The organism is Bacillus sp. IT-79MI2, from assembly GCF_949768135.1.
In the GTDB taxonomy this organism is placed as follows: domain Bacteria; phylum Bacillota; class Bacilli; order Bacillales; family Bacillaceae_G; genus Bacillus_A; species Bacillus_A pseudomycoides.
In genome coordinates, this window is the sequence record NZ_CATKPV010000062.1 from 230,686 (window position 1) to 288,356 (window position 57,671).

Annotated in this window: 48 protein-coding genes and 3 pseudogenes (1 of these 51 running past the window's edge); 50 read left to right on the top strand and 1 reads right to left on the bottom strand. The window is 33.9% G+C overall.

Features of this window, described 5'->3' with window-relative positions; translation table 11 throughout:
* The first annotated feature begins 188 nt into the window (after positions 1–188).
* The 44 genes and pseudogenes from ACM6HU_RS14810 (at position 189) to ACM6HU_RS15025 (ending at position 49,750) form a co-directional block, all read left to right on the top strand.
* Positions 189–2,003, top strand: a complete 1,815-nt coding sequence (locus tag ACM6HU_RS14810; RefSeq protein ID WP_016131149.1) for a polysaccharide biosynthesis protein — start codon at positions 189–191, stop codon at positions 2,001–2,003.
* Positions 2,004–2,114: 111 nt separating this feature from the next.
* Positions 2,115–3,281 carry a glycosyltransferase family 4 protein gene (locus ACM6HU_RS14815; RefSeq protein WP_016112645.1) on the top strand — a complete coding sequence of 389 codons (1,167 nt, stop codon included), beginning with the start codon at positions 2,115–2,117 and terminating at the stop codon, positions 3,279–3,281.
* Entirely contained in the window at positions 3,244–4,311 is a 1,068-nt protein-coding gene (locus ACM6HU_RS14820; RefSeq protein ID WP_077294188.1) for a glycosyltransferase, read from the top strand. Before ACM6HU_RS14815 ends, ACM6HU_RS14820 begins: the two co-directional genes overlap by 38 nt.
* A gap of 11 nt (positions 4,312–4,322) precedes the next feature.
* Complete coding sequence (locus ACM6HU_RS14825; RefSeq protein WP_016112643.1) at positions 4,323–5,435, top strand: glycosyltransferase family 1 protein; 1,113 nt, start codon at positions 4,323–4,325, stop codon at positions 5,433–5,435.
* A gap of 28 nt (positions 5,436–5,463) precedes the next feature.
* Positions 5,464–6,366, top strand: coding sequence for a glycosyltransferase family 2 protein (locus ACM6HU_RS14830; RefSeq protein ID WP_016112642.1), 903 nt, complete (start codon positions 5,464–5,466; stop codon positions 6,364–6,366).
* Positions 6,367–6,518: 152 nt separating this feature from the next.
* Positions 6,519–7,586: an EpsG family protein gene (locus ACM6HU_RS14835; protein ID WP_077294185.1), complete on the top strand. Its 1,068-nt coding sequence runs from the start codon at positions 6,519–6,521 to the stop codon at positions 7,584–7,586.
* Between the two features lie 60 nt (positions 7,587–7,646).
* Entirely contained in the window at positions 7,647–8,414 is a 768-nt protein-coding gene (locus ACM6HU_RS14840) for a glycosyltransferase family 32 protein (RefSeq protein ID WP_016131144.1), read from the top strand.
* Positions 8,407–9,024 (top strand): acyltransferase, encoded by a 618-nt coding sequence (locus tag ACM6HU_RS14845; protein ID WP_016112639.1) that lies wholly within the window; start codon positions 8,407–8,409, stop codon positions 9,022–9,024. Before ACM6HU_RS14840 ends, ACM6HU_RS14845 begins: the two co-directional genes overlap by 8 nt.
* A 90-nt stretch (positions 9,025–9,114) precedes the next feature.
* Entirely contained in the window at positions 9,115–10,317 is a 1,203-nt protein-coding gene (locus ACM6HU_RS14850) for a glycosyltransferase (protein ID WP_077294179.1), read from the top strand.
* 241 nt (positions 10,318–10,558) lie between these two features.
* Positions 10,559–11,590, top strand: coding sequence for a glycosyltransferase (locus ACM6HU_RS14855; protein WP_077294176.1), 1,032 nt, complete (start codon positions 10,559–10,561; stop codon positions 11,588–11,590).
* Between the two features lie 18 nt (positions 11,591–11,608).
* Positions 11,609–12,769 carry a polysaccharide pyruvyl transferase family protein gene (locus tag ACM6HU_RS14860; RefSeq protein WP_016131140.1) on the top strand — a complete coding sequence of 387 codons (1,161 nt, stop codon included), beginning with the start codon at positions 11,609–11,611 and terminating at the stop codon, positions 12,767–12,769.
* A gap of 13 nt (positions 12,770–12,782) precedes the next feature.
* Entirely contained in the window at positions 12,783–13,973 is a 1,191-nt protein-coding gene (locus tag ACM6HU_RS14865) for a glycosyltransferase (protein ID WP_088093744.1), read from the top strand.
* 12 nt (positions 13,974–13,985) lie between these two features.
* Positions 13,986–15,179: a glycosyltransferase gene (locus ACM6HU_RS14870; protein WP_088093745.1), complete on the top strand. Its 1,194-nt coding sequence runs from the start codon at positions 13,986–13,988 to the stop codon at positions 15,177–15,179.
* A 53-nt stretch (positions 15,180–15,232) separates the two neighbouring features.
* Positions 15,233–15,793, top strand: a complete 561-nt coding sequence (locus tag ACM6HU_RS14875; protein WP_016112634.1) for an acyltransferase — start codon at positions 15,233–15,235, stop codon at positions 15,791–15,793.
* Positions 15,794–15,832: 39 nt separating this feature from the next.
* The gene (locus tag ACM6HU_RS14880) at positions 15,833–17,014 is read left to right on the top strand and encodes a glycoside hydrolase family 88 protein (protein WP_016112633.1); all 1,182 of its coding nucleotides are present in this window, start codon (positions 15,833–15,835) and stop codon (positions 17,012–17,014) included.
* 41 nt (positions 17,015–17,055) lie between these two features.
* Positions 17,056–18,216 (top strand): acyltransferase family protein, encoded by a 1,161-nt coding sequence (locus ACM6HU_RS14885; RefSeq protein ID WP_249922695.1) that lies wholly within the window; start codon positions 17,056–17,058, stop codon positions 18,214–18,216.
* 279 nt (positions 18,217–18,495) lie between these two features.
* Positions 18,496–19,377 (top strand): glycosyltransferase family 2 protein, encoded by an 882-nt coding sequence (locus tag ACM6HU_RS14890; protein ID WP_016112631.1) that lies wholly within the window; start codon positions 18,496–18,498, stop codon positions 19,375–19,377.
* Between the two features lies 1 nt (position 19,378).
* The gene (locus ACM6HU_RS14895; protein WP_016112630.1) at positions 19,379–20,926 is read left to right on the top strand and encodes a lipopolysaccharide biosynthesis protein; all 1,548 of its coding nucleotides are present in this window, start codon (positions 19,379–19,381) and stop codon (positions 20,924–20,926) included.
* Between the two features lie 478 nt (positions 20,927–21,404).
* On the top strand, positions 21,405–22,001 hold the full coding sequence (locus ACM6HU_RS14900; protein ID WP_016112629.1) for a sugar transferase: 597 nt from the start codon (positions 21,405–21,407) through the stop codon (positions 21,999–22,001).
* A gap of 13 nt (positions 22,002–22,014) precedes the next feature.
* Entirely contained in the window at positions 22,015–22,647 is a 633-nt protein-coding gene (locus tag ACM6HU_RS14905; RefSeq protein WP_088093747.1) for an acetyltransferase, read from the top strand.
* A gap of 13 nt (positions 22,648–22,660) precedes the next feature.
* The gene (locus ACM6HU_RS14910; RefSeq protein WP_016112627.1) at positions 22,661–23,830 is read left to right on the top strand and encodes a DegT/DnrJ/EryC1/StrS family aminotransferase; all 1,170 of its coding nucleotides are present in this window, start codon (positions 22,661–22,663) and stop codon (positions 23,828–23,830) included.
* 1,009 nt (positions 23,831–24,839) lie between these two features.
* A complete protein-coding gene (locus tag ACM6HU_RS14915) occupies positions 24,840–26,777 on the top strand; it encodes a lasso peptide isopeptide bond-forming cyclase (protein WP_016112626.1) in 1,938 nt (645 codons plus the stop codon).
* Positions 26,778–26,791: 14 nt separating this feature from the next.
* Positions 26,792–26,923: a paeninodin family lasso peptide gene (locus ACM6HU_RS14920; protein ID WP_000808480.1), complete on the top strand. Its 132-nt coding sequence runs from the start codon at positions 26,792–26,794 to the stop codon at positions 26,921–26,923.
* Positions 26,924–27,030: 107 nt separating this feature from the next.
* A complete protein-coding gene (locus tag ACM6HU_RS14925) occupies positions 27,031–27,960 on the top strand; it encodes an aldolase (protein ID WP_088093748.1) in 930 nt (309 codons plus the stop codon).
* Positions 27,960–28,259, top strand: coding sequence for a lasso peptide biosynthesis PqqD family chaperone (locus ACM6HU_RS14930; RefSeq protein WP_000095761.1), 300 nt, complete (start codon positions 27,960–27,962; stop codon positions 28,257–28,259). The genes ACM6HU_RS14925 and ACM6HU_RS14930 overlap by 1 nt, the downstream gene beginning before the upstream one ends.
* A gap of 45 nt (positions 28,260–28,304) precedes the next feature.
* Positions 28,305–28,757 carry a lasso peptide biosynthesis B2 protein gene (locus ACM6HU_RS14935; RefSeq protein WP_088093749.1) on the top strand — a complete coding sequence of 151 codons (453 nt, stop codon included), beginning with the start codon at positions 28,305–28,307 and terminating at the stop codon, positions 28,755–28,757.
* 22 nt (positions 28,758–28,779) lie between these two features.
* The gene (locus tag ACM6HU_RS14940) at positions 28,780–29,967 is read left to right on the top strand and encodes a nucleotidyltransferase family protein (protein ID WP_016132427.1); all 1,188 of its coding nucleotides are present in this window, start codon (positions 28,780–28,782) and stop codon (positions 29,965–29,967) included.
* 2 nt (positions 29,968–29,969) lie between these two features.
* Positions 29,970–31,772, top strand: a complete 1,803-nt coding sequence (locus tag ACM6HU_RS14945) for an ABC transporter ATP-binding protein (RefSeq protein ID WP_016112622.1) — start codon at positions 29,970–29,972, stop codon at positions 31,770–31,772.
* Positions 31,773–32,614: 842 nt separating this feature from the next.
* Positions 32,615–33,049 carry a 3-hydroxyacyl-ACP dehydratase FabZ gene (gene fabZ, locus ACM6HU_RS14950; protein ID WP_003202177.1) on the top strand — a complete coding sequence of 145 codons (435 nt, stop codon included), beginning with the start codon at positions 32,615–32,617 and terminating at the stop codon, positions 33,047–33,049.
* Between the two features lie 551 nt (positions 33,050–33,600).
* Positions 33,601–34,335, top strand: coding sequence for a YveK family protein (locus ACM6HU_RS14955; protein WP_088093750.1), 735 nt, complete (start codon positions 33,601–33,603; stop codon positions 34,333–34,335).
* A complete protein-coding gene (locus tag ACM6HU_RS14960; RefSeq protein ID WP_016131125.1) occupies positions 34,325–35,014 on the top strand; it encodes a CpsD/CapB family tyrosine-protein kinase in 690 nt (229 codons plus the stop codon). Before ACM6HU_RS14955 ends, ACM6HU_RS14960 begins: the two co-directional genes overlap by 11 nt.
* 93 nt (positions 35,015–35,107) lie before the next feature.
* The gene (locus tag ACM6HU_RS14965; protein WP_088093751.1) at positions 35,108–35,875 is read left to right on the top strand and encodes a tyrosine-protein phosphatase; all 768 of its coding nucleotides are present in this window, start codon (positions 35,108–35,110) and stop codon (positions 35,873–35,875) included.
* Between the two features lie 246 nt (positions 35,876–36,121).
* Positions 36,122–36,356, top strand: a pseudogene (locus ACM6HU_RS14970) (sugar phosphate nucleotidyltransferase); the annotation flags it as partial.
* A gap of 147 nt (positions 36,357–36,503) precedes the next feature.
* Entirely contained in the window at positions 36,504–38,324 is a 1,821-nt protein-coding gene (locus ACM6HU_RS14975; protein ID WP_088093752.1) for a polysaccharide biosynthesis protein, read from the top strand.
* Positions 38,325–38,404: 80 nt separating this feature from the next.
* Positions 38,405–39,874 (top strand): MOP flippase family protein, encoded by a 1,470-nt coding sequence (locus ACM6HU_RS14980; RefSeq protein ID WP_088093753.1) that lies wholly within the window; start codon positions 38,405–38,407, stop codon positions 39,872–39,874.
* Positions 39,875–39,888: 14 nt separating this feature from the next.
* Positions 39,889–41,163, top strand: coding sequence for a hypothetical protein (locus ACM6HU_RS14985; protein WP_088093754.1), 1,275 nt, complete (start codon positions 39,889–39,891; stop codon positions 41,161–41,163).
* A gap of 21 nt (positions 41,164–41,184) precedes the next feature.
* Complete coding sequence (locus ACM6HU_RS14990; protein WP_016131119.1) at positions 41,185–42,453, top strand: glycosyltransferase; 1,269 nt, start codon at positions 41,185–41,187, stop codon at positions 42,451–42,453.
* 19 nt (positions 42,454–42,472) lie between these two features.
* Positions 42,473–43,588 carry a glycosyltransferase gene (locus ACM6HU_RS14995; protein ID WP_249922696.1) on the top strand — a complete coding sequence of 372 codons (1,116 nt, stop codon included), beginning with the start codon at positions 42,473–42,475 and terminating at the stop codon, positions 43,586–43,588.
* Between the two features lie 16 nt (positions 43,589–43,604).
* Positions 43,605–44,834, top strand: a complete 1,230-nt coding sequence (locus ACM6HU_RS15000; RefSeq protein WP_018764982.1) for a glycosyltransferase family 4 protein — start codon at positions 43,605–43,607, stop codon at positions 44,832–44,834.
* Positions 44,835–44,846: 12 nt separating this feature from the next.
* Complete coding sequence (locus ACM6HU_RS15005; RefSeq protein WP_088093756.1) at positions 44,847–46,142, top strand: nucleotide sugar dehydrogenase; 1,296 nt, start codon at positions 44,847–44,849, stop codon at positions 46,140–46,142.
* 18 nt (positions 46,143–46,160) lie between these two features.
* Positions 46,161–46,494: pseudogene (locus ACM6HU_RS15010) on the top strand (sugar transferase); the annotation flags it as partial.
* A gap of 734 nt (positions 46,495–47,228) precedes the next feature.
* Positions 47,229–47,408, top strand: a pseudogene (locus ACM6HU_RS15015) (sortase domain-bontaining protein); the annotation flags it as partial.
* 144 nt (positions 47,409–47,552) lie between these two features.
* A complete protein-coding gene (galE, locus tag ACM6HU_RS15020) occupies positions 47,553–48,581 on the top strand; it encodes a UDP-glucose 4-epimerase GalE (protein ID WP_088093757.1) in 1,029 nt (342 codons plus the stop codon).
* 260 nt (positions 48,582–48,841) lie between these two features.
* The gene (locus tag ACM6HU_RS15025; protein ID WP_016112609.1) at positions 48,842–49,750 is read left to right on the top strand and encodes a LytR family transcriptional regulator; all 909 of its coding nucleotides are present in this window, start codon (positions 48,842–48,844) and stop codon (positions 49,748–49,750) included.
* A 301-nt stretch (positions 49,751–50,051) separates the two neighbouring features.
* On the opposite strand, the gene ACM6HU_RS15030 is transcribed toward ACM6HU_RS15025, so the two are convergent.
* On the bottom strand, positions 50,052–50,813 hold the full coding sequence (locus tag ACM6HU_RS15030) for a LicD family protein (RefSeq protein WP_016132419.1): 762 nt from the start codon (positions 50,811–50,813) through the stop codon (positions 50,052–50,054).
* A gap of 298 nt (positions 50,814–51,111) precedes the next feature.
* Between ACM6HU_RS15030 and ACM6HU_RS15035 the strand changes: the two genes are divergently transcribed.
* The 6 genes from ACM6HU_RS15035 to ACM6HU_RS15060 form a co-directional block, all read left to right on the top strand.
* A complete protein-coding gene (locus tag ACM6HU_RS15035; RefSeq protein ID WP_088093758.1) occupies positions 51,112–52,959 on the top strand; it encodes an NTP transferase domain-containing protein in 1,848 nt (615 codons plus the stop codon).
* Between the two features lie 14 nt (positions 52,960–52,973).
* Entirely contained in the window at positions 52,974–53,948 is a 975-nt protein-coding gene (locus ACM6HU_RS15040; protein WP_016132417.1) for a DMT family transporter, read from the top strand.
* On the top strand, positions 53,945–54,640 hold the full coding sequence (locus ACM6HU_RS15045) for an NTP transferase domain-containing protein (RefSeq protein WP_088093760.1): 696 nt from the start codon (positions 53,945–53,947) through the stop codon (positions 54,638–54,640). The genes ACM6HU_RS15040 and ACM6HU_RS15045 overlap by 4 nt, the downstream gene beginning before the upstream one ends.
* A 250-nt stretch (positions 54,641–54,890) precedes the next feature.
* Positions 54,891–55,883, top strand: coding sequence for a UDP-glucose 4-epimerase GalE (gene galE, locus ACM6HU_RS15050; RefSeq protein ID WP_016112604.1), 993 nt, complete (start codon positions 54,891–54,893; stop codon positions 55,881–55,883).
* A gap of 111 nt (positions 55,884–55,994) precedes the next feature.
* Positions 55,995–56,666, top strand: a complete 672-nt coding sequence (locus tag ACM6HU_RS15055; protein ID WP_003202224.1) for a response regulator transcription factor — start codon at positions 55,995–55,997, stop codon at positions 56,664–56,666.
* A gap of 11 nt (positions 56,667–56,677) precedes the next feature.
* A protein-coding gene (locus tag ACM6HU_RS15060; RefSeq protein ID WP_016112603.1) for a sensor histidine kinase crosses the window boundary here: on the top strand, positions 56,678–57,671 show its 5' portion. The gene runs 437 nt beyond the window's last position; 994 of the gene's 1,431 nt are visible here — the first part of the coding sequence; the start codon lies at positions 56,678–56,680; the stop codon falls past the right edge of the window.

Consider the following 57,671-nt stretch of genomic DNA (forward strand, 5'->3'; position numbering starts at 1 on the left):
GTCAAGAGCGTGATGTGAGGGAGGGTTAAATGCCCGTATTTATTTGAAGTTTCTGTCTAGAAAGTCTTTTTGAAGGATCTTGTAGACAGGAACTTTGTATTAGTTAGTCATTTATTTCCTTCCTTAAATCTTTAGTTAGATATATAGATAAAAATATTAGTTGCAAAAAATTGAGAGAGGGGCCTATTATGACGTATCATCAAAGATTGTTTCTATTAATTTTAGTAGATTCCTTAATTGTATTAACCACGATTTTCTTTAGTCGCTTTTTAGTAAGTGCTGATTTCCACGTTATAACATTGCCTATTGTAGCAAGTGCGATGACCTTGCTTCTTAGCCATCATATTTTTTCTTTTATTTATAAGCTATATAAAAAAGCATGGGAGTATGCAAGTATAGGCGAACTACTCATTATTTTGAAAGCAGTTACGCTTTCTATTATCACAACAGCAGTAGTACAAAAAATATTACTCCATGATATTTATTTCCGTCTACTTGTTGTCACTTGGATGATCCATGTTTTATTGATCGGAGGATCACGTTTTTTATGGCGGATGTTCCGAGATGCTTATATCCAAAAGGGTGACAATAAAAAAAGAACGCTAATTATTGGTGCAGGTTCTGCAGGTACAATGGTTGTACGGCAGTTGTTGAATAATAATGAAACAGAATTACTACCAGTTGCTTTTATTGATGACAATATAAAGAAACACGGACTGGATATACTAGGAATACCAGTGGTCGGAGGAGTGAATCGCATTGAATCTACTGTTCAGAAATTGGGCATCGACAGTATCATAATAGCAATTCCTTCACTTAGTAAGAAAGAATTAAATATGATTTTCCAAGAGTGTTCTAAGACAAAAATGAAAACACAAATTCTTCCGATGTTAGAGGATTTAGTGACTGGAAAGGTTTCAGTAAATGAATTTCGTGATGTTCAGGTAGAAGATTTATTAGGGCGTGAGCCGGTTGAATTAGATATTGAAAGTATTTCCGATTTTATAACTAATAAAGTTATTTTAGTAACTGGTGCAGGTGGCTCAATTGGGTCTGAAATTTGTCGTCAAATCGCACATTTTAACCCAAAACAATTGATTTTATTAGGTCATGGTGAAAATAGTATCTATTCCATTGAAATGGAATTAAAAGAGCTATACGGTGACACCGATATTATCTTTACTACAGAAATTGCTGATGTACAGGATGATATGAAAATGATGTCAGTCATGAGTCAATATCATCCTCAAGTTGTTTATCATGCTGCTGCACATAAGCATGTACCCTTAATGGAACGTAATCCTGAAGAAGCGATAAAAAATAATTTGATCGGGACAACAAACGTAGCAACAGCAGCAAGTTGGCATGGAGTCGAGACGTTTGTAATGATTTCTACAGATAAAGCTGTGAATCCTACGAGTGTAATGGGAGCGACCAAAAGGCTTGCTGAAATGGTAATCCAGAACTTAGACAAAACAAGTAGTACGAAATTTGTGGCTGTACGATTTGGAAATGTATTAGGAAGCCGTGGTAGTGTTATACCACTGTTCAAAAAGCAAATTAAGCAAGGAGGACCAGTGACTGTCACTGATCCAAAAATGATTCGTTACTTTATGACAATTCCAGAAGCATCTAAACTTGTAATACAGGCCGGGGCATTAGCTAAAGGTGGGGAGATATTCATTTTGGATATGGGTGATCCTGTCAAAATAGTGGACCTTGCGAAAAACTTAATCACATTATCAGGCAATTCGTTAGATGAGATACAAATAAAGTTCACCGGAATGAGACCTGGAGAGAAGCTTTTTGAAGAATTGTTGAAAAAAGAAGAAGTGCATGAGCAACAAATCCATCCTAAAATTTACATAGGTAAAACATCAAATCTTTATATAAAAGAAATTGAAGAAATTATTCGAACATACCCTAATCTTGAGAAATTAGAATTGAGAGAACAGGTATTGACATTGGCAAATAACCGTATAGCTTCGCAAAATATAGTGTGAATGTCGATTTGAATACGTGCGTTTAGATACGTATTTTACTATTTAGAAAAATGAAGTATGTACAGGTTACAGACTGGTTAGACAGATTATAACGAGTGTAGGGTGATATATGTGGGAAATAAAGTATTGTTCTGTGCAACAGTAGATATTCATTTTAAAGCATTTCACTTGCCGTATATGAAATGGTTTAAAGAACAGGGATGGGAAGTTCATGTTGCTGCTGCCGGCAACATGGACCTTCCATACGTGGATAAGAAGTATGAACTTTCTATTCAAAGATCACCTTTGCAGCCCAAGAACATTAAGGCTTATAAAGAGTTGAAAGCTATCATTGATAAAAATGGATATAAAATTATTCATTGCCATACACCAATGGGGGGAGCCCTTACACGTTTGGCGGCAAGAAATGCTAGAAAATATGGAACAAAGGTTTTATATACTGCTCACGGATTCCACTTTTGTAAAGGTGCCCCGCTAATAAATTGGTTATTATATTATCCTATTGAAAAAGTAATGGCAAATTACACAGACTGCCTTATCACGATAAATCAAGAGGACTATGACCTGGCTGTTCAGCGGCGTTTCAAAGCAGCTGAAATTGAACAAGTACACGGAGTGGGAGTAGACACAGAATACTTTAAACCAGCTGATGAGATTCAAAAGCTTTGTCTGAGGAGTGAGATGGGATATAAGCCCACTGATTTCTTGATGTTCTATGCGGCTGAGTTTAATAAAAATAAAAATCAACAATTTTTGATTCGATCATTGGCTTTAATAAAGGATAGTGTCCCAAACGCAAGGCTTCTATTGGCCGGAAATGGTCCCTTACTAGAGGATTGTAAAGATTTGGCGAAACAAATTGGCGTATTTGAAATGGTGGACTTTCTTGGTTATCGGAATGATATCTCGAAAATTTTATCCGCCTGCGATATTGCGGTTGCATCGAGTCTCCGCGAAGGTCTGCCGGTTAATATTATGGAGGCCATGGCTTGTGGGTTACCGATAATTGCAAGTGAGAACAGAGGACATTTGGAACTTGTAGAAGATAAAGTAAATGGCTATATCATTTCCAATCAAGATGCTCAAATGTTTGGTTTAAGAGTACTCGAGATGAACAAATCAAAAGACTTACTTGTAAAGATGGGTATTGAAAGCAAACAGAAAATGCATAAATATTCGATTGTTCAAGTTGAATCTGAATTGAGTTCTATTTATGGGAAATACATTCTGGAGGAAACAGATGAAACCGAAAATCAGTATAATAGTTCCTGTCTATAATGTTGAAACTTTATTAGGAAGATGTTTAAACAGCCTAACGTCACAAACACTTGAAGATATCGAAATCATTATGGTAAACGATGGCTCAACAGATAAGAGTGCAGGTATACTTAATGAGTACGCAAAGAAAGATAAAAGAATTATAGTGATTGAAAAAGAAAACGGTGGTGTTTCTTCAGCAAGAAATGCAGGTATTCAAACCGCGAGCGGAGAATATATTGGGTTTGTTGATCCGGATGATTGGATAGACATGGAAATGTATGAAACCTTGTATAAGGAAGCAGTTCAAGGTAAGGCAGACGTTGTTATGTGTACATATACTCGTGAATTTGGAAGTCATTCAAAAGAGAAGAAATTTGATCTTCCTGAAAAAGTTTGTTATGAAGGCGAAGAAATTAAAGTAAACGTAATGAGACGTTTAATCGGTCCTATAGATGAAGAAATAGGAAACCCAGAATTCTTAGATGCTTGGGGAACCGTTTGGTCAAAGCTTTATCGTTCTGAGGTTATTAAAGAAAACGCGATTCAGTTTGTGGATTTAAGTTTTATTGGTACAAATGAGGACTCATTATTTAATATACAGACATTTTATTATGTTGATAAATTTGTTTTTTTAAATAAGCCTTTTTATCATTACTGGAAGACAAATGCAGCTTCGGTCACGTCTAATTACAAACCGGAATTGATGAATCAATGGTTTAACCTTTATGACATAATCGAGCAATTTTTAGAAGATAAGCAGCTATCAGGAAATTTTCGATTAGCTTTAAATAATCGTATTTGTCTTAATACGCTTGGACTTGGCTTAAATACAATGAGTAAAAGTAATCGCATATCTCCATTAACGAAATTTAACAGATTAAGTAAAATACTAAATGATAATCGGATAAGGCGTTCTTTTAAACAATTAGAGATGAATCACTTCCCTATTGTTTGGAAGGCGTTTTACTTTTGCGTAAAATATAGGTTTACCGCAGGGTATTATTTTATGTTAGTGGCAATAGATTCACTCAGAAAGATGATGAGATAGGAGTGGTACTCTTGAAACCTATTCGTATACTTCAAGTAGTTACCGTCATGAATCGCGGCGGGCTTGAAACTATGTTGATGAATTATTATCGAAGAATAGATCGTAGTAAGATTCAATTTGATTTTATGGTACATAGAACAGATAAGGGACATTATGATGATGAAATAATGAAGCTTGGCGGGAAGATTTATCGAATGCCACAGATACGACCTGGAAATTATCGCCGTTATTTTAAATTACTCAAAGAGTTCTTTGCTACTAATCCTGAATATAAAGTAGTACATTCCCATATCAATGAGAACAGTAGTTTTGTATTAAGAGCAGCGAAAAATGCAGGTGTTCCGTGTCGTATTGCGCATAGTCATTTAAGTGATTTAGGTATTGATATAAAACTTCCTTTTCGACTATATGCAAGGTTCACAATGAAAGACAATCCGACTGCATATTTTGCATGTTCGAAAAAAGCAGGAGAATGGTTGTTTGGAAAGAAACAGACAAATTCTAATGAAGTAACAGTTCTAAATAACGCAGTGAATGTTGAAGAATTTAAATATAATGAAAGTAAAAGAAATAAAGTAAGAGAAGAAATTGGGGCAAATGATAATACGTTAGTTATAGGGCATGTAGGAAGATTTAATAAGCAAAAGAATCATGAATTCTTAATAGATATTTTTCATGCTGTACATAAAAAGAACCCAGAATCCATACTGACTCTCATAGGAGAGGGTACCCTACGCCCAAGCATTGAAAAAAAGGTAGCTGACTTAGGTTTGTCTTCTAAGGTCAGATTTCTAGGAACTAGAACCGATATCCCGCAATTGATGCAAGGATTTGATATTTTTCTTTTTCCTTCGCTTTTTGAAGGCTTGCCAGTTGTACTAGTGGAAGCACAGGCTGCTGGTTTAAATTGTGTGGTGTCTGATGCAATTACTAGTGAATCTAACTTGACTGACCGAATGAAATTTATAAGCTTAAAGAGTTCAACGGAATTATGGGCAGATTCTATTCTTTCCTCATCATTAGAGCATGAGGATACAACGAATGTAATGCAAAATATGGGTTATGATACGGCTACTATGGCAAACTGGCTGACAGATTACTATTATGCACATGCCTATAAATAATAAAAAACTTGATGCAGGAGGGTTTGCAATGACACCACTCTTAACCGTTTTTACGCCTACATATAATCGTGCATATACCCTTCATTTATGTTACGAAAGTTTAAAAAGGCAAAAATGTAAAGATTTTATTTGGTTAATCATTGATGATGGATCTACTGATAACACAAAGGAACTTATTGATACGTGGATTGCAGAAGATGTCGTTCCCATTCGTTATCATTACCAAGAAAATCAAGGTATGCACGGAGCACACAATACCGCTTATGAATTAATTGATACAGAGTTAAATGTTTGTATAGACTCGGATGATTATATGGCTGAAGATGCTGTTGAAAAGATTGCTTCATTTTGGAAGACACATGGAAGTAAGAAGTTTGCTGGAATAGTCGGATTGGATGCGAAACAGAATGGAGAGATCATTGGAACTAAAATGCCATCTAATGTTAAATCTTCCACATTATCAGGCTTGTATGGTCTTCATGGGGTTAGAGGCGATAAGAAACTAGTTTATCGTTCGGAATTGACAAGAAATTCTTTGCCATATCCTATATTTTCAGGAGAAAAGTACTGTCCGCTCAGTTATAAGTATATTTTAATTGATCAACAATGTCCTTTACTCATTATGAACGAAGTCTTATGCCATGTGGAATATTTAGATGATGGTTCAAGCATGAACATGATTAAACAATATAAGAAAAATCCGCGTGGTTTTTTATTCTTCAGAAAGGTTGCTATGCAGTATGCTCCTTCTTTTAAGGAGAGATTTCGAGAATCCATACATTATGTATCTAGTAATCTGATGATTAGAAATTATGCTTTTCTTAAAGAATCACCATGTAAGGGTACTACTTTCCTGGCGATACCTTTCGGGATTCTTCTCTATCTTTATATACAGAATACAAGTAATAAAACCGTTTCGAAGCGCCATTAAGAAGCTGAAGATATACCGGTAATTGTTGTGTAAGCTTGTAATAATTGGCTAATGAATCTGTTAATATATTTATGTGTAAATATATCTATTTTCTTCAGTGCTTTTGCATGTCTAAGTTACTTGCTTGTTTGCTGCGTGGAAGGAGTTATGGAATGACTATATTATGGATAAACCTTTTTGTAGTTTACATTTTATCTTTTTTTTCAAGATATTCTGCAAAGAGCATGAGCAATGGGATCGTTCCGGTTCAACCAAATAAAATGCTTAGTTTCTTGGCAATGGCATCTCTTGTTATTGTATCGGGACTTAGAAACAATATTGGTGATACTTATTTTTACATGTATTCCTATGCCCACAATGAATTCAGTTGGAGCAATATTGATTTCTCAGGGGATTTTGGGTTTGATCTTTTACAGATGTTTCTGCAACACTTCTCAAAAGATCCGCAGATAATGGTATTTTTTGTCGCCTTAGTGACAAATGTATTAATTGTAATAACTCTTTATAAATACTCCCGGATGTTTGAATTAGCCTTATTTGTATATATTACAGGTGGAATGTATTTAGTTTCCATGAATGGAATCAGGCAGTTTTTAGCAGCATCTATTGTCTTTCTGGCCACAAAATATATTTTTAATGGAAATTGGAAAAAATATATTTTAATTGTACTTTTAGCAGCTATGATTCATAAGTCAGCGCTTGTTTTAATTCCAATTTACTTTTTGGTTAGGAGAAGGGCTTGGGCATGGGATACGTACGTATTGCTGTTCTTCTCGGTCATTATAGTAATTGGGTTTAACCAATTCTCATCAGCTTTGTTCTCGGCATTAGAATCAACTCAGTATGGACACTACAAGGACTTTGCAGAGGGAGGAGCAAACGTATTACGTGTTGCAGTTAGTGCTGTGCCAATAGTTCTTGCATATCTTGGAAGAGAAAAATTAAGAGAAGTCTTTCCGAAAAGTGATTACATTGTAAACATGTCTTTAATTGGTTTAGTGTTCATGATTATTTCAACGCAAAATTGGATATTTGCAAGATTCACCATTTATTTCAGTTTATATCAATTAATTTTAATTTCATGGATTGTTGTATTATTTTCTAAAAAGGATAGAAATTTCGTATATTACGGACTTTTATTGTGTTATCTCATTTATTATTTTTACGAGAGTGTAATAAGTTTAGGTATCATTTATACAAGTAAATATATATCTTTATAGATTTTTCAGTAACCCCTACTTTTAAGTATAAATTTAAGCATAACGGGGAGCGTGTATCAATTGGAGAACGTGAGGAAAATTCCATCAATCATACATTATTGTTGGTTTGGTGGTGGAGAGAAACCTGAGATCGTACAAAAATGTATAGATAGCTGGAAGAAGAACCTCCCAGAATATGAAATTATTGAGTGGAATGAAAATAATTTTGACATAGAATGTAACTTATATGTCAAAGAAGCTTATGATGCGAAAAAATTTGCATTTGTAAGTGATTATGTAAGAGTATATGTTCTTTATAAGTTTGGAGGTATTTATTTAGATACCGATGTAGAGGTATTCAAACCTTTTGATAATATGCTCCATCATGATTCATTTTGGGGATTTGAACAGGAAAATTACATAGCGACAAGTACTATAGGAGCTATGAAAGGAAATAAGCTGATCAAAATGTTTTTGGATTCATATGAAGGAAAAGGATTCATCAAAGAGGATGGAAAACATGATGATTTAACCAATGTGGCGGTTGTAACTAATATACTAAAAAATGCAGGATTGAAATTAAATGGAGAATATCAAGAAATAAGCGGTATGGGAGCTTTTTATCCACAAACTTATTTTTCTCCATATGATTATATCAATTGCAGAAAATTTATAACTGAAAATACATATGCAATGCATCATTTTTATAAAAGCTGGTTGCCTCCTAAAGTAAGAATCAAGGGTAATATAAAATTGATTTTAGCGAAAATAATAGGTGGAAATAATATTGCTAGGCTAAGAAAATATGTGATAGGAAAAGAAGCTTTTAAGGAGAATACACATGATTAAGATATTCAAGAAAATAGTTCAAACGATAGTTGCAGAAAGCCGTAATAGAGGACTGTACTTTACTATACTAATGAATATTTCACATGTAATTGGTGCATTAAGAGGTGCCTTCTATAAGGCAATATATTTTCGTAATATAAAGTGTTCAATCTTTTTTCTTCAAGCAAATAGCAAGATTGAGATTTTCAATAAGCGTTCAAAAGTCAATATTGGAAAGTTTGTATTTGTAAGAAAGAATGCCAGCATTAGACTGGATTTTGACGGAGTATTAGATATAGAAGAAAAAGTATTTATTAATGATAACTGTAATATCAACTGTGTAAATAGAATATCGATTGGAAGAAGTACAAAGATAGGGCCAAATGTGTGTATTAATGACCACGACCATAATTATAAAAACCCTGCAGATAGCCATCTGGTAAAAGGTGAGGTAAAGATAGGGAAGAATGTTTGGATTGGTTCTAATGTAGTTATATTGAAGGATACTGTTATAGGCGATAATACCGTAATAGCCGCCGGAAGTGTTGTAAAAGGGCATATTCCTTCTAATACGTTATTTGTGAATAAAAGAGAGAATATGTGTATTGATCGCACTAGTTTAAGCAGCTAATAAAAAGTTTATTCCATATGAATTCATATACTGCGATTGCTTTCATTTACTTACATCAAAACAAAACAAAACATGAACGTGAGGAAGCGTATGAAAAAAAATGTTTTAATCTCTATCTATGATATGGAAATTGGTGGAATAGAAAGAAGCTTAATTAATATGCTGGAAAGCTTCGACTATGATACATACAACATAGATTTATTGATATTTAATCATACCGGAGAGTTCTTAAATTTAGTACCTAATAAAGTTAACTTACTACCACAAATAGGTGGATATACCGTCTTTAGGAAGTCAATTGTGCAATGTATACGTGAAGGATATTTTGGGGCAGGAATCACAAGAATAATAAGTAAGTATATGGCAGGGAGAATATCAAAAAAAAGACAGTTAAAGGAAGGTTCGGGATATATTCAGATGCAGCTTGTGTCAAAGTATGCAGCATATTTTTTGCCTAAACAGAAAAAAAAGTATGACTTTGCGATTAGTTACGCATGGCCACATGATCCTTTAGCTGATACTGTAAGTGCTGATAAGAAGATAGCTTGGATTCACACAGATTATAGCACACTAGAAATTGATAATAAAATTGATTTTGCTATGTGGAATAAGTTTGATTACATAGCATCTATATCAGATGAATGCACAAGAGCATTTTTGACTGTATATCCATCGCTAAAAGATAAAATTTTACAAATAGAAAATATTACTTCACCCAAATTTATTCAGAAGATGGCTGAAGATACTGTAAGTTTTAATAAACAAAGTAACAGTGCTTTTAATATTTTATCGGTTGGAAGGTTGTCATATGCGAAAGGGTTTGATGTTGCTATAAAAGCCCTTAAAGCATTACATAATAAGGGGTTAAACAATATAAAATGGTATGTCATAGGATACGGATCGGATGAATCTAACCTTAAGGAATTGATAAAGGAACAACAGTTAGAAGACAGTTTTATACTATTAGGCAAACAAACCAACCCATATCCGTATATGAAGTTATGTGATTTATACGTTCAGCCGTCCAGATATGAGGGAAAGGCAGTTACGGTTACGGAAGCTAAAATCCTTGAAAAGCCTATATTGATAACTAATTATCCTACTGCAGCCAGCCAATTGGATGATGGAATTGAGGGCATTATATGTGATTCAAGTGTAGAGGGGTTAGTCGAAGGCATCGAAAGTTTCTATAGAGATGATGAACTAAGGAAAACATTAATCAATAATTTGCGATATAGAGATTACAGTAATAACGCTGAGTTGAATAAGCTATATAAAGTTATCCCGCATTAACGGGTAGTAAGACCTCCACCTCAAAGTTCGGCGAAAACAAAGGAGTTAGGTGGGGGATCAACTGCCCGTAAAAGCCCGATTCGTTCAACTAATAATTAGTGGGGGATGAAGAAAACCCCCACTAATTAAAGTTTTACTTTATAGGCGCCTAAACAATCAATACATCAAGTATAGGAGACAACAATAAAGGTGTATTTATGATGATAGCGTAAGAGATTTCTCGTAAAGGTGTGATTTAGGCATGAGCCAAAAAGTAAGTGTAATAATACCAGTTTATAATGCAGGGAAATATATCACTCGGTGCATAGAGTCACTTTTAAATCAGACACTCCAAGAGTGTGAGTTTATATTTATTAATGATGGATCGATAGACGATAGCAGAGAAATCATTGAGGGATATAAACAAGTAGATGACAGAATAATACTTATAAATCAAGTGAATCAAGGTGTAAGTATTGCAAGAAATAAGGGCTTATATTTAGCCGCTGGAGAATATGTGGGATTTGTTGATGCTGATGATTGTATAGAAAAGGATATGTATGAAACACTATATAACTCAGTAAAACAAAGTAATTGTGATGTAGTTATATCAAATTTTAAGGGCGAGGCGGAAGGGCATAAGGTAATTACAACATATCCATTTCCTATAGATATTGTTCTTGAAAAAGATTATATAGAGCAAGAAGTATTACCTTATTTCCTTAAGGCAGATAATTTAAATACTGTTGTAAATAAGATCTATAGAAATAATTTAATTAAAGAAAATAACGTTAAATTCCCAAGCGGAATTGCATTGGGAGAAGATGGAATGTTTAACGTTGAATTCTTTAGTGTTGCAACTCGTATGAAATATGTAGATTATGTAGGTTACCATTACAAGGAGGTAGCTGGTAGTGCTACCAGAAACATATCCGAAAAAGATTATTTTCAGAGGGCTGTAGAAGTATATACTATGGAATTACCCCAAATATATACTGATAAAATTGATAGAGTAAGAATAAGTAAATTAAGGTCAATAAAGTTTATTAATAGTGTAATGTCCTATATACATGTTTATTTTACACCATCTAAAGATGTAAGTTTCAATAAGCGGTATAAATACGTAAAAAGTATGATACGAAATAAACATGTGAGAGAGGCACTACCTATATATTATAGTGAAATTTATAACAAGCTAGGAAGATATGAGCGGTTAATAATAAATTTAATAAAGAGACAATCAACTGTTGGGCTGTATTGCGTTACAGCTTACAGTAGATTCAGAAATAAATAATAGTGAGGGAGTTTAAGTATGAAAATTATGATGTTTGCCCATGGTGGAAGTCTTAATAGGGGATGTGAGGCTATTGTTCGTTCCTCTACTAATATCATAAAAGAAAAGGTAGATGAAACAAAGATATATTTGGTATCAAGTAAGCCTGAAACAGATAAGATTATAACAAAGTTAGATGGAATATATGATGGTTCTACTAAGAATATAGCGAAGTACTCATACGATTGGTGGATGGCTTTACTTAAAGTAAAATTGTTTAATGATGAATCTTATGCAATAGCTAAAATGGAAGATAATATAATTAAACATATAAAGAATATGGATGTATGTTTATCTATAGGTGGAGATAATTATTGTTACGGGGAACAGCCTGCATTGTATGAAATAAATAAAAAAGTAAAAGCAGCAGGAAAGAAGTTAGTGTTATGGGGATGTTCCATAGGTGAAGAGGATATGTCTGAGAGAAAGTTAGGAGACTTAAAACAGTTTGATTTAATATTAGCTCGTGAAACTCTTACCTATAATATGTTGAAAAACAAGGGACTTAATAACGTTAAATTGTGTGCAGATCCTGCATTTACCATGGAGAAAGAAGAGCTGGAATTACCTAAAGGATGGCAAGAGGGCAATACAATAGGTCTTAATTTTAGTCCACTTGTATGGAATAGAAACAAGGATTCACAAGTTGCAGTAAGAGATTTAATTAACCATATACTAGATACTACAGATTCAACAATTGCTCTCACACCGCATGTTATGCAGGATGGGAATAACGATTATGAAGTTCTGTATACATATTATGAGGAATTTAAAAATACAGGTAGGGTAATTATATTACCAAACAATTTAAATGCAATACAATATAAAGGGTATATAGCTAGGATGCGATTCTTTATAGGAGCTAGAACACATGCCACGATAGCGGCTTACTCAAATTGTGTTCCAACTATGGTATTGGGATACAGTATAAAATCGAAGGGAATAGCTAAAGACTTATTTGGGGAAGAGAAATTAGTCTTAAATATAGAAGAAATATCTAATAGTAATAAATTAAAAGCTAAATTCGATGAGATGGTAAGAGAAGAAGATCAATTGAAGAGCAAACTAGAGCAAACTATGCCTAATATTAAAAAAATGTCATATAAAGCGGTAGAATACTTACAAGAATTAGCTAAGTAAATCGAGGTATATTATGAAAAAAAAATTATTATTTGTTATGCCTAGTCTATCTGCTGGTGGTGGAGAAAAGAGTCTAGTAAACTTATTATCTCAAATAGATTATCAGTTATATAATGTAGATTTATTTTTGTTTAACCATGAAGGTATATTTATGGAATTTGTACCAAAAGATGTACAAATTTTACCTATACCAGAAACATATAAGACGTTTACTTTACCTCTGTTTAAATCGGTCAAAACGTTTTTATTAAAAGGAGAAATATCACTAGCCTATAATAGATGTATGTTCACCATAAAGAATAGAGCAGGAAAAAATACATCGATAAAGGAACAATACAGCTGGAAATATATCGCTAAGTCTTTAAATGAAATTGAGAAACAGTATGATGCTACTATAGGGTTTTTAGAAAAAACCGCTACATATTTTTGTGTAGATAAGGTGAAAGCACATAAGAAAATAGGATGGGTACATATTGACTATAATAAATTAGGGATGGATTCGAACTTTGATGCTTTGTACTTCAGAAAGCTAAACAATATAGTTACAGTATCGGAAGAGTGTGCCAATATCCTAAAAAACAGATTTCCTAATCAAAAAGATGAGATAAGCGTTATTTATAATATTGTATCACCGACAATGATACATAAAATGGCTAACCAGGAAAATAAGGATGTTTATACTAAGAAAGATAATGAAATTATTATACTTTCAGTAGGTAGGCTGCACTACCAAAAAGGCTTTGAAATGGCTATAGAATCCTGTAAGAAACTAATAGATAAAGGGTATAAAGTAAAGTGGAATATTATAGGCGAGGGCGAGGAAAGAGAACAACTGACTAATTTGATAAAAGCAAATAAATTAGAAAACAATTTCAAATTGTTAGGATTAAAATCTAATCCTTATCCGTATATAAAACAAGCAGATATTTATGCACAGACATCTAAATTTGAAGGGAAATCTATAGCAATTGATGAGGCGAAAATATTGAATAAGCCTATACTTGTTACTGATTTTAGTACCGCGAAAGATCAAATTGACAATGAAATAAATGGATTAATTGTAGATATGAAGCCGGAGGCTATTGCAAAAGGAATTGAGAGGCTTATAAAAGATACAGAATTAAGAAAAAAATTAGCAAATAACCTTTCGAAAGAGAAATTAGGAACGGAAGAAGAAATATATAAGTTATATGAAATTCTATAATGGGTGAGGTTCATGAAAAAAAACATATTATTTATAATGAATAATTTAAATTGTGGTGGGGCTGAAAAAGCCCTAATTTCTTTATTGGGCGTTATAGATTATTCTAAATACAAAGTGGATTTATTTTTATTTAAGCATGAAGGAATATTTATAAATAAGTTACCAAAAGAAGTCACTCTATTACCTGAACCAATAAAGTATAAATATTTTGATATGCCTATAAAAAAGTCTTTGACAGAATTAATGAAAATAGGAGATTTTAAAACGACATTTTCTAGAGGAGTATTAGGGTATCTGGCTAAGACAGAAACGAATGGAGCTATAATCGAACAAAAAATATGGAAATACATGTCGAAATCAATAGATGAAATTAATAAGGAATATGATGTAGCGATAGGATTTCAAGAAAAAAACCCTATATATTTCTGTGTAGACAAGGTAAACGCGAAAAAAAAGATTGGATGGATACACACGGATTATAATAAATTGGGGATTGATTATAGTAAAGAAAAATTTTATTTTGGTAAACTAGATCATATAGTGACTGTATCAGAAGAGTTAGTTAATATTTTAAGGGATAATTTCCCTGAATATAGAAAGAAAATTGGATGTATACACAATATAGTTTCTTCAAGAATGATAAGGAAAATGTCATTAGAGAAAGTTGATTTTAAAGAAGAGAACGATAGAAGTATATCATTAATTTCGGTAGGAAGATTGGCTAAAGAAAAGGGATTAGATATCTCTTTAGAAGCATTTAATATACTCGTAAAAAAAGGGTACGATCTTAAATGGTATTTGATTGGAGAAGGCAACGTAAGAGAAGAACTTGAAAGACGTATAAGGGAAGAAAAACTAGAAAAAAGAGTAATTTTATTAGGTATAAAAGAAAATCCATATCCATACATAAAGCAAGCAGATATATATATACAGACATCCAGATATGAAGGGAAATCTATTTCTATAGATGAGGCAAAAATACTGGCAAAACCAATATTAATTACTAATTTTGAGACAGCTAATAATCATATAAGAAATAATATCAATGGAGTAATTGCAGAGATGAACCCTATGTCAGTGGCAAATCATCTTGAGTTATTAATAAAAGAAGAAAAATTAAGAAGTAAGTTTATCGATAATCTCAAGAAAGAAGAATTAGGGACAGAGGATGAAGTGAATCATTTGTATAATTTAATAAACAGTTAAGTGTAGCGTTTAAAAATAAGTTAAATAATGAAATACATTCACTGGAGGCAATTATGTTTGATCGGATAAAAAAATCTTTAATGGTAAGATTAGGAATGGTATCTCTTGAGGATTTAACGGTAGAAGCGTGTTTGCAAAGAGGTATGAAGGTAGGAAAAAATTGTAGTGGATTAGCTGGAAGTACAATTGACTATGCTCATTGTTGGCTAATAGAAATAGGTGATAATGTTACATTTGCACCTCAAGTCTATCTCCTTGCACATGACGCCAGTACGAAACGGTATTTAGATTATACAAAAATAGCGAAAGTAAAAATAGAAGACCATGCATTTATAGGGGCAAGGGCTTTAATTATGCCGGGGGTTACAATAGGGAAAAATGCTATTGTGGCCGCGGGAAGTGTAGTAACAAAATCGGTTCCGGAAGGGTGCATAGTTGGAGGAAATCCTGCGAAAATTATTGGGAAAACAAAAGATTATATCAATAAGCACAAATTAAATCTAAAGACAGCAAATCGTTATGATAAAAACTGGACAATAGGTGAGAATATCACACCAGATATGTGTACTAAAATGTCAGAAGAATTAGGTAGTACTGTTGGATATGTTAAATGAGTATTTAAATTATTTTCACGTTGAAAGGGCAATATAAAGATGATATTTCAAATTTTGAGCTATATTGTAATTTTTATTATTTTAATGGTTATTACCATAGACTTAGTACCTGTAATAAAAGATTGGGTACTGAGAATTCATATGGGGAGATATGAAGATAAACCCATATGGAATGAGACTATAACTAAAAAAGGGTCTAAGTGGTTACTAAACACACCAAAAATAAAAGTAACAGACAATACAAGATTAGTTGTAATAGATATGTTGAAAGGGAATTATACGAAAAGCACGATACAACATTGGCAAGAAGCATCATTAGTATTAGGCTTATCTGAGTATTTAAAACATAATGATGATAAGGAAATGAAATCTGAGATTGAAAAATTTTTGAATTCGAAATTTGATAGTAATGGTCAATGGTTAGAAAAACCTAAGCATATAGACGGAGCTATACTTGCTTACGCTATTATGAAGTTGGAATATATTGATATAAACAAATACAAAAAAGCATTAGATTATACATGGGAAATGATTAAGGATCATATAGGTGAGGACGGCACAGTAGAATATAGGAAGTTTATGAAAAGCTACAGATATGTAGATACTATAGGGTTTATATGCCCCTTTTTAGTTTGTTACGGTACTAAATTTAACAAAGATGATTGTATAGATTTAGCAGTGAAACAAATTAAAGAGTATGAGCAATATGGAATGTTAGACAAACATTCACTACCATGTCATGTTTACAAGATTGAGAATAAAGTTCCTCTTGGATTATACGGATGGGGAAGAGGACTTGGTTGGTTTGCTATAGGTCTTATAGATGCATGGAATGAATTGCCACAAGATAGTAAATATAAATTTGCTTTCGAAGAAAGTGTTAAAAGATTCGCGGAAGCTGCAATGAGCTTTCAACAAGATAATGGTAGTTGGAATTGGACTGTAACTAGAAATGAGAGTAGGTCTGACTCTTCCGCTACAGCTACGCTAGGCTGGTTTATGTTAAATGCCTCAAAGATAGATAAGGTATCAAAAGAATGCCTAGATAGCACAGAAAAGGCTATGAGTTATTTAATGAAAGTTACGAGGAAAGATGGGGCAGTTGACTTTTCTCAAGGCGATACAAAAGACATAGGGGTGTATTCCACACTGTTCAATATATTGCCGTTTACTCAAGGGTTCTGCATTAGATTAATCAATTCATATTTAAGTAGGAACTAAACCTTCATCTCCTTTACTCATATTTGTATGAGGCAACTTTATTGATAAAGAAAATAAATGATTTGAAAATTCGAACCGTTTATTTTTGGGGAAATGAGAAAGGCGGGAATCATATGTTAAACTCTTTAACGTCATTTAGGTTTATTGCTGCGCTAATGGTTTTCTTATTTCATATGGGTGTGTTTAGCCAATATCAATTAGGTTCAGCGGGCGTTCAATTCTTTTTTGTTTTATCGGGCTTTATTTTAGCTTATAACTATCATTCTAAATTTACAGAGCTAAATAAACACAGTATCAAAAAATTCTATAAAGCAAGATTTTCTAAAGTATATCCAGTTCATGTATTAACCTTTCTTCTTTCTGCACCATTAGTTATTTTATACTTTCACCCTAATAGTTTATATTTTATAAAACTTGCTTTTATGTCAATCATTAATTTGCTATTGATACAAAGCTTCGTACCTAGTCAGGGTACTTATTTCAATTTTAACGGCGTTTCGTGGACATTATCGGTTGAAGCTTTCTTTTATGTTATGTTTCCTTTTCTGCTATGGGCATTTATGAAACTTAAAGTTAAAAAGAACATCATTACATCCATATTGGTATTCTTGGTAGTATGGATAATTTTATTTCTATTGAATAAAAACTTGGATGAAGATAATCCATTTTTTATTTGGATACTACATATTTTTCCGGTTACTAGATTGTTCGAATTTTCAACGGGTATACTTTTGGGATTGATTTATATTGAAAAATCCGATAAAGCAAACTTTAACAAAAACATATTTACTGTTTTAGAACTACTATGTTTACTTTTATCCATTGCCTTATTATCGTATTCGATAAAATTAGATGTAGGAATTGTTCGTGGTGTTTATTTTGTCCCACTATGGTGCTTGTTAATTTTCACCTTTTCATTTCAATGCGGTATATTTTCAAAATTATTATCACAAAGGCTATTTGTTTACTTAGGTGAAATTAGTTTCTCATTTTATATGATTCACCAAATAGTGATACGATACTTGGACTTCTTGAAGTTAGAAAATACATATAGTTTTGTGGTTTGTTTAATAGTTTCTTTATTGTTAAGTGCAGTAATTTATCAATTTTATGAAGAGCCGTTACGTAAGAAAATTCGTTTTGGTTTTCAAAAAAAACATCAAAAGATACAAGTGCCTTTACCAAAAGAATTCCTTAAATAAGAGATTTTTATAAAAGATTATTGTTAAATGTAGTCCTAGAAAACAAACATTTTCTTCTTCATAGCTCGAAAAAATTAATATCTAAAGATAACAAGTAGAATAAAGTGTAATAGATTTAGTACGTAAACGAGAGGGAGTATAAATGGATTTTCTTTTTGTGATATTAAAAGATATATTTTCATTTGTAGAAGTTAAGCCTTGAAATAGGCAAATAATTAACTGAAATGATTACTGTGAATAGATGGAAAGAAAAAGTTAGGATAAAAATGAGGGGATTAAATGAGAATAACAGTATTCACTCCAACATACAACAGGAGTTATATCATAGAGAAATTATATAGATCGTTACAAGAACAAACATATACGGATTTTGAATGGCTAGTTATTGATGATGGGTCAAATGATAATACAGAGGAATTATTCAAGATGTGGAAACTAGAAAAAAACCCATTTCCCATACGGTATTATAAAGTCAAAAACGGAGGGAAACATAGAGCGATTAACAGGGCTGTCGATTTGGCTGAAGGTGAAATGTTCTTTATAGTGGACTCTGATGACAATCTTACAGAAGATGCTTTAGAAAGTATAGTAAGTTGGGAAAATAGCCTAGAAGATAAAAAGCTATTTTGTGGTGTTTCGGGTAATAAAGGGGGGAGTGTTGAGGACCTCGTAGGGACAACATTTGAAGGTAAATATATTGATGCAACTTCACTTGAACGGAATACATATAATATAACGGGAGATAAGGCTGAGGTTTTTTATACCGATATATTAAGGAAATACAAGTTTCGTGAGTTTGAAGGGGAAAAATTTATGACAGAGGCTACAGTATGGAATAAAATGGCTTATGAAGGTTATAAAATAAGATGGTTTAATAAAACAATATATATATGTAATTATTTAGAGGATGGTTTAACTCAAAATATGAAGGAGATATTCGCCGGAAGTCCTAAAGGTACAGCATATTATATGAAGCAGCAAATTGAATTTTATAAGTGTGGTCCAAAGGGTAGATTATCCTATTATAATTTATATTACGATTTTGTTAAGTCTAATTTAAATGTAAAGAAGGCTGCAGAATACTTAGGTATTCAACCGGTTACTTTAATGGCGGCTATCTTTTTAGCTAAATGTAAAAAAATTATATCAAGAAGGTCTTAAAATGAGGATAAAAAACTCCATAATTAATATATCTGCTGGGATCGGAAACCAAATCATTGTTACATCTTTAAGCTTCATTTCACGAACTGTATTTATCAATAGTTTAGGTATTGAATATCTAGGTATAAATGGATTCCTTACTAATATATTATCCATGCTTTCTTTAGCTGAGGCAGGGATAGGTGCTAGTATAATGTATAGTCTTTATAAGCCGGTTGCAGAGAACGATCAAGAAAAGATTAACGTACTTATGAGATTGTATCGGAAAGCATATATGGTAATCGCCTTAATTGTCTTGTTACTTGGATTGTCCTTGATGCCATTTCTTGGTTATTTCATTAAAGATTCGAATGTCGAAAATATCCATTGGATCTATCTTATTTTTCTATTCAATACAGTGGTACCTTATTTGTACATGCATAAGAATTCATTCTTAAGTGTTTCGCAAAAGGGTTATATTGTAACAGGAATATATTCTATATCTTCAATTGCATCTGCTTGTCTCAAGATTGGAATACTTCATTTTACAAAAAATTATATTCTATACTTAGTTATTGATAGTGTGATAACAGTCGCTACTAGCATTGTTTTGGCAATTATAGTCAACAGGATGTATCCATTTTTAAAAGAGAAAGTTTCGGGTGTATTAGATGCTGAAACTAAAGAGAAAATTGTTAAGAATGTGAAAGCAATTGTACTACAAAACATAGGGAATTATTTAGTATTGGGTACTGATAACATTATTATATCTTCATTTATCAGTGTGGCGGCAGTCGGGTTATATTCTAATTATAATATGTTAATAGATATTTGTAGAAACTTTACTTATCAAATCTTTAATAATACATATCATAGTGTAGGGAATTTAGTAGCGGAGGAAAGCGTAGAGAAAGTTTATAGTGTGTATAAAGTCTATATGCTTTTAAATTTTTGGCTATACTCATTCTTCTCTATACTTTTATGCATTACAATAGAACCTTTTATCACTTTATGGATTGGAACAGAGTATCTTATGAGCAAAAGTGTGTTGCTTGTATTAATAATTATTTTTTATGAAAGGGGCATGAGGAATTCCATAACGACTGTAAAAACTACAGCGGGTGTTTTTCATGAGGATAGATATGCGCCTTTGGTTCAAGCTGCTGTTAATTTAGTAATTTCTATTGTATTAGTTAAGTATATGGGAATAATAGGTGTCTTTATTGGTACACTTGTAAGTGTGCTTGTTGTTCCTTTCTGGATTACTCCTTATTTAGTATACAAAAATGTATTTAATAGGTCTGTAATGGATTATTTCTTGAAATACTCCTACTACGCAGCGATAGGTATAGGAACGTATTTTATTACAAGTTTTTTGAGCAATTTCACGTTATCAGGCAATTTCTTGGAATTATTGTTAAAGGGAATGATTTGTATCATAGTTCCTAATGTGATTTATATATTGATTTTTCATAAAACAACAGAGTTTAAATATTTATTTGGGATTATTAGAGGGATTTCACAAAAGTTATTAAAAAAATTCAATTTAAACAAGAAAATTTCTTATTAATTTTAACTAAGCTATTGTTAAATTCTATTACCATACGTTTTAGAGAAAGCCCTGTGAACTATAGACTATGGAATGAAGCCTTTCTTAGTTCATACTGACTGGTTAGGGAGAAGGTGATGACTACGGCCAAATATGTATTCAATGATGTATCTATTGGCACAAGTACAAATGCTAGATTAATAGATAATACTATCATTAACTGAATGTAGAAATAATAAACCGCTATCTTTGTATAAAAATATAGCGGTTTTATTATGGGCTTAGGCGTCCGATACTTTAGGAAACGAAGGATTGTATCTATAACATGCTGAGTGAAAAAATTTATAGAAGAATATACACTGCAAATGACTTTCATGTTATGTATATGAAACTAAGGGTAGGATTAAATTGGGGAGAATTACTAAAAAACAATTAGAAGATTAGAATCCTGCTCTGTGGGGAACTCTCCAAAAAATTTTCGATTGGAGTATAATTATTTATGAAAAGATTTTTTGATTTATTCGTTTCTTTATCATTATTGGTGTTACTGTTAGTTCCTATTAGTATAGTAGCCGTATTAGTTAGATGTAAGTTAGGTTCCCCCATCATATTTAAGCAGCAACGCCCGGGATTACATGGTGCGTCTTTTTCTCTTTACAAGTTTAGATCTATGACTGATGAGAAAGATAGCAACGGCAATCTGTTGCCTGATGATGTAAGGCTTACTAAGTTTGGGGGATTTCTTAGAAAGTGTAGTTTGGATGAGTTGCCACAGTTATTCAATGTTATAAAAGGAGATTTAAGTTTAGTAGGTCCCAGACCACTATTAATGGAATATTTAGAGTTATATACAGAAGAACAATCTAGGCGGCATATGGTAAGACCAGGAATTACAGGATGGGCTCAAGTGAATGGAAGAAATGCAATTTCATGGGAAGAGAAATTTGATTTTGATGTGTGGTATGTCGATAATAGGACTTTTTGGCTTGATATGAAAATTTTGTTGTTAACGGCAAAGAAAGTATTTAAGTCAGAAGGAATCAATCAGGTTGGGCATGTAACTGTGGAAAAATTTAATGGTACAAAGAATTCTTGAGGAGGTGAGATGGATGCGAATAATTATGATTGGGGCAGGTGGCCATAGTAAAGTAATCCGAGATATTATCCTATCATATGGAAATTATGAAATCATTGCGCAATTAGATGATGTGTATAAAGAGTTAAAAGTTGAGGATGGCATTTATTTTGGACCTATTTCTGCAGCTGTAAAGTTAATGGATGAGCATGTAGATACAAAGTTCGTGATAGCTATAGGGAATAACAGAACAAGAAAGATAATTATGGAGCAGTTAGAGATTCCCAGTCATCGCTATGCAACGCTTATACATAAACAATCTATTGTTAGTTTAAGTGCAAAGATTGGAGCTGGTACGGTTGTGATGCCCGGTGCAATTATTAATGCAGATGTTGAGATTGGGAATCACGTTATTGTCAATACAGGCGCTATTGTTGAACATGACAATAAGGTAAAAGATTTTGCGCATATTTCTCCTAATGCTGTATTGACTGGATCTGTTATTGTAGGGACAGGGGTACATGTAGGAGCAGGAGCTAATGTGATTCAAAATCTCACAATTGGAGATTGGTCTATTATCGGTGCGGGAGCAACAGTCATATGTGATATTGTAGCGAATTGTACAGCAGTGGGTATTCCGGCTAGGGTAATAAAAAAAGAATTATAGGAGAGTGTTTAAAGTGACATATTCGCAGGAAAAAACAAGAATCTATCTCTCCGCTCCACATATGAGCGGTAATGAACAAAAATATATAGGGGAAGCATTTGATATGAATTGGATTGCTCCACTTGGTCCAAATGTAGATGCGTTTGAAAGTGAACTTTCATCCCATGTTGGAGTTCTTGATGCGGCTGCAGTTAGTTCAGGAACCTCTGCTATCCATTTGGCACTTCGCTTATTGGATGTAAGAGATGGAGATACAGTGTTTTGTTCAAGTCTTACCTTTGTAGCGAGCGCAAATCCAATTTTATATTTAGGGGCTACACCAGTATTTATTGATTCAGAGCCTGAAACATGGAATATGTCACCGCAGGCTTTAGAATGTGCATTACGTGATGCAAAAGAGAAAGGGGTACTTCCGAAAGCAGTAATTGTTGTGAATCTATATGGACAAAGCGCTAAAATGGATGAGATTCTTTCGTTATGTAATACATATAATGTTCCAGTAGTGGAGGATGCAGCGGAATCACTTGGTTCTTCCTACAAAGGTAAAGCGAGTGGAACATTCGGAAAATTCGGTGTTTATTCATTCAATGGAAATAAAATCATTACAACCTCGGGCGGAGGTATGCTTGTTTCGAATGATGTCGAAGCATTGAGAAAAGCAAGATTTTTAGCTACTCAAGCAAGAGATCCGGCTCCACACTACCAACATAGTGAGGTTGGATATAATTATCGTATGAGTAATATTTTAGCGGGTGTAGGTAGAGCGCAGCTGCAGGTCTTACAAGAGAGAGTACATGCAAGAAGACGAATATTCGATAGATATTATCAAGAATTATCTCACATCCCAGGTATACAGTTTATGCCTGAGTTAGAGGATACTTATTCAAACCGATGGCTTACAGTTCTTACTGTAGATGAAGAAAAAACAGGAGTATCGATTCAGACATTACTGAAACAACTGGAAAATGAAAACATTGAGGCGCGTCCTGTTTGGAAACCTCTTCATATGCAACCGCTATTTGAGGGAATAACTTATTATTCTCATAGTGAACGTGAAGATATTGCTAGAAAACTATTTGAAACCGGTCTATGTCTTCCATCTGGATCAGGTATGACAGAAAAAGATCAGACAAGAGTTATTACATGTATTAAGAATATATTGACGGTAAGCGCTGGCATGTAAAGATAAAAAATAGAAAGAGCTTTAATTAAGAAAGGCATTAATGAACTAGGAGGATTTAATATCTCATTCAGTGCCGTTTTTGTGAAATTTCATTTTACGGAAAAAAATTTTTTTTGAATGAAAATCACAGCAATCCCTATAAAGAGTGAAATAGTAAGCGTACATAATCTTGTGGTAAATGCGAATTATATTTTTTGCTAGCATTATTAGTGGTAAACGCATATTATATCACCCCCTTTGTAAAAATGGTATACATATAAAAAGGTTATTCTCCTGTTTCGATTAAAGAAGCAGGAGAATAAAGTAATAGAGAACATAACACGTGAAAAATCAACTTTAATTAGTAGGTTAATAATAAATTATATAAAATATCATAGCACAGAAATTTTTAAAATATAAAAAGATGAAAATTCTCCTGTGTATTTGTAAGATATAATGTTTATCCTGCTATTTGTGAACATTAAGAAGATGGATGGAATGCTCGTAAAAGCTCGATTGATGAGATCAATATTCAGTAGGTATGTAGAACCTCCTACTGATTAAAGTTTTACTGTATTATTTGTTCTTACAGTTGCTAAAAAAGATACATAAATATTCATTTTTTTGAGTATATAGATGCTTGACAATACAATAGTGAAATGGTAATCTGATTTTATATTCTTTATAAAGAATATAAACGTTTTATTGGTATATTAAATTCAAGAATTTTTATTCATATAAAATTCAGATGGTAATATTTTGATTCGAATTAAGAAAATCAAACCTTTGTTCTTTTTTTGAGAAAATTAAAATGCAAGGGTTTACAATAGGATAGGTAACCTGGAAGCTTGAACACTTCAACTGAAAATAAATTTAAGGCTATAAAATCGGGCTTTAAAATTTGTTATGCGTAAACGAGGTAGTTTGAGGAAAGGTTTTTCTGGTATATTAATAACATTTTTTTGATATATCTGGTAATTGGCTTATCCATCGGGTTTTCCCTTAATTGTCTCGTAGTGGGAGGAAAAAAATGAGTGCAATAACCGGAATTTATCATTTAAATGGAGAACCGATACCACCTGAACATAGGATTGGAATCATGAAGGATTTATCTCGTTATCCAGGTGACAATACCGATATATGGCACAAGGAAAATATTTTTTTGGGCTCCCATGCAAAATGGATAACATCTGAATCTATTAATGAACAATTACCTTACTATGATTATGAAACACAATTGGTTATAACTGCTGATGCTATTATTGATAATCGCAATGAATTATTCGATAGATTGCAAGTAGAAAAGGTACATAGAAGAGAGATGCCTGATAGTAAGTTGATTTTACTCGCTTATCAAAAGTGGGGAGAGCATGTACCAAAGTATCTAATTGGTGATTTTGCTTTTATGATTTGGGATGAGAGAAAGCAATTACTTTTTGGTGCACGTGATTTTTCAGGAAGTCGGACTTTTTACTTTTACCGCAATCAAAATCAATTTGCTTTTTGTACTAGCATACAACCGCTGTTTTCTTTACCGTACGTCGGGAAGGAATTGAATGAGCAATGGTTAGCTGAATATTTAGCAATACCTAATATGCTTGATACAATAGATGCATTTTCAACAGTGCATAAAAATATAGAGCAAGTCCCCCCTTCTCATACTATCTCCGTAGTTAAGGGAAGAGTTAGTATTGCGAAATACGACACACTATTTGTAGAGGAGCAGTTGCAACTCAAATCAAATGAAGATTATGAAGAGGCGTTCAGGGACGTATTTGAAAGTGCAGTAACATCAAGGTTACGTACTCATCGTAATGTTGGTTCTCATTTAAGTGGGGGATTAGATTCAGGTGCTGTTGCTAGCTTTGCTGCGAGAGCCCTGCAAAAAGAGAACAAAAAATTATATACATTCAGCTCAGTACCTGCAGAAGGGTTTACTGATTGGACTCGTGGTCATACGATTGCTGATGAAAAGCCATTTATTCAAACTACAGTACAACATGTAGGGAATATTGAAGGGAATTATTTGAATTTTCCGGGAGAAAATTCTTTCTCAGAAATTGATGATTGGCTTGAGATTATGGAGATGCCATATAAATTTTTCGAAAATTCCGTCTGGGTGAAAGGAATTTATGAAAAAGCCCAACAACAAGGGATTGGGGTGCTCTTAAATGGAGCGAGAGGAAATTTCACAATCTCTTGGGGGCCAGCTTTAGATTATTATGCGATTTTACTTAAAAACTTCAACTGGTTGCAACTTTATCGTGAAATTGATTTGTATGGTAAGAACGTTGGGGTCAAAAAATCGAGAATACTGAAAGTTGTAGGGAAGAAAGCATTTCCATCGATAAACAACATGTTTTCCTCGGAACAGCAATACGAACTGCCAACGCTAGTTAATTCAGAACTTGCAAAACGTACTGATGTATTTAGAAAGCTTGAAGAACATGGTGTGAAAGTAACAGGGGCTTCTATCCCAAATATATATGAAATAAGGCAGAAACATTTTGAACAGCTAAACTTGTGGAATACAACGGGTACAAGTGGAACAAAGCTCTCCTTGCGCTATGGTTTACAAGGGCATGATCCAACGAATGACTTACGGGTAATTCGATTCTGTTTATCGTTACCACTCGAACAATTTGTTCAAAATGGCCTAAATCGTGCACTTGTCCGGAGGTCCACAAAAGGATTTCTTCCTGACAAAGTAAGATTAAATCAACGTGTGCGGGGAATACAGGCAGCTGATGTGGTTCATCGCATGATTCCTTCATGGAAAATGTTTATCGAGGAACTTCAGCAGCTTAGTAAAGACCCAGTGGCCTCTAACTTTTTTAATATAGAGATTATTAAGAGTGCGATTTTGAAAATTCAAGGAGAACCACAAGTAGAATACGTGTTTGATCCGGATTTTAGAATTTTAATGCGTAGTCTTATTGTCTATCGATTTATCAAAAAATATATTTGAAAGGGGGTGAAATTATGAAACAAGAATGGCAATCACCAGTATTAGAAGTGCTTGATATCAACATGACAATGGCTGGACCTGGAAAGAGACTTGTTGACCAAGTTTTTGAAGATGAGGATGAGCAAGGCGCACTTCACCACAGCTAATGCACTAATATTTAAATGAGATTTATATGCTTTACAGCCCTTATATAGTTTAATTACGGTATAAGGGTTTTTTTTAATCAATTTTTCAACTATTTGGAGTGAGAAAGATGATACATACTGTAAAGAAAGAGATTTACAAAGCCTTCGGATTAGCCCTATTAAGTGAGATTCCCCTGCCGGAATTGCCTCAAGTAAGTAATTACGAAAATGAAGTAGACGTAAAAATAGAAACTGCAGATTTGTCCCAATTATGGGGAGAGTTATCTTCTCCGAAGTCAGTATTTGTAGTTGAAGAAGAATTAATTATGTTTCAAATCCCCGAAACTGCTACGTTTTGTATTCAAAATGGAGAAAAAATTATTGTTTCACCTATGGAAGGGTCCGATCAAGATAAGATTCGGCTTTATATTCTTGGGACTTGTATGGGGGCATTGTTGATGCAGAGAAAAATACTCCCTCTGCATGGAAGTGCAATAGCCATCAATGGAAAGGCGTATGCTTTTGTAGGAAGATCGGGAGCTGGAAAATCAACTCTTGCATCAGCCCTTTTAAGCAAAGGCTATCAGCTTTTAAGCGATGATGTAATTGCTGTGTCTCTTTCTGAGGATAATACTCCTTTTGTTACACCATCTTACCCGCAACAAAAGTTATGGAAAGAGAGTCTTGATCAGTTCGGAATGGAGACAGCGCATTATCAACCATTATTTGAAAGGGAAACTAAATATGCGGTCCCTGTTACAGCTAACTTTTTCGAGGAACCATTACCATTGGCAGGTGTATTCGAATTAGTGAAAGTAGAAAACGGGGATGTTGAACTTCAGCAGATTGAAGGACTAGAGAGACTACGTACATTGCTGCGTCATACATATAGGAATTCATTAATCCCACGATTGGGGATGATGGAATGGCATTTTATGCATTCTACAAGTATCGTAAACAAAATAGATATGTTTCAATTGAGACGTCCTATTTCAAAGTTTACGGCACATGATTTAGTATCCAAAATTCTAGAGTCTTTAAAAGAGGAGGAAAAATAATGAGTAGTAAACAAACAATTTCATTACACAGTTTTGTTGTACAAGGTCAGGAAAATGTAGTGAGCGATATGGATGGGGAGAAAGTGATGATGAGCATCCATAATGGGAAATACTATAACTTAGGAGGTATAGGTGGTGAAATTTGGAGTTTAATTAATGAATTAATATCTGTCAATCAAGTGATTGATATATTATTGTCTCGATATATGATTGAAGAGGCAGAATGTAAGGAACAAGTACTCTCTTTCTTAAATCATTTGTATGCAGAAGGGTTAATCTCGGTTGATGAAAAACTTTGATCTTTAATTGAACGTTCCAGATTTAATAGATTAGGAGTAGGATCGATGAATATCATAAATAAAGCCAAAGCTTTCTTGTCGTTCGATATGGGAACAAAATTATTACTTATAGAAGCTTTCTTTTATTTAGGCTGGGCTCGTATTCTTAAAAGTATACCGTTTTCTAAAGCTGCTCCTATATTAGGAATTCATATGGCAGAAACGTCTTTAAGCCATGATGAATCGGAAAAGATTACGTTAAGGAAAATTTCTCAAGCAGTGCATATGATGAGCCGTTATACATTTTGGGAAAGCCAGTGTCTCGTTAAAGCTATCGCTGCAATGAAAATGTTGGAGAAGCGACAGATTGAAAGCACCCTTTACTTAGGGACCGCGAAAGATGAGACAGGAAATATGATTGCCCATGCGTGGTTACGTAGCGGGCCCTTTTATATTACTGGCGTAGAAGAAATGAAGAGGTTTACTGTTGTTGGTAAATTTGCAAAAAGGATAGGGTAAAAAAATCTTGAAGGAGAATGAGATGTATACCGGTTGTAATCTTGATTTGAGTCATTTACCTAAAGAACTAAAATTGTTACTTGAAATTATAAAGAAAGAAGATAAAGAGATACAAGAAATCCCGGGAGACTGGTTCATAAATATTGATTGGAACAAATTTTTGAAACTGGCGCTGCATCATCGTATGTACGCGTTCATTTATCCAAAAATGAAATCTATTGATAAACAGTTAGTTCCATCAAATGTTATGCAAGTATTAAGTACATATTTTAAAAGGAATACATTCCATATGCTTCATTTAAGTGGGGAAATGGGAAAGGTAAGTAAATTATTTGCTGAAAACCAACTTCGACTTCTATTTTTGAAGGGCCCTATTCTTGGCGCAGACCTATATGGAGATGTTTCCCTTCGAACATCAGGGGATCTGGATGCCCTTGTTCCTATAGATGATCTTGGAAAAGTGAACGAATTACTTGTAAAGAATGGTTATGTCAAAGAGGATGATTTTCCGACGGTTATGAATGAATGGAAGTGGAGACGCCACCATACAACTTACATGCATCCGATAAGTAAGGTGAAATTGGAGATTCATTGGCGACTACACCCAGGACCGGGAAAGGAACCACGCTTCGATGAGTTATGGGGGCGAAAGAGGACGAGTCCTGTTACAAATTATCCTGTCTATTTTTTAGGTAGAGAGGATTTGTTTATGTTTCTTGTGACTCATGGGACTAGGCATGGTTGGTCCAGGCTTCGATGGTTAACAGATATTGACCGTATGGTAAGGCAAGAAATAGATTGGAAAGAACTTACTGTTCTGTTGAAAAGATATGGATGTAAGCAGCTGGTAGGTCAGGCGCTTATTTTATCTTCTGAGCTTTTAGATACTCTTATAATAGAAGAAGAGGCAAAAGTATTAATGTCAGGGAGAAGGGTAACGCAATTAGCACAGCTTGCTATATATTACTTGGAAAATATGATTAACTTGCATACAGATCCCGTTCCAGAAGAAGTTTCAAAATATCATGAGCGATATTTATATTTGTTAAAGACAAGCTCTCAAAAGCTACTGTTTCATCTTAGTTGGTTGTATCCTTATCCTCAGGATGTGGAAACTTTACCACTGCCAAAACAACTGCATGTTTTATATTTCCCTTTGCGGCCGATTTTATGGATTTGGAGGGAAATGAGGTACCGTAAGGAGAAGTGAAAATGAGAAATATTTTATATTTTACAAAGCGGTTATACTCTTTTACTGGAAACATTCTCATTGTTAATCTCATGGGAATGGTATTGGTCAGTCTTGTAGAAGGAATCGGCATTTTATTATTAATTCCTATGATAAGTATTAGCGGTATTGCGAAGATGAATGAACAGGCAAGCCCTCTTTCAGGGGTTCTTGGATTCCTAGGTGAGTTTCCAACTAATTTAGGATTACCACTTGTATTAGGAATATATATTATATTGGTCGTGGGACAAGCGCTTTTGCAAAGGAATATAACAGTTCGTAATGCGAAAATCCAGATACGTTTTATTAATCATTTGAGATTGGAAATTTATCGTGGATTGTTGCAGGCCAACTGGAGTTTTTTTGTGAAAAAGAGAAAATCAGATCTTATCAATTCTTTGACAACGGAATTAGGGCGCGTTAGCGCAGGCACTAATTTATTTTTACAGTTGCTCACTTCTTTAATGTTTACATTTATACAGATTGGTTTTGCTTTTTGGTTAGCGACAGATATAACAATTTTTGTACTATGTTGCGCTGTGGTACTTGCCTTTCTTTCACGAAGATTTATTAAAAAATCAAAAAGATTAGGTGGTCGAACCTCAGAGAATTCAAAAGCGTATCTTGCAGGTATAACTGATCATTTTAATGGAATTAAGGATATTAAGAGTAATACACTAGAACGATCTCGTTATATGTGGTTACGTAATTGGGTGGAAGATGTGGAACGTGAACAGTTTGCATATATTAAGGTGAGAAATAATTCTCAACTCTTTTATAAAATTGCATCAGCTGTTTTCATTGCTAGTCTTATCTTTCTATCTGTTAAGCTGTTTCAGACGAAAACTGAGCAATTATTATTAATTATTCTTATATTTTCTCGTTTGTGGCCACGATTTGCAGGTATACAATCAAACATGGAACAAATTGCAGCGAATCTTCCCGCTTTTAAAGATTTGCTGCAATTACAGGAAGAGTGTAAGAAAAGTATAGAATTGCAAGATATAGAGCAGGATTATAATGGTATAAATCCTATTCAGGTAGAACAATCTATTGAGTGTCAGAATATCTCTTTCCGCTACAATAAAGAAAATGCTGTGTATTCGCTCAAAGATATTAATTTGCGCATCCCTGCAAATTGTATGACAGCTATCTCGGGGCGTTCCGGTGCTGGAAAAAGTACATTAATTGATATCGTAATGGGACTTATGCAGCCGGAGAGCGGTCAATTATTAATAGATAACAAGCCTTTAACAAGTAAGAGCCTATTATCATTGAGGAAATCCATTAGCTATGTTCCTCAAGATCCATTTTTATTTAATGCCAGTATAAGAGACAATTTGAGAATGGTTGAGCCAAATGCAAGTGAGGAACAACTTTGGGAAGCGTTGAAATTTTCTGCTTCCGCTGATTTTGTTAGCAGGCTCTCGCAAGGATTGGATACAATGATTGGCGATAGGGGAGTCAAGCTTTCAGGAGGAGAACGACAACGTCTTGTTCTGGCTAGAGCGATACTTCGAAAGCCTTCTATTTTAGTACTGGATGAGGCAACAAGTGCTCTAGATGCTGAAAATGAAGCGAAAATACAAGAGGCGCTGGAAAGACTAAAAGGAAGTATGACAATTATTGTCATTGCACATAGACTATCTACTATAAGTAAAGCTGATCAGGTTATTGTAATGGATCAAGGACAAATTATTCAACATGGTAGTTTCACACAACTGGCGAAAGATGAAAGTGGTTTGTTTAGTAGCCTACTTGGACAACAGGCCAAAGTAAACATTTAAATATGGCTTGTTATAATTGTTTTTTATAAATTTAAGGAATACATTGCCTTTATTTCTTTCGGCCGGTAACACAATTCGATTATTTATGGTTTGGGGGATAATTGGTATTTGTGTACTGGTCTTTTTATGGAAATATGAGCTTAATTTAATTGTGTGACCAGTAAAAAAATTAGAAATACTTTTTGTGACTTATTAATATACCATCTATATACATGTATAAATATCCGTGTTATAATTTAATTTGGAACCTGATTTTATTTATACCATATAACAACAAGCAGCGAGACCCCTCGTCTTTAGGACTAGGGGTCTTTTCTATTTTTGTATATAAAGGTTTATTAGTGTAGTTGTGATAATATTTTATAGGATTTTTATTAAAGGCTAATCCGCAAAGATTTATTTTTTTATAAAGCATAGTGTTCTGGATTGCGAATCTTAATTTCTAGATATACTATTTAAGATAATATAAGAAAAATGAAGAAATTTGTAGAAATTTGTAGAAAATTAAGGCTATGATGGTAAAAAACAGTAAATATTAAATTTTTCTTTCTTATTTTTGTCCTTTATAATGAGCTATGAATACGACACATGAGGCAAATAATGTATATTGCCTTTCCCTAACTTTGATATACACCTTTTTTCCAACCTCCGTGTTAATTGCTATTATTTTGTTATACCGATTAGCGAAGGGAAAAGGGTGTATCTTTTTTGTATGAATAGTCCTAATAGATATTTTGGGTAGAAAGCATTTCTTGTTTTTCGTGACAAAAACAATAGAGAATGGGATAATAAGGACAGTGTGTTGGTGGTATGACCAATTTGGTATATAAGGAGAGAATGATATGCTAGATATTCAACAGATTAAAGAAATTATTCCACATCGTTATCCATTTCTACTAGTCGATCAAATTCTAGAAGTAGAAGAAGGAAAGCGTGCGGTTGGGATTAAAAATGTAACGGCAAATGAGGAATACTTTAATGGACACTTTCCAGATTATCCTGTGATGCCAGGTGTTCTAATTGTAGAAGCATTAGCGCAGGTGGGTGCTGTTGCGGTATTAAAAAAAGAGGAGAATCGTGGACGCCTCGCATTCTTCGCTGGTATTGATAACTGCCGCTTCAAGCGTCAAGTACGTCCGGGTGACCAACTTCGTTTAGAAGTGGAAATGACACGTGTACGTGGACCAATTGGTAAAGGAAAAGCAGTCGCAACTGTAAACGGTGAAATTGCTTGTGAAGCTGAGGTTACATTCGCGCTTGGTGATAAGAAAGAATAAAGATATGATAAGTTGGGAGGTGAATGAAAATAAACTTTTCATTCACCTCCTTTTTAATAAAAGAAAAGTAAGAGAATTTGTTGATAGGTAGGTTCTCTTTATTTAAACAAACGTTTGATTAAAAAACATAAGGGATTTTCGGGAAAACTTTCTCAACTTAGCGTCTAAAAACGCTGTTGAAAAATAGAATAAAAATTTATAATGGAAAGTTTTTTTAACGGGTTATTATAAATATACAGGTGAATTTATAATATATTCACTAATAATACTAACTATATTTACATGTTATCAATATATGGTAAAGGTAAACCCATACCCGACAAAGGATATCTAAATTTGTCAAATTTATCACTATAATATTTGTCAATTTATTAAATGAATTTCTCAACCATTATTGCTATACTAATGTGAGTTATGTAATATATTAAATAGTTGTCTAGGACCAAACATGATTAGGACTAGATACTAGATTCTTATTGTCAGCCGCAAATCTGACATTTTATTTATTTATAAAGGAATTTATGACAAATTATTGAAGGCTGGAGGAAGGCATGGAAGAAACAATAAGTTTGAAAGAACTATTTACTATTTTAAGAAAACGTTTAGTTATGATCATCGCAATTACGACTGGGGCAGCTCTTGCAAGCGCAATCGTAAGTTTCTACTTTATAACGCCGATTTACCAAACTTCAACGCAAATTCTTGTTAACCAAAAGAAACAAGAGGGTGTTTTCCAACCTGGGGAAGTACAAACAAGTCTTCAATTAACAAATACATATAAAGTTATTGTGAAAAGCCCAGTTATTTTAGATCAAGTGAAAGAAAAGTTGAAACTGAATATGTCAACTGGAGCATTAAATAACAAAATTAACGTAGCTAATGAGAAAGATTCGCAAGTTATTGCGGTTACAGTACAAGACAAAGATGCAAAATTAGCTCGTGATATCGCAAATACAACAGCGGAAGTATTCAAAAGTAAAATTGCAAAAATTATGAGTGTAGATAATGTAACAATCCTATCAAAAGCAGAAGTGGCGGAAGGGCAATCTCCAATTAGGCCTAATAAGATGTTAAATGTAGCTATTGCATTTGTCGTTGGCTTAATGGCTTCTGTCGGACTTACATTCTTACTAGAATATTTAGATAACACATTCAAAAAAGAAGAAGATATCGAAAAATTTCTAGGTCTACCAGTTCTTGGAGTGATTTCTCATATAGAAGATAATGTGAAAAGCAGCAGTCGGTCAAGGGCAAAGAGAGTAGGAGGGCATACAATTGGTTCTTAAGAAAAAAGCATCACGCGCACGTCGTCAGCTTATTGCATATGAACAACCGAAATCATCTATTTCGGAACAATATCGAAATGTACGAACAAATATTGAATTTGCATCCGTTGATAAAAAAATTCGTTCTCTTATCGTTACATCCGCTAATTCAAGTGAAGGAAAGACAACCACAGCTGCTAACATTGCAATAGTCTTTGCACAGCAAGGTAAAAAAGTATTACTCATTGATGCGGATTTACGTAAGCCTGCATTACATCAAATGTTACAAGTTGAGAATGTTTTTGGCTTAACAAGTGTATTAACACGTAGTAAAACACTTGAGACATGTGTGGAAAATACAAACATTAGAAATTTAAACTTCCTGCCATGCGGGCCAATCCCACCAAACCCAGCGGAATTGTTGGGGTCGAACTCGATGAAAGATTTACTTTCAGGAGCATATGGCATGTATGATCTCGTTATCTTTGATACATCTCCGATTTTACCAGTTACTGATGCGCAAGTCATGGCAAATCAATGTGATGCTTCTGTACTAGTTGTCCGAAGTGGCGTAACAGAAAAGGATACGGCGATTAAAGCAAAACAAGCACTTGATGGCGCAAAGGGTATATTACTTGGCGTTATTCTAAATGATAAAGAACAAACAGGATCTGAGTATTATTATTACAGTTCTAACTAAATAGATGAGAGGAAAGAGGAGACATCTTCTTTTCCTCTTATATTCACAATGTGAAGAGTAAATGAAGAATAGATAGAGAAGGGGTGTAAGGGAATGATTGATTTACATTGTCACATTTTGCCTAGTATCGATGATGGGGCACAATCAATCGAAGATAGTATCGCGATGGCAAAGGCAGCATGTAAAGAAGGTATTCATACAATCGTTGCCACTCCGCATCATCAAAATGGTGTTTATATTAATCCAGCAGAAGGCATTCTTCATCAGGTAAAGCAGTTAAATGATAGATTGAAAGAAGAAGACATTAATTTAACCATTTTACCTGGTCAAGAAATCAGGTTATATGGAGAATTGTTAGAAGACTACGAATTGGGTAAAATTGTTACATTGAATCGTACGGATAAATACATATTAATTGAATTCCCAGCAAATCATGTCCCGCGCTATGCAGAAAAAATGTTATATGAATTGCGTATAAAAGGAATCACGCCGATCATTGTACATCCAGAGCGAAATACGGAAATCATCGAACGCCCCGGGGTATTGTATAAGTTCGTAAATCAAGGCGCACTCACGCAAATTACTGCGGGGAGTGTAACAGGAAAGTTCGGAAAGAAAATCAAGAAATTTTCGTTACAACTCATTGAACACCATTTAGCACATGTCATATCATCAGATGCCCATAACACAACAACGCGCTCATTTCACTTACAAGCAGCATATGAGGTAATAGAGAAGTCATTTGGGAGCTCTACACTTTATTGTTTCAAAGAAAATACATATTCACTAATAAGTGGGAAGGTAATTTACCCAGAAGAACCAGAACAGGTGCGACGTAAGAAAATACTGGGTCTCTTTTAAGTATAAACATTTGGTGATGCCTCCTAACCAATATCAATGGAGACACTCGGCTATGCTGTGGGTAGAGTAAGCTTTACCTTAGACGCGCTTGTTGTCAAAAGCATGGTGTGAGGTCGGGTTAGATGCCCGTTATTATTATAAAATTGTGAGAAGTTCTAACCATATCTTTTAGGGGTGTAGAAGATATGGTTGGAACTTTTATTATTTCTATATATGAATATATGGAAAATCAGGGAGCTATACAAGTTGAAACAAGTAAAAAAAGCCATCATTCCAGCGGCTGGGGACAAGATTTTTACCAGCGACAAAAGCAATGCCGAAAGAAATGTTGCCAATCGTTGATAAACCGACGATTCAATACATTGTTGAAGAAGCAATTACATCTGGAATTGAAGACATCATTATCGTAACAGGGAAAGGAAAGCGTGCAATTGAAGATCACTTTGATCACTCCTTTGAACTGGAACAAAACTTATATGAATGAACTTGTACAGAAAGAACTTTTAAACGTATAGATTGTATATAACTGAAAAATAGGCTGTTTTTAAATATAGGGCATGGTTTATAAAATGTTAGGTGTGGGAAGGACTCTTATTTTAAAGTTATATAAAAGAAAGGAAAATGTGTCTTGAGTTATCAAAAGAGGCTCTCATTATTAGTATTATTAGATTCATTCATTGTTTTAACATCGGTATACTTGAGTTATTGGTTTATTCATCCTAATGCATTAGACAATATTCCAACTGCACTTATTATTAGTTCAATTACGTTACTTTGTAGTCATCATGTGTTTGCTGCAATTTACAAGTTGTACAAAAAAGCTTGGGAGTATGCAAGTATAGGAGAGTTAGAAAATATTTTCAAAGCCGTTACATTTTCTATTATCGTGACTGCAATCGTTGAGCAAGTTATTAATCACGATATTTATTTCCGCATCTTAGTAATCGCATGGATGTTCCATATGCTACTTATTGGTGGTTCACGATTTATATGGCGTATTTTCCGTGATACATACATTTCAAAGAAAACAGATAAAGCTCGTACATTAATTGTAGGAGCGGGTTCAGCAGGAGCGATGATTGTACGTCAGCTTCAAAAAAGTCATGAGACACATTTAGAAGCGGTAGCATTTGTTGATGATGATCTAAGGAAACAAAGGTTAGAAATATACAATATCCCTGTTGTAGGAACAAGAGAAGACATTCAACGGGTTGTTGATCGTTATCAAATTGAACATATTATTATTGCTATTCCTTCCCTTAGTCGTAAAGAAGTGAATGGAATTTTTGAAGCCTGTACAAAAACGAAGGCAAAGACACAAATTGTACCAATGCTAGAAGATATTCTGGATGGGAAAGTTTCTGTTAATGAGTTTCGTGATGTACAAGTAGAAGATTTATTAGGACGTGAGCCTGTGAAATTAGATGATGCAGGTATTGGCGAAAAGATTACAGGAAAAACAATCTTAGTAACTGGCGCTGGAGGATCAATTGGTTCCGAGCTGTGTCGCCAAGTCATGAAATTTAAACCAGGTAAAATTGTATTACTTGGTCACGGTGAGAACAGCATTTATACAATTGAAATGGAATTGCGTTCACTATATAAAGATTCCATCGAAATTACAACAGAAATTGCAGATGTGCAAGACCGTAATAAAATGTTTGAAGTGATGAAGAAGCATAACCCATACATTGTGTATCATGCAGCGGCACATAAACATGTTCCACTTATGGAAAGGAACCCAGAGGAAGCTGTAAAAAATAATATTATTGGTACGAAAAATGTTGCGGAAGCATCGGCTACTTTTGGTATAAACACATTTGTTATGGTTTCCACTGATAAAGCTGTTAACCCGACAAGTGTAATGGGCGCAACGAAACGCATTGCTGAAATGATTGTACAGCATATGGATACTGTTAGTAATACTCGTTTTGTAGCTGTTCGTTTTGGTAATGTACTGGGAAGTCGTGGTAGTGTTATTCCTTTATTTAAGAAACAAATTCAAAAGGGTGGACCGGTTACTGTTACACATCCTGATATGATTCGTTATTTTATGACAATTCCAGAGGCTTCACGTTTGGTTATTCAAGCTGGATCTTTAGCTAAAGGTGGGGAGATTTTCGTTCTTGATATGGGAGAACCTGTTAAAATTGTTGATTTAGCTAAAAATCTTATTAAACTATCTGGTTATCAGGTCGAGGATATTGGAATTAAGTTTTCTGGGATACGCCCTGGGGAAAAACTTTTTGAAGAATTATTAAAGGATGATGAAGTGCATAAAGAGCAAATTTATCCCAAGATATACATTGGTAAATCTAATCATGAATTAAGTGCCGAATTACCGTATTTAGTACAATATATTTCTAATTTAGAAGGGAATCATTTAAGAGATTTCTTATTAGATTTAACTAATAATCGTCAAAAAGTAATAGATAAAATGAGTATTTAACAGCACTTGGTGGAAAAAAATATGATATTTATTAAAAAATTATTATCTTTGTGTTTAAGTTAGGTGAGAGGATACCTTGTATGATTACAAATTTAAAGCAAAAAGCATTTAGTGGAGCTAAATGGACTACAACATCAGCACTAATTGTTTCTAGTTTACAAATAATTCAATTGGTTATAATATCTAGAATACTTCCGCCTGAATCATTAGGATTAATGACTACTATTATGGTAGTTGTAGGGTTTGCTCAATTATATTCGGATATGGGAATTACTAACGCTATAATTTATAAAGAGAATTTAACTAAAAAACAATTATCGAGTCTTTATTGGTTTAATATAATGTTAGGGTTATTATTAACTTTAGTTATTATTGGATTTACTCCAGTTATAGCATATTTTTATCATGAACCAAGATTAAGCATTTTATTATGCTTAATAGCAGTAATATTTTTGATTAATCCAATAGGCCAACAATCTATGGTTTTACATCAAAAAGAGCTTAAATTTGATATTCTAGCAAAGATAGAAATAATAGCGGCTATATCAGGTTTTTTATTAACCATAACTCTTGCTTATATAGGCTATGATGTCTACTCATTAGTTATTGGTCAAATATTTATTAACTTTATGAAAATGTGTGGATATGTTTTTATTAGTAAAAATGTATCGAAGCCTATGATGTACTTTAGATTTAGTGAAGTGAAATCTTTCGTAAGTTTTGGCTTATATCAATTAGGTGAAAGAACAATTCATTACATCAATTCTAATCTAGATTATATAATTATTGGAAGTCTACTTGGTTCAAAAGCTCTAGGTTATTATACTATTGCTTTCAATCTTATAATATTACCTATTTCAAAGATTAATCCCATAGTGACAAGAGTGGCATTTCCTATATTTTCTAAGATGCAAAATGATATATCTTTGCTAAAAAAATCATACTTTAAAATCATTCGGATTTTGAGTTGTATAAATTTCCCTTATTTTTTTGGTTTATTTATATCTGCTCCGATTTTAGTTCCTGTTATTTTTGGAGAGAAATGGATGCCTAGTGTATTACTTATTCAAATACTCTCTTTTGTTGGAATAACAAGAGCTATTGTCAATCCAATTGGGGCATTAGTAATGGCCAGGGGAAGAGTAGATTTAGGATTTAAGTGGCACTTTTTTATGCTGTTTTCTCAAGTGCCCTTAATTATCACTGGAGCATATTTTGGTGGAATAACGGGAGTAGCTATAGGATATTGTTGCCATCAAGTGGTATACATAATTACAAATTACACATTTGTGATTCGAACATTAGTGGGTTCTTGTTTGAAAGAGTTTTTAGAAAGTTTTATGAGTTCTATAAAAGCTTCATTAGTTATGATGGGAACTGTATTGGTGATACTGAATTTTATAAAGCAGTTAGATATGACAATTCAGCTAGTTTTAGTGGTTTCGTTGGGAGCCGTGTTTTACATAACGGCTTCTTTGGTATTTCAACGACAACTAATTATAGAATTAAAAGAATTATTTTTAAGGAAAAGGATAAAAAACGTTAGTTAAGAGGTAAATTATACATGCTCACAACATTAGTTTTTTTAGTATTTTTTTATCTTATAGGCACAATCTTAACCTTAAGATTAGGACGTAAAGAGGTTAAGTTATTTCATATTATCTTTATTTTTAATGTCTTAATAAGTATTTTAATGTACTACATATATATAGATAGATATGGAGTACCTTATTATATTGGTGGAAGTGATGATTTAGTTTACGAACAACAAGCAGCATATGCGTATGAAAGTTTAGGTGTTTTTGATTATTCTAGTCTTAAAGAAATTTTTTGGACGTCTAACTCGTTAGGATACACATACTTGGTAAGTATATTCTTTCGAATTGCATCTTTTTTTGATGGATACCATACATTAGTTCCTCGTTTTTTTAATAGTTTATTGCTGGCTTTTATTTCTGTATTTGTATATAAAATAAGTATGAATTATATGGAGTTGAAACAAAGGTTTGCTTTTCTAGCAGCAGTAATAGTAGGATGCTCACCCATAATGAGTTTTAATGCTGCGCATGTTTTTAGAGATATTGTAGTTACTTTCATAATGGTACTTGTAATATACCTTGCATTAGGTTTTTATAAATTTAATTTATGGGAAAAATCTATGGCTATTTGTGGAATGTTTATATTATTTGTAATACTTTATGAAATTCGTTATATGTCGGCTTACTTTTTAGTGATTCAGATAATATTTACAATGTGGGCAGCATACCGTAATTCGAAAAATAAACCATTAAAATTAAAAAATATAATGAGTATTTCTATAATTGTTTTGTTATTTATACTCATTTTTAATACTTCTTTAGTTAATACAATATTTAATTACTATGAAATTTATGCTGATTATAGAACGGAGAGAACTGATGGTTTAGCTCAATACGTTTTTAATGCTCCTTTATATGTGGGTTTTTTTCTAAGAGTTGTATATTTATCTATTACTCCTTTTCCTATTTTTTCATCTGAATTGGAGCGGAATTTTTTAAGTATAGGTACTATTGTGCAATTATTTTTGATGCCTTATGTATTAATTGGAATTAGGAAGTCTTTTTCAAATAGTAATGTAGCAACAATTATGTTTAGCTTTATTGTAGTTTATATTTCTGTAAGCATGTTATCTTTTACAATTAGACATATATGTTTATTCTATCCATTTATGATTTTGTTAGCTTTTTATGGGTATCAGAATGCAAATTTATATTTTAAACATAAGAAAATGCCATTGGCGATAGTTTATTTTATGATTTTAATTGGTATAACAATGTACAGTATTTTGAAATTTTATTGATATTTAAGGGGCTAAAGGGACATGAAGATTTTATTTATAGCAAATCACTTTCCGCCTATAAACAATTCTGCGAGTATTAGAATATTAAATTATGTTAATCATTTGCAGGTGATGGGGAATGAAGTGATGGTACTCACACCAGATTATCCTAAAGATTTTATAAATTATGATGAAGAGCTTTTATATAAAATAAATACAAACATTAAAGTAATTAGAGTAGATATGGGATCAATATATAAAAGAATTTATCCTAAGAAGAGTAGGCAGATTGGTAATGATTCTCCTGTGAAGGCTAGCAAAAAAAATATTTTAAAATCATCTATAAAAAGGAATTTAGCTATTCCAGATTCTTATATTGAATGGAAAAACAATGCCTCCAAGATAGGAGATAAACTAATAAAAAAAAATAAAGTAGATATCATTATTTCAACGCATGAAACCCCTTCTTGTCATTTAGCTGGCTTGAAATTAAAAAAAAATAACCCAGAGGTGAAATGGATAACATATTGGAGTGATCCTTGGACATTTGAATATTATAGATCCAGAGAAAGTTTATTAAAACGTAATGTTGAAAAGTGGTTGGAACGTAATGTTGTTAAAAAGAGTGATAAATTTCTATTTACTACTGAGGAAACAAGGGATTTATATATAAGTAGCTATAGTATACCTAAAAGTAGAACTGCTATTGTTTATAGGGGATTTGAAGAATATTCACGAGAAAACTCAAAGAAATTCATAGGTTTATTAAAAAAGGATAAAATTAATTTAGTGCATACTGGTGAAATATATACTGAGTTGAGAGATACTAGGCCTTTAATTGAAGCATTGAAAGCCTTAGAAGAGGAAGAGAAGGATATTTTTGATCAAATTAATATAGTTTTGGTAGGAGGAGTTGATAATTTAAAGATTAAAAAAGAATTAAAAGATATAAAATGTGTATCTCTTCTATCACGAGTTCCTTATGAAGAAGCGCAAGATTATATGCATAATAGTGATGGATTATTATTGTGGGGCAATAAATATGGTTGTCAGATCCCTGGAAAAGTCTACGAGTATTTCGGAGTTAAATCACCTATTTTAACCATATTGGCTAATAATCAAGATCCAGTTGGTAAATTAATGAAGGACGTCGATAAGGGACCCATTATTTATAATAATGTGCAAGAAATTAAAGAAATGATAAAAGAATTCGTTAAAAATAAAGATAAAAAAGAATATTGGTATGAAATCATTCCTAAGTATAAATGGGAAAATGTAGCTAAAGATTTGTTTTCTAAGATTTCAGATTAAATAATGGAGGAGAATGCATATGAATCAAGCTAAGAAGGTATGTATAGTTTCTCCTATACACGATTATAAGGATATAAGGGTATACCAAAAACAAGCAAAAACTATAGAAAATAGTGGTTATGAGGTTAGTTTGCTTGCTAGAAAAGATTATGATGAGAAAATAGGTAATATACAAATCTTCGCAATTCCAAAATCAAAAAACTTTTTAAGTAGAATTATCTTGCAACCTAAATTACTTTGTAAAATACTTAAGACAAGGTCTAAAATAGTTCATTTGCATAATCCTGACACGATATTATTAGGATTTTTGTTGAAAATGTTTAATAAAAAAGTTATTTATGATACTCACGAAGATTTTTCAAAAAGAATATTAATTCGGGAATGGATTCCCTATTCTTATAGGAAACTTATTGCTAAAGTAGTTACAGGTTTAGAGTTAATGGCATCAAGGTGTTTTGATGGATTTATTGTTACACAAGAAGGTTTACTTGCCAAATATAAAAATGCATTGTTAATTGAGAATGCGCCAATTCATCAGGGTGAACTAATAACGAGAGCTTATGAATTAAGTAAGCTAATCTCAAAGAGTAACTATATAAGGGTGGTTTACGTTGGTGGAATCAGTGAGCAACGGGGTTTGAGACAGATAGTACAAGCTTTAGAAAAAATAAATAAGACTTATAGTTGCAGATTATGGCTAATTGGTCCAGATTCAAAAGAAATAAATGAGCTTCAGAAATTGAATGGTTGGAAATATGTAGACTATTTAGGAAAGCTTCCTCAAGAGAAAGCTTTTTCATATGTAATAAAATCAGATATAGGTTTATGTACAATATTAGATGTTGTTGATCATGCTGAGACAAGCCCCAATAAGATTTTCGAGTATATGACTTTAGGTATCCCATTTATTGCAAGTGACTTCCCGAAATGGGAAAAAAAAATAGGGTGTAGTAATGCGGGATATTTTGTAGATCCACAAAATATAAACAAGATTGCAGATCTGATATTGAAGATTGGTTCGGATGAAAATTTGAAAAGTTATTTATCTAATAATGGAAAGAAATATATTTATGAAAAATTTAATTGGGAAAGAGAATCGGAAAAACTTATAGAGTATTATAAAAAAATAAATTAGTAGGAGCATAAAAATTATGAGGGTTTTATTACTTCATCAGTATTTTTTAGGAAAAGATGACCCAGGTGGTTCTAGATTTAATCAATTTGTTAAGTATTGGGAAGAGCAAGGACATGAGATTACAGTTGTGGCTGGGACTGTACATTACACTACGGGTAAAAAAGAAGAGAAGTATAAAGGAAAATGGATTGTAGCAGAGGAGTATTCCCCGAATGTAAAAGTACTAAGAACATATGTATCTGAAGCTTATAATAAGTCATTTTTTGGAAGGCTATGGGGGTACTTTTCGTTTACAGTTTCTTCATTAACAGCTATTCTTTTCAGGGTGAAAAGTCATGATATTGTAATTGTAACTTCTCCGCCGTTATTTGTTGGGGTTACTGGCATTTTTACAAAATGGTTTAAAAGAATACCGATGATATTTGAAGTTCGAGATTTATGGCCAGAATCGGCTATTGATACTGGGGTTTTAAAGAGTAAGCCATTAATAAAAATGGCTTTTTTTGTTGAAAAAATGTCTTATAAGTTTGCGAATAAAATCAACGTTTTAACTCCTGCGTTTCGTAATGTATTAATTGAGAAGAAACATATTTCTCCAGATAAAATAACTTTTATCCCAAATGGGGCAGATTTAGATATTTTCGAACCAGGTGAAAAAGATAACTGGGTTCGTGAAAAATACAGTTTGCAAAATAAGTTTGTCGTTACTTATATGGGGGCACATGGGCTAGCGAATAATTTAGATAGTCTTTTAAATCTTGCGAAGGCATGCGAAGAATATGAAGATATAGCTTTTCTATTAGTTGGAGATGGGATGGAAAAAGCACGACTGAAAAAAAGAGTTAAGAGTGAAAGGCTACAAAATGTTATATTTATTGACTCACAACCAAAGGCAGTTATTCCTGATTTTTGTAATGCTTCAGATATTTGTACTGCAGTTTTGAAAAAGGTAGATACATTTAAAACAGTATATCCTAATAAAGTGTTTGATTATATGTCATGTGCAAAACCGATTTTACTTGGAATTGATGGAGCTGCTAGAGAATTAGTAGAGGAAAGTGGATGTGGAGTTTATGTTGATCCTGAAGATATTATCCAGTTTAAAGAGAAAATATTAGAATTCTATCATAATAGAGAACGATTAGATGAAATGGGTCTTAAAGGTTATAAATATGTGCAAAGGAAATTTAGTCGAAAAGCTTTAGCACATAAATACATTCAAGAAATTGAAAGTATAATCAAATAGGAGGAAATAGCAATGAGTAAAAATTTATGCGTAGTAGGACTAGGCTATATTGGATTACCCACATCAGCAATGTTTGCAAAAGCTGGTTATACTGTAACAGGTGTAGATGTAAACCCAATTGCGATAGAAATGATTAATCAAGGGGAAATCCACATTGAGGAAGTTGGTTTGGGAGAATTAGTTAAAGAAATGGTTGGGAAGGGAAGATTAAAAGCTAGTCTTCAACCAACTCATGCAGATGCATATATCATTGCGGTACCAACACCGCATAATGCAGATCATACTGCAAACTTAGATTATGTAATTGGGGCTACAAAATCTATTGTACCCTTTGTAAAACCAGGAAATGTAGTTATTGTTGAATCTACAATTCCTCCGAGAACAATTGATGATGTAGTGGCGCCAATTTTCAAAGAACATGGATGGATTGTAGGAGAAGATATTTATCTAGCCCATTGTCCAGAACGAGTGTTACCAGGACGTATATTAATTGAGTTAGTTGAAAATACACGAATTGTTGGGGGAATCAATGATATTTCTACTAGCAAGGCTGCAGAGTTATATCGTAGCTTCGTTACAGGACAGATATTAGAGACTACTGCTGTTACAGCTGAAATGTCTAAGTTAATGGAGAATACGTATCGTGATGTTAATATTGCACTTGCAAATGAATTGGTCAAAATTTCTCAAGAGTTAAATGTTAATGCATTAGATGTAATTCGTTTAGCTAATCATCATCCGCGTGTGAATCTACACCTACCAGGACCAGGTGTTGGAGGCCATTGTTTAGCAGTCGATCCTTATTTCATCATCGAAAAGGCACCAGAACAATCCGTACTAATCTCAAACTCTAGAGAAATAAACAATTCTATGCCGATATTTATTACAGATCAAATAGAAAAAATGGTTCCAAGTAATGGGAAGGTTGCTGTTCTAGGCATTACTTATAAAGGAAATATTGATGATGTTCGAGAAAGTCCTGCGATGACAATTGTAGATTTATTAACAGCTAAAGGATATGAAGTAGCGGTACATGATCCACATGTCCATCAACAACAAGTAGTATTTAATCTATATGACTTTGAAGAAGCGATTATAGATGCAGATTGTGTACTTGTTTTAACAGATCATAATGAATTTAAGCATCTAAATGAGACCAGTATTTTAGAACATGCAAAAAAAACTGTTATCCTGGATACACGTAATTGTGTGAAATGTAAAAACTCAGAAATAATGTATATTAATTTTAATAATTTATATGAAATTAAAGGTTTAGAAAGTGTCAAGAAGCAATTAGTAAATAATTAAAGGCGTGTGATGGATATTATGAAAAGGGCTTTCGATGCTCTTACAGCAGTTTTAACTCTGATGTTGTTGTCTTTTATAATTTTAATTGTCGCCCTTCTTGTAAGGTTCAAACTAGGTAGTCCTATTATTTTCAAACAACAACGTCCAGGCTTACATGGAAAACCCTTCTATGTATACAAGTTTCGTACAATGACAGATGCAAAAGATGAAGAGGGTAATTTCTTACCAGATAATGTTCGTTTAACATCATTTGGTAAATTACTTAGAAAGTTAAGTCTGGATGAATTACCACAGCTTATTAATGTAATAAAAGGAGATATTAGTTTAGTAGGACCTCGTCCATTATTAATTGATGAAAAGGTAACAGGTGTTACGTATTTAGATGTGATTGAAGCTTTAGCGGCACAAAATATTGAAGCGCGTCCAGTTTGGAAGCCGCTTCATAGATAGCCTGTCTTCGCAGGTTCTAAATAGTATACTCATGGTGATACAGATAGTATTTCTGATAAGCTGTTTAGTCAAGGTTTATGTTTACCTTCTGGTTCAAGTATGACAGTGGAAAATCAAGAAAGAGTTATCGCTACTGTTAAAGAGGTATTAGCAAAGCAAGTTGTAACGAAATAAATTATAAAAAAGTGCATTCATTTTTTATATCTAGTAAAAAGATATACACACAATTAGGTTGGAAACCAATGTATTCAATTGATGGAGCTATTCATTCAGCTTGGAAATGACATAGTAATCATCCGAACGGTTATGGGAATCAACTATTTCTATATCAGAAAATGTTTAGTCTTTAGACCTTGTGTAAGAGGTTCATCTTGAGAAATTGTAATTAGGTTGTCCTACATAGGATTGCTTATGATATATTTAAATTAATAAATTGTTATAAAAAGGAGAAATAGCCATGAATTTCAAAGGCGTCATGAAAAAGGCTCATTAGTCGCTGCACTTGCTCTCGGTTTAACAGCATTCGCTACACCGGCTGCACATGCAGCAAGTGTAATGAGCTTAAAAACTGAGCAAAAAGTAGAAATGCTTCGCTTATTCTTGGATAGTGCGAAACTTGCACATTTACAAGTAGCACTTGTTTATGAAATAACAGATTTCAAAATTACGGGAGCGAATGATGAGACGATTATCGTTCCAACTGATTATGAGACATTAACATTAACGACATGTTATCCGTTTGAGTATATTGGTGATGCTCCGGATCGCTTTATTGTGTATACGAAGCTTGTGTCTAAGCCGGATTTAGAGAAATAGTCATAGTCAAAAGGAAGCCCAATTTCCTTTTATACAATTGGGCTTGTTGATAAGCAAGAAGAAGAGAATATATGGATAAGGTTTTTAGAATTGATTCTGCTGAGAGTTCATAAAACCAGAAAAAATCGGAGGGGGTTTTTCATCATGGCAATACTCGTAACGGGTGGAGCAGGATATATTGGTAGTCATACATGTGTGGAATTATTAAATAGCGGTTATGATATTATAGTAGTTGATAACCTTTCTAATAGTTCAGTAGAATCGTTGAATCGAGTGAAAGAAATAACAGGGAAACAGTTTAAATTTTATGAAGAAAATCTTCTAAATCGTGATGCAATCGATGTGATTTTTAAAGAAAATACAATTGAAGCAGTCATTCATTTTGCTGGCTTAAAAGCAGTTGGAGAATCAGTAGCAATTCCGCTTACTTATTATCATAACAACATTACAAGTACATTAATATTATGCGATGTTATGCAGAAGCATAATGTAAAGAAAATGATTTTTAGTTCATCAGCAACGGTATATGGTCTTCCTGAAACATCACCAATTACAGAAGAATTTCCTTTAAATGCAACAAACCCATACGGTCAAACAAAGTTGATGATTGAACAAATGATGCGTGATGTAGTTGTAGCTGATTCTGAGTGGAGTGTTGTATTACTTCGTTATTTCAATCCATTTGGTGCACATGAAAGTGGGCGTATTGGGGAAGATCCAAATGGAATTCCGAACAACTTAATGCCATATGTAACGCAAGTAGCAGTTGGTAAGTTAAAAGAATTAAGTGTATTTGGAAACGATTATCCGACAAAAGATGGTACAGGTGTCCGTGATTATATTCACGTTGTTGATCTTGCGAATGGACATGTGAAGGCTCTTGAAAAAGTATTACATACAACAGGTGTAGATACATATAACCTTGGTACAGGTACTGGATATAGCGTGCTAGAAATGGTACAAGCATTCGAGAAAGTTTCAGGAAAGTCCGTTCCATATAAAATTACAGAGCGTCGTCCTGGAGATGTTGCTGTATGTTTTGCAGATGCATCTAAAGCAAAACGTGAATTAGGATGGGAAGCAAAGCGCGGGCTTGAAGAAATGTGCGCGGACTCATGGAAATGGCAGTCGAATAATAAGAATGGCTACCAAGAAACAGAATGTATGAAGTGAATATGATCTTGTAAATGCTTTCTTTATGATTTGCTAGACATATCATCAATTTTTTTGAAACAATAATGTAAAAACCTCGTCTTATTCTATACTAGATAAGACGAGGTTTTTTGGTGTATAGGTAAGATATCTAATGAGAAAAGTATATATGTATGAAATTATAGAATAATTTGGATATAGAAACTAATCCCATGTATAATGGGTGTGGTACTTTATTCCTTAAAAACCTATAAAGCTGATTCGAGAAAGAAGGTTACATAATGAAAAAAATTCTATTTTGGATACTGGGTATTATCGGCGTTCTTGTCATTGCAGGAGGCGGTTATGCGTATTATCTGTACTCATCCGTTTCGGGGACAATAGATAAAGTGTATACACCGCTTGAACGAGATCATTCTGAGAAACGTTCTACTGATGTGAAGTTAGGAAGTAAACAACCTGTTTCTATTTTATTATTAGGTGCAGATGAGCGCGGGGCAGATAAAGGGCGTTCGGATTCGATTATGTTATTAACATTAAATCCGAAGCAAAGTTCGATGGAAATTGTAAGTATTCCTCGTGATACATATACGGAGATTGTTGGGAAAGGGAAGAAAGATAAAATCAATCATGCATATGCATTTGGCGGAATTGATATGTCTGTGAAGACAGTTGAAAATTTTTTAGATATTCCAATTGATTATTATATTGAAGTAAATATGGAAGGTTTCCGTGATATTGTTGACGCTGTTGGCGGAATTGATGTGAATAATGACTTAGCCTTTACGCTTGAAGGCATGTCATTTGAGAAAGGAAATATTCATTTAAATGGCGAGCAGGCGCTGAAGTATACGCGTATGCGTAAGGAAGATCCGCGCGGTGATTTCGGTCGTCAAATGCGTCAGCGTCAAGTGCTAGAAGCGGTTATTAGTAAAGGCGCGAACATATCATCTATTACAAAACTTGGCACGATGTTAGGTGCTGTTGAGAAAAATGTAAAAACAAATTTAAGTCAAGATCAAATGTGGGATCTTCAAAGCAATTATAAATCTGCGATGAATAAAAAAGAGGAAATTCAAATTCCTGGTGACGGTCATAAGCAGAATGGTGTTTGGTACTATTTCGTTCCTGATAAAGATCGTCAAGATTTGTCTAATAAATTAAAAGCTCATTTAGAGTTAACAAAATAGTAGTTGAGTATAAGGAATAAGCTTAATGATCCTGTAATGGGACATTAGGCTTTTTTGATGTCTCATATATAAGCTGCTAAGAACAGCAAAAGGTGACCTGCTTACTGGTTTTCTCTCTCTGTTTTTCCTTGGCATGGGGCAGGAAAAGGGTCTGACCGCTTCTATGCATGGCTGGATGCTCTCTCCCACCTGAAAAGAAGGGGTTTATGTCGGTTTTTCAATTTGTATTTATACAGTAAATAATAGGCGCTACGTATCCTTTATGTTAAAGGATACGTAGCGCCTTATTTTTGTCCAAATCTTATACGTGTTGCTTCGTCACTTTTAAATTTTGCATATGAGCTTGTTGTTTACTTTCTTCTGGTATTTGCATGTAGTTTCCATACATTCCTGATAAGTAGCGATCTGCATCATTTGGAACAGGGAACATGTGTCCATCGAAAATTCCTTCTTTTAACGGGAAGATTTCACTAAGCTCGAAGTTATGCCATCTGTAATAGCCTGTCTCCATTCCGTACGTTACAGCGTTTGTTTTTTTAAGGCCTTTTACATATAGTTTAAAGAATTTCGATTTGTTTAGAATTCTTCTTGCTACATCTGCAGGGCCGTTTATTTTCGAAGGATAATTGATTGCGGCAAGTTTTCGTACAATTTTTTCTAACGGCGTTGCCGATTCTGAAACGTAGTCAAATGGGAAAATATCAATGGATATTCCTTTTCGGTGTGTACCATCGCTTTCTTGCCATTCAAAATCATCTAGATAGAGAATTTTCGTCCAGTTATGTTTGCCGTGTGTATTTACTTTTTCTGTTTCTAGTTTATATGGCTTTGGTAAATGGTTTGGAATAATGCGCAAAAATTTCTCGTAATCTTCTCTTAGCATAGCAAGATCTGCATCATCATCCCAAGGGATAAATCCTTTATGTCTAACAGAACCTAATAGGGTTCCATCTGTGATCCAAAATTTAATATCATGTTCTTTACAGATTTTATGAAGCGTTATGAGCATATCCAGCATCACTTTTTGAGCTTGCTCCAAAGGTGTTAGTTGTAGTGCATTCAAAATAAGTTCCTCCAATTGTTCTAATCAATAGAATAAATATTCACGTTTCCTATTGTATTGAAAAATATTACACTCATAAGTTTAAGTATACATCAGTTATAAATTGGCACGCAACTACAGTTTCTTTGTGTGTAACTGTGTTTTAGATTTTGTTTTTTCTTAATATATATTCATATAAGATGCTATTTACAAAGCACACATTAAATTTACAAAATATTTACGTTTATGCCCATAGGTGATATTATAATTACACGTTCAAAAAATGAACGGATGAAATCGGGTGATGGAGGGGAGCTCTATGCAACAAGTATTAAATATATTAGAGGTTATCAATCAAAATCCACAGATGAACCAAAAAAAGATTGCAGAGCAGTGCAATATATCTGTTGGTAAAGTGAATTATATTATGAATGATTTAACTAAGAATCAATACATCTATAGCAAAAAGTCAGGAAAGTACATGAATTATTATTTGTACCAGAAAGGCTTTGAATACATGCGTCAGGAGTTAGCGGCTTACCAAGGGAAGAAGCTTAGAGTTCATCGCAAAGAGGGCAAGAAGGTTACGCAAGCTGTTGTTCTTGCGGCTGGTAAGCGTCAGGAGTTTGGGAAACCATCTGGTTTGTTAACGGTTGGGGAAAAACTTCTGTTAGATCGCAGTTTAGAAATCCTTAAAAATAATGGCATTGAAAAAATTGTGGTGGTTGTTGGCTATAAGAAGGAACAGTTTGAAGGCTGGACAGGTCGTCATAATGTGCACTTTGTGGAAAATCCGAAATATAAGTGGACAGGATCAATGGCGTCGCTAGCAGAGGTTCAGGAGCTGATTACAGATGATTTCTTATTAATTGAAGATGATATTTTAATCGAAGAGAAGGCGCTTGTGCAAGTGTTACATCATCCAGAACCGGACTGTGTACTTATTACAAATGAGAGTGGATCTGGTGATGAAGCGTTTGTTGAGATTCAAGATGGCTATCTGTATAAAATTTCAAAAGACATTCATCAGTTAAATCGCATTGATGGTGAGATGGTTGGGATTTCTAAAATCTCGTATGAAGTGTTCATGAACATGTTAGCAACATTCCGTCATAATCAAAATCCATATGTGAACTATGAATATTTACTTCTTGATGCTGCAAGGTTGTACGATGTCGGCTATGCAAAGTTACCAGATGTTGTATGGGCAGAGATTGATACACCGAAGCAATATGAAGTTGTGAAAAATAAAATCTATCCTCGCTTAGTGAAAAAAGAAGCAGAGTTTAAAGAACGACAAATTAAAAAATATGTTTCTGAAGCACTTTCTATTTCAAAAGATGAAATTACAGATATTCAGCCATTTGGTGGTATGACGAATACGAATTTCAAAGTAAGTGTTGGAAAATCCGAATATGTGCTGCGTATTCCAGGAAGCGGTACACAAGATATGATTAGTCGCCGTGATGAAATGGTAACTTCTAATTTAGCAAGCCAATTAGGAATTGATGCGGAACTTTTATATTTTAATGAAGAAACTGGTGTGAAATTAGCAGAGTTAATTCCAAACGCAGAAACATTAAATCCGAAAACGGCAAAACGCAGTGATAATATGAAGTTAACAGCGAATATATTAAAACAATTACACAGTTCAAATGCCGAAATGAATAATACTTTCAATGTGTTTGAAAAAATAGAGCATTATGAAGGGTTATTAAATAAAGTAAACGGCTCTAACTTTGATGATTATGCAGAAGTGAAGAACAAGGTAATGCGGTTAAAGGATATGTATGAGGCAATGGATGTTACGTTAACAGCTTGTCATAATGATACGGTTCCTGAAAACTTTGTTAAGAGCGGAGAAGACAAAATATACTTAATCGATTGGGAATATGGCGGTATGAACGATCCGATGTGGGATATTGCAGCACATAGTTTAGAGTGCGACTTTTCTTCAGAAGAGGAGGAGTTATTCTTATCCTACTATTTTAATGAGGAAGTAGAAGAGTCTTACCAGAGAAGAATATTGATGAATAAGATTTTCCAAGATTTCTTATGGAGTATTTGGACGAAGATTAAAGAAGCAACAGGCAGTGATTTTGGGACATATGGAATGGATCGCTATAATCGTGCGAAGAAAAACTTACAGCTCTTCTTAGAGTTGTAGTGGGGGATATAACGATGAGAAAAGTGCAAAGTAAAGGCATATTTTATGGGATATTTTCTGGTTTTGCTTGGGCTGTAGATACGGTATTGATTGGAATTATCTTATCTTCACAACTTATGCTAGCAACAGACCAAGTTGTGTTTCTTGCTCCTCTAGTTAGTACGTTTTTACACGACTTTATGTCCACACTATGGATGATGATCTATATGGCGATAAAGGGTCAACTCAAAACGGCCCTTTCTAAGCTGAAAACGAGAAGTGGACGGTTTGTCATGTTAGGAGCACTTATGGGTGGACCGATTGGTATGACGTTTTATGTATTAGCTGTAAAGTATATCGGGGCTTCTTATACAGCAGCAATTTCAGCTGTATATCCAGCAGTAGGTGCATTTTTTGCATTTGTATTTTTGAAAGACCGCCTTCGTTCATGGAATTGGCTTGGACTTATCATTAGTATTGCATTTATTATCGTACTTGGATTTACAGGCGATGGATTTGCAACTGAAAACTATATGTTAGGATTTATTTTTGTCCTTATTTGTATCGTTGGCTGGGGCTTAGAATGTGTTATCTGTGCGTACGGTATGAAAGATGAAGAAGTATCTCCGGAAGAGGCACTTCAAATTCGTCAGCTTGTTTCAGCAGTCACATATGGACTTGTTATTTTACCTTCAGTTGGAGGGCATTTCTTAACAAAAGAAGTTGTGATGAGCAGCGAGATTATTTTAATCATTGTGGTTGCATTAGTTGGAACAGCTTCCTATGTGTTCTACTATAAGGCAATTCATGAAATTGGGCCGACAAAAGCGATGGCGCTTAACATTACGTATTCTGCATGGGCGGTTGTCATTTCTATGTTAGCATTAGGATCACCGTTTTCATGGAAGTTAATTATTTGTTGTATTGCGATCCTTGTAGGAGCTATATTAACAGTTGCAGATATATCTGAATTTACAAAAGCGAAAAAATATAGAGGTGAAGTAACATGAGAGCGATTTTATTAGCGGCGGGTATGGGAACTCGTTTACGTCCATTAACGTTAACGACTCCAAAATCATTAGTAGAGGTAAATGGCAAGCCGATGCTAGAGCGTCAAATTGAATATTTACAGGAAATTGGTGTAGAAGAAATTATTGTCGTAACAGGCTATTTAGCAGAGAAATTCGATTATCTTGTTGAGAAGTATAATGTGAAGCTTGTGCACAATGACAAATATAATGTGTACAACAACATTTATACGATGTATTTAGTTCGTGAATATTTACAAGATGCATATGTAATGGATGCGGATGTTTATTTACACCGTAATATTTTTATAGAGAACCCAGAGTCATCCCTATACTTTAGTGCGAAGAAAGAAGATTTCCGTAATGAATGGATCATTAAGCATGACGAACATCGTAAAGTATATGATATTGAAATTGGTGATGGTAACGATGACTACATCTTATGTGGTATTTCATACTGGTCAAAAGAAGATGGCATCCATATTGTGAAGAAACTAGAAGAAGTAGTAAATCAGGAAGATTTCAGTGAACTGTACTGGGATAATATTGTAAAAGATAACATTCAAGAATTAAATGTTCATTTGTACAAAATTGGTAGCAATGATAGTTTTGAAATTGATTCTGCCCTGGACTTGAAGAAAGTAGAAGAAAAACTAGCTGTTTTAGCGAAATAATCATTGTTGATGGTTTTATGAAATAATTGGAATTTAACTTGCCCTATAAAATAAAAGAAGATAAGCTTATTTTATAGGTTAAAAAGTACTATAAAGTGAAACTTCCATCATTTGGGCGCTTTATCCCCCAAATGATGGAAGGCTCTTATCGATCAGACAGTGCTCCTCTACCTATCTTCTTTGATGTAGAGGTTTTTCTGTCCGCGGATAGCAGGATAAAATAATTCATTAAAAGTTGGGTGTGGAAAACATGGGTTCTATTTTAGTGTGCGGCGGAGCTGGTTATATTGGCTCTCATGCTGTAAAAAAATTAGTTAATGAAGGACAATCTGTAATTGTAGTTGATAATTTACAAACAGGTCATGAAGATGCTATTGCAGAAGGCGTGAAATTTTATAAAGGTGATCTTCGCGATAAAAGTTTCTTAAGAGACGTTTTTAAGCAAGAAACAATTGACGCAGTTATGCATTTTGCAGCGGATTCTTTAGTTGGTGTAAGTATGGAAAAACCGCTTCAATACTATAATAACAACGTATACGGTGCGCTATGCTTACTAGAAGTGATGGATGAGTTTAAAATTGATAAATTTATCTTCTCATCAACTGCCGCAACATATGGAGATGTAGATGTTGAGTTGATTTCAGAAGAAACACCAACAAATCCTACGAACACATATGGAGAAACAAAATTAGCGATTGAAAAAATGTTGCATTGGTATAGCCAAGCTTCTCATTTGAAATATAAGATCTTCAGATACTTTAATGTAGCTGGTGCAACGCCAAGCGGTATTATTGGTGAAGATCATCGTCCGGAGACGCATTTAATTCCCCTTGTACTGCAAGTGGCTTTAGGACAACGTGAGAAAATCATGATGTTTGGTGATGATTACAATACACCAGATGGTACATGTATTCGTGACTATATCCATGTTGATGATTTAGTAGCGGCTCATTTCCTTGGACTGAAAGATTTACAAAATGGCGGAGACAGTGACTTTTATAACTTAGGAAACGGTAACGGATTTAGTGTAAAAGAAATTGTTGAAGCGGTTCGCGAAGTAACAAATCATGAAATCCCAGCAGAAGTTGCGCCAAGAAGAGCTGGAGACCCAGCGCGCCTTGTTGCATCGTCTCAAAAAGCAAAAGAAAAATTAGGCTGGAGCCCGCAATATACAGATGTGAAAACAATCATTGAACATGCGTGGAATTGGCATCAAAGCAAGCCACATGGATATACGAAGTAAGAGTGATTTATAAAAGAGGGTGTATTGTCGTTCAACATATGTTCGATAGTGCACTCTTTTTTAGTATAGGATATTTGCTATACTAAAATGTACTGCGAAAGGAGGGGAACCATGAAAATACTTGTAGTCGATGATGAGTCGAGCATTCGGAATTTAATTCGGATGCAGCTAGAGATGGAAGGATATGAAGTGCTTACGGCCGCTGATGGAAAAGAGGCGCTGCAAAGGTGGGATGAAGAGCCGAATGTATTGATTTTAGATGTAATGCTTCCGGATACGGATGGTTATGAGCTGCTTCGGTTGTTCAGGGAGAAGGACCGAGATATTCCAGTACTCATGTTAACAGCGAAGAGTCAGATGAATGATAAGTTGCTTGGTCTTCAGCTTGGGGCTGATGATTATGTGACGAAGCCATTCAATTATGCAGAGTTGATTCTTCGGGTGAAGAATATGGCACGGCGTGTAATGAAGCACGGGGTACCTAAGGATGATAAGGTCATTCGGGCCGGTGAGTTGGTCATTTATCCGAAGGAACGGAAAGTGCATGTGAATGGAGAAGAAATTGATTTAACGTACCGTGAGTTTAATTTATGCCAGTTGTTTGCTTCTAATAAGCAGCGTGTGTTTATGCGCGATGAGCTATTAGAGAAAGTATGGGGCTTTGAGTATAGCGGAAATACGAGAGCAGTTGATATTATGGTGCAGCGCCTTCGGAAGAAGCTTGGAGCAAGCGGAGAACATATTAAGACGATTTATGGCGTTGGTTATAAGTTGGATTGTTAAAAGGTGGTAAGATGTCGTTAAAACGAAATATGGTATTTGGGATTGCCGGATTGTTAATTCCGATTTTGTGTCTACTTTATACAGTGACGTATATTGCACTAGAGAAAAATATGTACCATAGTGCAGCGGACTCTTTGGAGAAGTTAAGTGTAGAGGCGCAAATTTACACGATGAATTACTTAGAGAAGGAAGCGGAAGTAGAGACTCTTGGGCAGAGTTCAATGCTGATTGCTTCTTATTTAGGGAAGAGGATGGATGTCCGGGTACAAATGATCGGGAAGAATGGAGATGTCGTTGCGGATACGCAAAAAGGGGCGTTGCTTCATAAGAATATAGACATAGATCGGTCGTTACAGGGAAAGAAGGCTTACGTTTTTGCAAATGGTGATCCAGCGCCATTGTTATTATTTTCGAGCCCTGTATACCGCGGGAATGAAGTAATCGGAGCAATTCGCTTTATTCATGAGTTGAAAGATGAGAAAGAGGTCTTAATGAATGTGAGCTGGACGTTTCTTGTTACATCCCTTTGTTTAGTGGCTGGTGGTATTTTCTTTGCGATTCGTTTAGCAAAGTCTCTTCACAGGCCGATTGATCAGCTAAGACAAATGGCGAAGCGACTTGCAAATGGAGATTATCAAAGTAAGATTGAGTTAAATGAGTATGTAGAAATTGCACAGCTTTCGGCGTCCTTTAATGCGATGGCCGATGGGATTGAACTGCATATCTCGCAGCTTAAGGAAGAGAAAGAGAAACAGAAGGATTTCTTAGATAGGATTACACATGAGTTAAAAACACCGCTTACCGCGATTATCGGTTATGTAGATTTAATTCCGAAATTGCAATCGAAGCAAGATATACAGGAAAGTCTTCATTATGTTTCTGTGGAAAGTCAGCGGTTATTATCACTTGTTGAGGAGTTACTGCAATCTTCAAAGTACGGGACAAGTACGTTTGAAGTTTCACCAACAATTGTAAATATAAAGGAGCTAGCAGAAGAAGCGATTT

Excerpts from the sequence above, each read along its gene's own strand:
- ACM6HU_RS14810 (WP_016131149.1), top strand. The coding sequence starts at position 189 with ATGACGTATCATCAAAGATTGTTTCTATTAATTTTAGTAGATTCCTTA.
- ACM6HU_RS14820 (WP_077294188.1), top strand. The coding sequence starts at position 3,244 with ATGAAACCGAAAATCAGTATAATAGTTCCTGTCTATAATGTTGAAACT.
- ACM6HU_RS14830 (WP_016112642.1), top strand. The coding sequence starts at position 5,464 with ATGACACCACTCTTAACCGTTTTTACGCCTACATATAATCGTGCATAT.
- ACM6HU_RS14835 (WP_077294185.1), top strand. The coding sequence starts at position 6,519 with ATGACTATATTATGGATAAACCTTTTTGTAGTTTACATTTTATCTTTT.
- ACM6HU_RS14845 (WP_016112639.1), top strand. The coding sequence starts at position 8,407 with ATGATTAAGATATTCAAGAAAATAGTTCAAACGATAGTTGCAGAAAGC.
- ACM6HU_RS14850 (WP_077294179.1), top strand. The coding sequence starts at position 9,115 with ATGAAAAAAAATGTTTTAATCTCTATCTATGATATGGAAATTGGTGGA.
- ACM6HU_RS14855 (WP_077294176.1), top strand. The coding sequence starts at position 10,559 with ATGAGCCAAAAAGTAAGTGTAATAATACCAGTTTATAATGCAGGGAAA.
- ACM6HU_RS14860 (WP_016131140.1), top strand. The coding sequence starts at position 11,609 with ATGAAAATTATGATGTTTGCCCATGGTGGAAGTCTTAATAGGGGATGT.
- ACM6HU_RS14865 (WP_088093744.1), top strand. The coding sequence starts at position 12,783 with ATGAAAAAAAAATTATTATTTGTTATGCCTAGTCTATCTGCTGGTGGT.
- ACM6HU_RS14870 (WP_088093745.1), top strand. The coding sequence starts at position 13,986 with ATGAAAAAAAACATATTATTTATAATGAATAATTTAAATTGTGGTGGG.
- ACM6HU_RS14875 (WP_016112634.1), top strand. The coding sequence starts at position 15,233 with ATGTTTGATCGGATAAAAAAATCTTTAATGGTAAGATTAGGAATGGTA.
- ACM6HU_RS14880 (WP_016112633.1), top strand. The coding sequence starts at position 15,833 with ATGATATTTCAAATTTTGAGCTATATTGTAATTTTTATTATTTTAATG.
- ACM6HU_RS14890 (WP_016112631.1), top strand. The coding sequence starts at position 18,496 with ATGAGAATAACAGTATTCACTCCAACATACAACAGGAGTTATATCATA.
- ACM6HU_RS14895 (WP_016112630.1), top strand. The coding sequence starts at position 19,379 with ATGAGGATAAAAAACTCCATAATTAATATATCTGCTGGGATCGGAAAC.
- ACM6HU_RS14900 (WP_016112629.1), top strand. The coding sequence starts at position 21,405 with ATGAAAAGATTTTTTGATTTATTCGTTTCTTTATCATTATTGGTGTTA.
- ACM6HU_RS14905 (WP_088093747.1), top strand. The coding sequence starts at position 22,015 with ATGCGAATAATTATGATTGGGGCAGGTGGCCATAGTAAAGTAATCCGA.
- ACM6HU_RS14915 (WP_016112626.1), top strand. The coding sequence starts at position 24,840 with ATGAGTGCAATAACCGGAATTTATCATTTAAATGGAGAACCGATACCA.
- ACM6HU_RS14920 (WP_000808480.1), top strand. The coding sequence starts at position 26,792 with ATGAAACAAGAATGGCAATCACCAGTATTAGAAGTGCTTGATATCAAC.
- ACM6HU_RS14925 (WP_088093748.1), top strand. The coding sequence starts at position 27,031 with ATGATACATACTGTAAAGAAAGAGATTTACAAAGCCTTCGGATTAGCC.
- ACM6HU_RS14930 (WP_000095761.1), top strand. The coding sequence starts at position 27,960 with ATGAGTAGTAAACAAACAATTTCATTACACAGTTTTGTTGTACAAGGT.
- ACM6HU_RS14935 (WP_088093749.1), top strand. The coding sequence starts at position 28,305 with ATGAATATCATAAATAAAGCCAAAGCTTTCTTGTCGTTCGATATGGGA.
- ACM6HU_RS14940 (WP_016132427.1), top strand. The coding sequence starts at position 28,780 with ATGTATACCGGTTGTAATCTTGATTTGAGTCATTTACCTAAAGAACTA.
- ACM6HU_RS14945 (WP_016112622.1), top strand. The coding sequence starts at position 29,970 with ATGAGAAATATTTTATATTTTACAAAGCGGTTATACTCTTTTACTGGA.
- fabZ (WP_003202177.1), top strand. The coding sequence starts at position 32,615 with ATGCTAGATATTCAACAGATTAAAGAAATTATTCCACATCGTTATCCA.
- ACM6HU_RS14955 (WP_088093750.1), top strand. The coding sequence starts at position 33,601 with ATGGAAGAAACAATAAGTTTGAAAGAACTATTTACTATTTTAAGAAAA.
- ACM6HU_RS14965 (WP_088093751.1), top strand. The coding sequence starts at position 35,108 with ATGATTGATTTACATTGTCACATTTTGCCTAGTATCGATGATGGGGCA.
- ACM6HU_RS14980 (WP_088093753.1), top strand. The coding sequence starts at position 38,405 with ATGATTACAAATTTAAAGCAAAAAGCATTTAGTGGAGCTAAATGGACT.
- ACM6HU_RS14985 (WP_088093754.1), top strand. The coding sequence starts at position 39,889 with ATGCTCACAACATTAGTTTTTTTAGTATTTTTTTATCTTATAGGCACA.
- ACM6HU_RS14990 (WP_016131119.1), top strand. The coding sequence starts at position 41,185 with ATGAAGATTTTATTTATAGCAAATCACTTTCCGCCTATAAACAATTCT.
- ACM6HU_RS14995 (WP_249922696.1), top strand. The coding sequence starts at position 42,473 with ATGAATCAAGCTAAGAAGGTATGTATAGTTTCTCCTATACACGATTAT.
- ACM6HU_RS15000 (WP_018764982.1), top strand. The coding sequence starts at position 43,605 with ATGAGGGTTTTATTACTTCATCAGTATTTTTTAGGAAAAGATGACCCA.
- ACM6HU_RS15005 (WP_088093756.1), top strand. The coding sequence starts at position 44,847 with ATGAGTAAAAATTTATGCGTAGTAGGACTAGGCTATATTGGATTACCC.
- galE (WP_088093757.1), top strand. The coding sequence starts at position 47,553 with ATGGCAATACTCGTAACGGGTGGAGCAGGATATATTGGTAGTCATACA.
- ACM6HU_RS15025 (WP_016112609.1), top strand. The coding sequence starts at position 48,842 with ATGAAAAAAATTCTATTTTGGATACTGGGTATTATCGGCGTTCTTGTC.
- ACM6HU_RS15035 (WP_088093758.1), top strand. The coding sequence starts at position 51,112 with ATGCAACAAGTATTAAATATATTAGAGGTTATCAATCAAAATCCACAG.
- ACM6HU_RS15040 (WP_016132417.1), top strand. The coding sequence starts at position 52,974 with ATGAGAAAAGTGCAAAGTAAAGGCATATTTTATGGGATATTTTCTGGT.
- ACM6HU_RS15045 (WP_088093760.1), top strand. The coding sequence starts at position 53,945 with ATGAGAGCGATTTTATTAGCGGCGGGTATGGGAACTCGTTTACGTCCA.
- galE (WP_016112604.1), top strand. The coding sequence starts at position 54,891 with ATGGGTTCTATTTTAGTGTGCGGCGGAGCTGGTTATATTGGCTCTCAT.
- ACM6HU_RS15055 (WP_003202224.1), top strand. The coding sequence starts at position 55,995 with ATGAAAATACTTGTAGTCGATGATGAGTCGAGCATTCGGAATTTAATT.